We start from the raw sequence: 57,093 nt of genomic DNA, 5'->3' as shown, positions 1-57,093 counted from the left end.
TTTGCTCCAAAGGAAACACCCGGGGAAAGAAAAAAACGCTGGCGGATGATCTTGCTGTGTGCCTTTTTCTTTCTGGTCGGAATGAAGCGAATCGCTATTCCGGCAGCCCTTCTTTTTATTGTGTATTCCCTGTTTTTGAAACATAAAAAGTTCTTAAAGCCCTTTCTGATCCTACAGGGCTTTTTATGGGTCGCGTTCTTTTTTGTGTATATTTATGGAGTTCGAACGGGAGGAGTCTCCAGGATCCTGAATCTCGTTGGGATCGACATGATGGGGCGGGATTATTTATGGCAGCTTGCAGGGGAGCATTATGATTTCTCCTTCGGCTATATGGGACATGGCTTTGAATATGTGGATTCCATTGTCGCAAGCTGGTACAGCTCCGGTCTGATTAACCATCCCTATCCATTTCACAATGATATTTTGAAGGTGTTCGTGGAAATGGGTTTCCCGGGCTTTATATTGTGGTCCGGCATCCAGTATGTGATAGGTCCGATTTTCTGGACGAAGTATGCGGATAACAACACGGCGCTTTTGTACATGGCGGATCTTGGATATATGACGATCACTTATCTGACGGATAATACGGCATTTTATTTCTGGAGCACGATGGCGCTTCGGATTATTGTGCTTTCTTATGCTGAAAAACGGCATCAGCCGCCCAAGAAGGAGATCTGGAAGCCCAAAAGCAGGGCGGAAATGCAGGAACAGATCCGAAGCATGATGCAGGAGGGATAAAGAGGAGGAGAAAACCAAATGAAGACACCAGGGATTTCCTTTGTGATTCCGGTTTACAATATGGAGCGTTATCTGCCTCGGGTCATCCAATGTCTGAAAGCGCAGACAATGCCCGGGTTCGAAGCGATTTTCGTCAATGACGGTTCCAGGGACAACAGCCTTGCGATCTGTAAGAGCGCTGCGTCAGAGGATCCGCGGTTTCGGATCATCGATCAGCCCAACAAAGGTGTGGCAAAGGCGCGGAATGCAGCGCTGGATGCGGCGCGGGGCGAATATGTCTGTTTTCTGGATCCGGACGACTGGGTGGAGTCTGACATGGCGCAGGTGTTATATGAGGCTGCAAAAAAGGAAAACGCAGATATCGTGATGTTTGGAATTTACAATGATTATTGCGATAAGAACGGCAACTGTGTGAAGACGTTGATCGATGGTCCGGCGCTTTGCGGCGTATATCGGGGGAAACCGTTTCAGGAGTATTTTGACGCGCTGGCATCCTCCTATCTGGTCATCACCAAAATGCTGCGCAGGGCTTGTATTGAGGCAGCCCATCTGAGATTCCCGGAGCGGACACTCGGGGAGGATGGTCTGTTTTATGTAGCGTTTATGCGGCAGAATCCGTCCTGTCTGGTAGCGATCCAAAAGCCATTGTATCATTACACGGTTGCGCGCAGCGCGTCACTTTCCAACTCCTGGCATCCGGAGCGGCTGCAGGACAATTTTTATTTAAGCGATGCGGTCTGGAGCGTGGTAGAGGACTGGGGATTGCAGGATAGCGAAATGCATCGGAAGAAAGCCTGTTACTGTACTGTGCGGGATTTGCAGCTCGGCATTAAAAATGTCTGCAGCGGTCCTTTATCTGCCAAAGAGCGGACAGCTTGGCTGCAAAAAACGGTGAAGCTGCCGCGGGTGGAAAACGCAATAAAAAATACTGCAGTAAAGAGCTTTCACAGCAGAAATGACCGGATTAAGCTGCTTTTATTAAAGCTTCATCAGTATAGGACGGTTATTTGGCTTTCCAGTCAGAGACACCGTTGACAGGCAAACCGGAAAAGGGATGAGAGGGAACATGAGAAAAGTTGTAAGAGCGCTGTGTTATCTGAAGGAACTATGCCTGATGGCCTTTTTTAAGCTGTTCGGTGCGGTCTGCAGGTGCTGCAGTGCCAAATATCGGGAGCTGTGGCTGGTATGTGAGCGCGGAAACGATGCGCGGGATAATGGTTACTGGTTTTACCGGTATTTAAAAGAAGAGCATCCGGAAATCAATGCGCGTTATGTGATCGAGACAGAAAGTGCTGACCGGGCGAAAATCGAGGCGTTGGGAGGAATGGTTCCGAGAGGGAGCTTTTCTCATTATCTGGCGTATTATTGCGCGGATTTTCTGGTTGGCACGCATGTACAGCCCTGTGCGCCGGATTTGATTTTATTTTATCATCTTGCAGGAAAAGGAATCCGGGCGAGGGGAAAACAGGTTTTTTTGCAGCATGGCATCATCAAGGATGAAATGGAATGGCTGCATCGTAAAAATATGTACATGGATTTGTTTGTCTGCGGGGCGAAGCCGGAATATGAATACATTCGCGATACGTTTGGATATCCGGAACATGTGCCGCAGTACGTCGGACTGGCGCGGTTTGATAATTTGATCCGGGCAGAGCGTAAAGAGAAGATGATTCTTGTTATGCCGACCTGGCGCGGCTCCTATTATCCGACAGGGGAGGCGTTTCGAAACACAGCGTATTATGAGCACTTCCAGTCTTTGCTCTGCTGTAAGGAACTGGATCAGCTTTTGGAACAGCAGGATTATCGGCTCGTTTTTTATCCCCATGTCGAAATGCAGAAGGACAGCCGGATGTTTGAATCGGGCTCGGACCGGATCACAATCGTGTCGAAGGAGACCCATGATGTGCAGGAGCTTCTGATGGACTGTGCACTCCTGGTGACGGATTATTCCAGCGTCTTTTTTGATGTGGCGTTTTTGCGCAAGCCTGTTGTGTATTATCAGTTTGACGAAGAGGAGTTTCGTAAATATCATTATCAGAAGGGATATTTCGATTTCCGCCGGGACGGGTTTGGACCGGTATGTACGACACAGGAAGCACTGCTGGGGGCTCTGACGGAAAGCTTTGAAAATGGCATGGAGATGCAGACAGAATACGTGCAGCGTACAGAGCGGTTTTTCCCGCTGCATGACGGAAATAACTGCCGGCGGACGTTTGAAGCGATTGCAAGGCTGAAGGAAAGGAAGGAAAAACATGCTGCGGAATCAGAGAGCTTATCAGTTCATTTATGACTGGACGAAAAACCGCTGCGCCGCTGCAGTCGGCGCGTGGGGCGGAAGAATGGTCGGACGGGCCGTCGTCGGTTTGCTTGGATGCTTAAAAAAAGAACGGATGAGCGAGGATGCGCTTTTGCAGACGGCAGAGGCGGCGAAAAAATGCTATCTCAGACCGGCAGCGGATACAGATGGCTGGCAGGCACTGCAGCCCTTTGGGCAGACGGAAGTCCTTGTTTCCGTCATCGTTCCGGTGCATAACGGAGAGAAGGATTTAAAGCAGTGTCTGAACAGCATTCTGGCGCAGGAGTGCGGCAGTACAGTGGAAATTATTGCAGTCAACGACAATTCTACAGACAGCAGCGGCGATATCCTGGAGGAATATGCAAACTGGGGAGAAGTCAGAAGGGTTGAGCTGACGAAAGAAACCGGTGGAAGTGCAGCGAAGGCACGCAATGCCGGGATTTTGCAGGCAAAAGGAGAATATCTTCTGTTTGTGGACTGTGACGATGTACTGTTGCCGGGAGCGATTTCGGCGCTTTTGCAGAAAGCGCAGCAGACCGGTGCGGATATCGTGCAGGGCGGCTGGCAGTATCTGGATGGAGACGGGAAATTTGGGGCAGCACAGCGGTTTGCAGAACATATTTATGAAAAACGCACGGCATATGACTGTCTGGATTTGCCGGGGACTCCGTGGGCGAAGCTGTATCGTCGGAGCCTGTTTGATGAGATCCGGTTTCCGGCAGGATATACCTGCTTTGAGGATGCGGTCATCCATTTTCTGATTTTTCCGGCGGCAGAAAAGATCGCTTCCATTTCGCAGGTGGTCTATGCATGGCGAAGAAATGCAAACGGAATTACGTTTACCTCGCAGGGAACGAAAAAGGCGGTGCAGGCATACTGGATCGTGGAAGAGCTGTTGGAGCAGCACAGAAGGATCAAGCAGCCGTGGGACGAACTGTTTTATCGAAATCTGACGCTGCAGCTGTCGAATTACTGTTATGTGTGTGTGGCAGGGCTTACGGAAGAAGAAAAACAGGGCGTATTTGCCTGTTGCTGTCTGCTTTACCAAAAAAACGCGGGGGACTATGAAGCAAAACATGCGCCGTTTGCAGTCCGGACAGCGCACCGGGCGCTGATGACCTCGGAGTATGGACTGTGGAAGCTGCAGGGAAAGTGGTTTCCGTTGATTGCATAATAAGTAGGGACGGAAAGGACAGAAAAAGATTGAAAAATAAAATTTTTCAATCGCGAGATTTGTGTCTGCGCGCACTTGACACAAACTCGACATGCGCAAAAAAGCGTGCGCAGAAATGAGCGGAAAAGATGATCAGAATTTTGCAGTCTGTGAGCAATATGGATCGCGGCGGAATCGAAACGATGCTGATGAATTATTACTGGCATCTGGATCGGGATCAGTTCCAGTTTGACTTTCTGGTAAATAAAGAAAAACCGGGATTTTTTGATGATGAGGTGCGTTCTCTGGGCGGTCGTATTTTTATGGGACCGGGACTGAGCCCCTTAAAGTATCCGGAATATCTGCGCTATATGAAGACACTCCTTGACCGGGAAAAAGAAATTAAGGTGCTGCATGCCCATAACGAGGCGATGGAATTTTATGCGTTAAACGGGGCAAAAAAGGCGGGATTTCCGGTTCGAATTGCCCATGCGCATAATACGCATCTGCCGCATGGACTGAAACTGCCGGTCAAGTTGGTTTGTAAGGCGATGATTCCGGGAGCAGCGACGGATTATTTTGCATGCGGGAGAGAAGCCGGAATCTATTATTTCGGTGAAAAACGATGGAACGAGAGCGGTGTGCTTATCCATAATGCCATCGATCTGGAGCGGTTTTGCTACCGCAGCGAGGTACGCACCAGACTTCGCCGGGAATATCAGCTGGAGGATAAGCTGGTGATCGGTTCTGTGGCGCGGTTTATGGTACAGAAAAATCATACCCGGATGCTGGAACAGTTTGCCTGTCTGAAAAAAATATATCCAAACAGCCATCTGCTGCTGGCAGGAGAAGGTGAGCTGCAGGCTGCCATGGAAGAAAAGGCAAAACGGCTTGGAATTTATGACAGCGTTTCGTTTCTCGGCGTGCAAAAGGATACCTCGATCTGGTATCAGGCGATGGATGTTTTCCTGATGCCGTCTTTATTTGAGGGATTGCCGGTTGTCGGAATCGAAGCGCAGGCATCCGGATTGCCGTGTGTGTTCTCGGATACGATTACGGATGAAATCATTCTTTCAGACAGGGCGGTTCGGCTGAGCCTGGAGCAGCCGGACGAGGTCTGGGCAAAGGAATTGATCAGGCTGGGAACGGCTGACAGGGACAGAGCAGAGGGACGCAGCGTTGTACGCAGTGCGGGTTACGATATTGTGGAAGAAACAAAGCGTCTGCAGGAAATTTATGTGAGCCTGATTGAGAAGTAGAGCGGGCGCTTGAGCGGCATGGGAAACTATTGAGAAGCGTTTAGAGGATTGTGAACCGGTGAAGAAATAAAGATCAAGGCGAGTGAAAAGCTTCACTCGCCTTTTCCGATGCTCCGATAAATCCGTGCTGCGATCTCATCCACTTTCCCCTCCGCTTTTTTCCGAAAGACCACCCGGTAAATTTTTTGATACAGCGTATCGACAAGATACCCTGCACAGGTGATGCAAACGGTTGCGATAGCCAGGTAGCCAAGGGACGCAGGCAGGCTTCCAAAACGGGAAAGCGCGATTTTTTCCCAGAGAAATGCGCGGGTAAAATCGCTGTCATGCAGCAAATATACGCCAAAAGAAAGCGGGGCGATCGCAAGGATGATTTTTTTCGGGCGATTGCCCTGAATTTTGATATTCTGGAAGAACAAAAAGAAGCAAACGGATGCGAAAAACACGGTCGGAGACTGGTATCCGCCGAGTGTGTCGAGCATTCCTTCCAGTCCCATCCGTGCTTCGATCCCGGAGGCAGAGATCCGCACCAGAACAGAGAGCAGGGAAAAGACGAAATAGAGGCTCAGGCAGAGGGCAGAGGACATCCGCACCTGATAGATGGAAAGGTATGCTGCCGTAAAATAAAGAACGAAAAACCATACATAACTATAGCCGTTTTCCACCCGCGCCATGCCGGACCAGAAGCAGACGGTCGACCATAGGCTGAATAGGAGAAAGAGCACGATCAGCATAAAACGGTACTGAGCCCTTGTGAGGGAAGCAATTATTTTATTTAACAGCGGGATCGCAAGATACAATATGAAATAGCAGGAGCAAAACCAGTATACACAGGAGGTGGTCGGAAAAACAGCCCGCAGAAGAGTGCCGGCAGATAGAGAGACAGAATTGACAAACAGCCCGATCACAAAGGTCAGCAGAGAATAAAACAGCACCTGCATTTCGATTCGAAACAGGCGGGATACTTTTGTTTTGGACTGCCACATAAAATAGCCGGTCAGCATGACAAAGCAATTGGTAGAGACGCGTCCGAGCATGAACAGGAGCCAGTAGATAAAATAGGGAAAGGTGCCGGGGGCAGCGGTTGTTCCCAGGCCGCCGTGACCGATCCCGTGCATGAGGACGATCATCATCATGGAAAGAATCCGCAGCAGTTCAAAGCCTGCATGGCGGGAGGAATGATCTGATTGCTGAGTCATCGTGAAACCCTCCTTTTGGGTTTAATTCATGACAATAGAATGCTCGCAGAGCGTGCATTCTATTGTTGCGTTACAGCGAAATCTTCGCCTGCTCCAGTGCCTTTGCCACAATCTGGTCGGGGCGCAGCCATGTATCGTAGTAAGCGCGGTTTCGCTGTCCCATCTGCAAAATCTGCTCGGGATGTGCAAGCAGCGTCCTGATCTGTTCGATGCAGCCGTCTGCAGAGGTGTAGGTCAGGTAGTTTTCGCCTGCTTGAAACGGCCCCGGAACCTCATAACAAAGCGGCTCGGACACGATCGCCCTTCCTGCGGCGAGGTATTCTGCAATCTTCCATCCGGAAGACTGGTGCAGACCAGTGGAGGCAATGCAGATTTCGGAGTGCTTCATGCGATGCAGATAGATCCGTTTCCAGGTGGAGTGTTCGGAAAGAATCAGGTCAGGACACTGCGTTTGCGCAAACGGGCTGTCCTGAATGCCTCCGATAAACTGTTCCGGAAATGCGGCGCGCAGCTTTCGTACGAGCAGCATCCGCATTTCGTTGATTTCGCCCCACTGGCGGACGAGCTCCGAATCCGTTTGAACAACTGGTTCTGCCGGGTCCCAGAGGCGAGTGATAAAAAGAATCCGGGGGCGGGCAGAAACGTGCGTCATCTTTGCTTCATAGTCGGAGACGTAGCAGGTCACCCCTTTGATGCGTTTTTTCAAAAATCCGATTTTCGAAGTGGTACCAATCAGAGGGGAGCCAGGACAGAACACGTGATAGTTGAAGCCCAGCGGATGAATTTTTTCTGAAAATGCTCCGAAAACCTCACTGTTTTTAACAGATGAAAAAGACCGTTTAAAAACGATATCTGCGGAATGATACAACGGGAAAACTGTTTCCGGGCGGTTATACCAGTAGCCGTCCATCAGGTCAAACAGAATCCGGATCCCATTGACCTGGGCCTCCAGAAACGCTTCCTGATAAACAGGAGAGTCTTTGCGGCAGTCAAGGATGTCGAGAGTAAGCTTATTTTCCCGGGAAAGCATTTGGAAGCCGGTCAGGATCTGGCTGAGATGGTCTGCGCCAGACAGCAGACGGACAGTAACCTTCATAGATCAGAGATCCTTTCGTAGTGGATTGTTTTACATAAAGTAATACTTGTTTTATAGTTTTACTGTAATCGTTTTCCATAAGGGTGTCAATGATTTTCACTTTTTAACGCACTGCAGTATCCGGTTGTTCTTCTTAGGTATGCATGGTATAATTACGCCGATCGGTCAGGCATAAAACAATTATTTACAGGATAAAAAGGAAGAGGATATGCAGAAAAAATGGATTGCAGGAGGCTTGCTTGTGCTGGGGCTGTTGGGAATGTGTGGCTGCAGCAGTCAGGCCTTCGTATCGGAGCAGCAGACGGGGACAGTACTTACGCAAGAAGAGACTGGCTTGGAATTTCAGGACGGTACGTATCAGATGGAGGTGGAGCTTTTGGGGGGAAGCGGCAGGGCATCTGTCACTTCTCCGGCAAAGGTGGAAATAAAGGACGGAAAAGCAGTGGCAACGCTGGAATGGAGCAGCCCCAATTATGACTACATGGTGGTGGACGGGGAAAAATATCTTCCGGTCAATACAGAGGGAAATTCTGTGTTTCAAATTCCGGTGGAGGCATTCGACCAGGATATTGTCGTCATCGCAGATACAGTGGCGATGAGCACACCCCATGAAATCGAATACACGCTGAACTTTCATGCCGGGGAAAACGGTCAGAATGCAGCAAAGGCAGGTACGACCGAACAGGAAGATGCCGATGGTGCAGAAAAAGGGCAGCAGACAGCTGCAGTCGGAGAAAACCCTGCGAAGACAGCAGCCGCCCCTCTGACCTACGATCACAGCATGGAGCTTTCCTACGCGGAAAATTTTGCAGTGGATTATTACGAGGGCGGCTATAAGCTTCTGACCACACGGCTAAATGGAGACCGGATTTTGATTGTTCCAAAACATCAGCAAGCTCCGGAGGACGCAGAAGCATTGGTCAGCCCCTCTGCAGAGGGAGAGCCCGGAAAGCTGATCGTGCTGCAGGAGCCTGTGAAAAACCTGTATCTGGTGGCTTCCAGCGTAATGGATATGTTTGCACAGTTAGACAGCATGGACGCGATTTCCATGTGCGGCTTAAAGGAAGAGGACTGGTATATTCCGGCGGCAAAGCAGGCGATGAAGGATGGCACTCTCCTTTATGCCGGAAAGTACAGTCAGCCGGATTATGAATTGCTCCTATCTCAAAACTGCAGCATGGCCATCGAAAATTCGATGATCTACCACACCCCGGAGGTGATGGAAAAGCTCGGCGAATTCGGCATCCCAACGCTGGTGGAGTATTCCAGCTATGAGGAACATCCCCTCGGGCGCGTGGAATGGGTACGTTTTTTCGGTGCGCTGCTGGATCAGGAAGAAAAAGCAGATCAATTGTTTGAAAAACAAAAAGAAGCATTAAAGCGCGTAGAAACAGAAGAAAGCACAGGAAAAACCGTCGCTTTTTTCTATATCACTTCAAACGGACTGGTGCAGGTACGCCAGAGCACGGATTATATCCCCAAAATGATCGAGCTTGCCGGCGGAAAGTATGTCTTTGAAAATTTGGGAGATCCGGACTCCCGCCGTTCAACGGTCAATCTGCAGCTGGAGGATTTTTATGATGGGGCGCAGGATGCAGACTTTTTAGTGTATAACACGACGATCGACAGGCAGGTACAGACCCTGGAGGATTTGTTGAAAAAGTGCAGTCTGTTAAAGGATTTTAAGGCAGTAAAAAATCATCAGGTCTGGTGTACGACAGAGGATATGTATCAGCAGTCCATGTCGGCCGGAAATCTGATCGAGGATTTTCACAGGATGCTGACGGGCGATGACAAAGAGACCAGGTATTTGTACCGGTTAAAGTAGTAAGGAAAGACAACAGAAGGGATAACACAGCATGGAAAAAAACTCCGCAGACAGTGCAGTACGGAAAAAAAGAAGGATTCTGGCAGCGTTTTTGCTGCTGGCAGCAACAATGGCTGCAGGCATATTGCTCAATATCTGTATCGGAAGCGTCTCGGTTTCCCTGTCCGAAATCCTAAAGATCCTGTCCGGTCAGCCAATGGGGGAAAAGCAGCAGACGATCATATTGCAGCTGCGCCTGCCCCGCACGATCCTTGCAGCAGTATTAGGAGGTGCACTGGCGCTGTCCGGTTACCTTTTGCAGACCTTTTTCCATAATCCCATCGCCGGACCCTTTGTACTTGGAATCTCCTCCGGGGCAAAGATGGTGGTGGCACTCGTCATGGTTTTTTCCCTGGGCAGGGGCAGGATGGTGAATTCGGCAGGGATGATCACTGCGGCATTTGCAGGGGCGATGCTTTCCATGGGCTTTGTCCTGTTGATGTCGAGGCGGATCAGGCGGATGTCCATGCTGGTGGTCAGCGGCGTGATGATCGGATATATCTGCTCGGCGGTGACGGAGCTGGTCGTGACGTTTGCGCAGGATGCGGACATTGTAAATCTTCATAATTGGTCCCTGGGCAGCTTTTCCGGAACGACCTGGAGCAGCGTCAGGGCGGCCTGCATCTGTGTGACGGTCATTTTTGTGCTGGTGTTTCTGATGTCGAAGCCACTGTCCGCCTATCAGCTTGGCGAATCGTATGCGTTAAATCTCGGTGTGAATGTGAGACTTTTACGAATTGGAATGGTCGTATTTTCAAGTATTCTGTCCGCGTGCGTTGTGGCCTTCGCCGGACCGATCTCCTTTGTCGGGATCGCAGTCCCGCAGCTGGTCAAAAAAATGCTGGGAACCGCAGAACCGATCTGGATGATCCCGGCCAGCTTTCTGGGGGGAAGTGTTTTTTGCCTGTTCTGTGATCTGCTGGCGCGGACGCTGTTTGCACCGACAGAGCTGAGTATCAGCACGGTGACGGCAGTGTTTGGTGCACCGGTGGTTCTCTGGGTGATGGCTTACGGGAAAAAGGAGAGAGTGGACTGATGGCATATTATTTTCAGGCGAAACAGCTTTGTGTCGGATATCAGAACCAGCCGCTGATACAGAATATTGAGATCGAATTGAAAAAAGGGGAAATCCTGACGCTGATCGGTCCAAACGGTGCCGGAAAATCCACCATTTTAAAAAGCATTGCGCGTCAGCTGGAGCTTTTGGGAGGCAGTGTCCTTTTGGAGGATAAAAATTTGCAGAGCCTTTCGGGACGTGAGCTGGCAAAAAAGATGGCGGTTGTCTTTACAAAGCGGCCGCATACAGAGCTGATGACCTGTGAGGATGTGGTGGCAACCGGGCGTTACCCTTATACCGGGCGGTTCGGAGTTTTGTCCGCAAAGGATCATGAAGCCGTGCAGGAAGCAATGGAAGCCGTGCATGTGCTGGAATTCAAGGACCGGGATTTTGCGAGGATCAGCGACGGACAGAGACAACGTATCCTGCTTGCCAGGGCGATTTGTCAGCAGCCGGAAATCCTGCTGTTGGATGAGCCGACTTCCTATCTGGATATAAAATATAAGCTGGAATTTCTTTCCGTGCTGCAGGAGCTTCAGAAAAAAAAGGGACTGACAGTGATCCTGTCGCTGCATGAGCTGGAGCTTGCCGCGCGGGTATCTGACCGGATTTTGTGTGTGGATGGAGCCTTTGTGGAGCAGGTCGGCACGCCGGAGGAAATTTTTAGGCCGGGACATCTTTCGAAGCTGTTTCAGATCACTCAGGGGAGCTTTGAGGAAGAAAGCCAGGAAATGGAGCTGGCGGCAGTAAAAGGGACTCCGGAGGTATTTGTCATCGCCGGGAATGGCAGCGGAAGAAATACGTTTCGGAGGCTGCAGCGGGAGGGGATTCCCTTTGCGGCAGGACTGCTTTGGGAAAACGACCTGGATTATCCGGCGGCAAAGGCACTTTCCTCTCAGCTTTTCTCAGTACCGGCCTTTGAGCCGGTTCCGGAGGCGCTTTTGGAGCAGGCGATGCGCTGCATGGACAGCTGTCGGAAGGTGATCTGCTGTCGGGAGTCCTTCGGAACCCTGGAGGATGCTCAAAAGAGGCTGTTGGCATATGCCAAAGCCCGGGGCTTGTCTGAACGGGATGCACAAAATTGTGTTTAAAATATATGGATTTTTGTAGAAAATTCTGATAGAATAATATCGATAGTATCGTTAAATTGCAGTCAAATGCCGGTAAAGCGTGTATGTTGTGGATAAGGAATCTGACTGCAGAAAAAAGGAGGACTTACTTATGGGATTGATAAAAGCGGCAATGGGCGCAGCTGGCGGTGTAATGGCGGATCAGTGGAAGGAGTATTTTTACTGTGAAGCCCTTCCGGTTGATGTTCTGGCGGTAAGAGGGCGCAAGAAGGTATCCGGCAGATCAAGCAACAAGGGCGGCGACAATGTGATTTCCAACGGTTCCCTGATTGCAGTTGCAGACGGTCAGTGTATGTTGATCGTAGACCAGGGTAAGATCGTGGATGTGTGCGCAGAACCGGGTGAATATACATATGATATGTCTACAGAACCGTCTGTTTTTACAGGAAGCTTAGGCGCTGGTATCAGTGCGGTGTTCAAAAATATCGGCAAGCGTTTTACTTTCGGCGGCGAGACACCTAAAGAACAGAGAGTTTATTATTTCAATACAAAGGAAATTACCGGCAATAAATACGGGACTCCGTCTCCGGTTCCGTTCCGGGTGGTAGATGAACGGGCAGGCATCGATCTGGATATCGGTATCCGCTGCTTTGGAGCCTACAGCTACAGAATCACGAATCCGCTGCTGTTCTACACCAATGTCTGCGGTAATGTATCAGAGGATTATACCCGTGATAAGATTGATGATCAGTTAAAGTCAGAGCTGTTGACAGCACTGCAGCCCGCCTTTGCAAGGGTTGGGGAAACCGGTGTCCGTTATTCCGGTCTGACTGCCCATACAAAGGAGATCTCGAAAGCATTAAATGATGAGCTTTCTGCAGAATGGAAGGATGTCCGCGGTCTGGAGATCGTTTCCTTTGGCGTATCTTCCGTCAAGGCAAGTGAAGAAGACGAGCAGATGATCAAAGAGATGCAGCGTGAAGCTGCATATATGGATCCGACCCGTGCAGCCGGCGCCCTGTCCCGTGCCCAGGCTCAGGCAATGACAGCAGCTGCTTCCAATACGTCAGCCGGTCCTGCAATGGCATTTATGGGAATGGGCATGGCACAGCAGGCAGGCGGCATCAATGCGCAGAGCCTGTATGCGATGGGGCAGCAGCAACAGATGGCGGCACAGCAGGCAGCAGCGAATGCGGCAGCACAGCAGGCAGCGGCAGCACCGAAGATGGAAGCTCCTGCAGGGGGCTGGAAATGCAGCTGCGGCGCAGTAAACACCGGAAAATTCTGTGCAGAATGCGGTCAGCCCAAGCCTGTTGACGATACCTGGACCTGCAGCTGCGGTGCAGTCAACAAAGGCAGATTCTGTTCCGAATGCGGAAAGCCCAAACCGGCTGCAGTAAAACAGTATAAATGCAACAAGTGCGGCTGGGTTCCGGAGGATCCCACCAATCCGCCGAAATTCTGCCCGGAGTGCGGAGACCCCTTTGATGCAGGAGATGTACAGAACTGATCCAAAGAGATACAGGGATGATTACGATTCTGAGAGGGGATGAGCTGTTATGGCGGAACAAATTACCAATTATCAGTGTCCGGCCTGTACCGGACCGCTGCATTATTCGGAAAGCCTTGGCAAGCTGAAATGTGATTACTGCGGTACGGAGTATGAAGTCGCAGAAATCGAAGCGATGTATGCCAAGAAGGAAGAAAAATCTGTCGAAGTCCAGAAAAAGGCAGAAAAAGAGACGGAACAGAAAAAGCAACAGCAGGCAAAGGCGGCCGAAGAGGGCTGGGATACTTCGGATATCAGTGATAACTGGGGCAAGGATGCAGCAGGCATGAAAAGCTACAATTGTCCCTCCTGCGGCGCGGAGCTGATCTGCGATGAGACGACTGCTGCAACCTCCTGTCCCTACTGCGGGAATCCGACTGTTGTGCCCGGACAGTTTTCCGGTGTATTGAAGCCGGATTATGTGATCCCGTTTAAGGTCAGCAAAAAAGAAGCAATCGAAAAACTGAAAATGCACTATAAGGGAAGACCTTATTTGCCGAAATCCTTTAAGGACGACAACCATATCGAAGAGATCCAGGGCGTTTATGTTCCGTTCTGGATGTTCGACGGCAAAGCCTCCGGAGAAGCATCCTATAAGGCTACGACATCGAAGGTATACGAAAAGGGTGACGAAGAGATTACGGAAACCCGTCATTATGAGGTATCCCGTGCCGGCTCCATCGGCTTTGAGAAAATTCCGGTGGATGCGTCATCCAAAATGCCGGATGATCATATGGATTCCATCGAGCCCTATGATTACAGCGGGTTAAAGGAGTTTTCCACTGCATATCTGCCGGGCTTTCTTGCAGACAAATATGATGTGAGTGTCAAGGACAGCCAGAAGCGTGCGGATACGCGCTGTGCCAGCACACTGGAGGATGCCCTTCGGGGAACGGTAACCGGATATGACTCCTGTACTCTTGAGCACAAGCAGATCGATTTAAAGCGCGGCAAGGTACATTATGCACTGCTTCCGGTCTGGATGCTGCATACGAAATGGAACGGACAGGATTTTTTGTTTGCGATGAACGGTCAGACCGGCAAGATGGTCGGCGACCTTCCGACGAGCAAAGGAAAGTTCTGGGGATTGTTTGCAGCCATTGCAGCACCGATGACGGTTGTGCTGACGATCATTTTGATGCTGTCGTAAGGGGGAGAAAGAGATGAAGAAAAAACCGAACGGATTTGTTTCTGTGCTGCTGGCCCTTTGTCTTCTTCTGGCTCCGATGACAGTTTTTGCAGAGAGCAATGCACAGTTAAATTATGTAACGGATGATGCCGGGATCCTGACAGACAGTCAGTGGGAAGATCTGGAGCAGCGTGCACAGCAGGTCTCCGAAGAATATCAGTGCGGCGTCTATATGATAACGGTTGATGATTATACGGATTACAGCACGGAGAGCGTATATACCGCAGATTATACCATCTATCATGACTATGAGATGGGCATGGGAGAGGACCGGGACGGCATTATGATCCTGCTGAGCATGGAGGATCGGGATTATGCGATGTTTGTATACGGTCCGAAGGCTTCTGAGGTGTTCAACGCGTATGGTCAGGAACAGCTGGAAACCTATTTCCTGGATAATTTCCGGGATGACGACTGGTATGGAGGCTTTGGTGACTATATCGATGCCTGCAGCAATTACTTACAGCTTGCAGAGCAGGGAACACCTGTCAGTGCGCCCGAGGGATACGATTCCGGTGACTATGAGGATTATGAAGCGACTCCCGGAGAAAATTTCGGAGTGAGCTTTTTAATGGCACTTGGAATTTCCTGTGTGATTTCTATCATTATCTGTCTGCTGCTGCTGTTGAAGATGCACACGGTGCATCAGAAAACAGAAGCGAACGATTATGTCTCCGAAAAGCTAAAGCTGAGCCGGAAAGAGGATCGTTACACTCACACGACCCAGACAAGACGCAAAATTGAGAGAGAAAGCTCTTCCTCCTCAAGTACCCAAAGCGAAAGCGGTGGAGGAGGCTCGGGACGAAGCGGAAAGTTCTAAACAGAGCAAATCAGAATAAAAAAAGCGACCGGCGGGAGAATTTCTTCCTGCTGGTCGCTTTGCGTTATTCATGACAATAGAATGCTCGCAGAGCGTGCATTCTATTGTTGCTTCTTCATCGGGTGCACTGTCCAAGAAACGCGCAGATCTCATCGATCAGCGCAGCGTTGTCATACTTGTGGTAGTTATCATAAAACGCATAGAAGCTTCCCTTGATGAGCATGGAGAGGCGAATGTTGAACTGCATATTATCTGTATATTCCGGTTTCAGGCGGTAAATATATTCCCGGATCGACGAATCGACGAGGTCTGGGAGAATATGCGCCTGCGAACCGGAGAACAGAAGCTGGATCAGATTGATCTGAGAAAAGAAGCCCGTTGTGATTTCCCTTGTGAACACATCGGGCTTTTCCAGTACATTTTCCGGTCTGGAAATACTGTTTAAAATATTGGTGAGCACCTCTTTCCCGATCTGCTCGGAAAGGTCGTAAATATCCTGATAATGGAGATAAAAGGTGGCTTTGCTGATTTCTGCGAGGGCGGCAAGTTCCCGGATCGTGATTTTTTCGATCGGCTTTTGGGCACGCAGCATCAGAAATGCATTCTTGATGGCGCGTTTGGTTTTGATTTCCCGTTGATCCAAAAGAATTCCCTCCTTTCTGGACAATTTGCCCGAAACGTCCAGTATTGTAACAAGGGGCAGGATTGTCGATTGTGCCGGAAACGCTCCGGCTGGTATGATAATATCATCAGTATACGGCGCAAATAGACACCCGTCAAGAAAATCAACGACGCGCTTTTGCGAATGGCGCGAGGAAGCTGTAACTGCAGATCAGAAAAGCAGGCTGCAAAAAATGATCTTTGCGGACGGAGAGAGAAGAAAGGGAGAAGAACATGGATTTTTACGGATTTTATACCGGACAGGAATTTGAAGCTTATAAATATCTGGGTGCCCATTACACGAAGGAGCGCACGACGTTTCGGACGTTTGCCCCCTCTGCAGCGGGCGTGGAGCTTGTATTAAACGGACAGGGACACGGAATGCAGCGGGTGCATGACGGCAACTTTTATGAAATTACACTGGACCAGGTAAAAGAAGGGGACCTGTATGAATTCCGTATCTGGCACAGGGATGGTTCCTGCCAGGAGCACTGTGATCCCTACGGGTTTGGAATGGAGCTTCGCCCGGCACATAAATCAGTGGTACGGGATCTTAACCGTTATGCATTTACCGATGAAAAATGGTTAAAGGATCGGGAGGATATCAGCACGAAGCCCCTCAATATTTATGAGGTACATGCTGGCTCCTTTAAAAAGCCGGGTACAGGACAGACCGACTGGTATACCTATGAGGAGCTGGGAGAGGTTCTGATCCCGTATCTGAAGGAAAGCGGCTATAACTGTGTGGAATTTCTTCCGCTGAGCGAGCATCCCTGCGATGAAAGCTGGGGATATCAGAATACGGGATTTTTTGCTCCGACTGCCCGGTATGGTACGGCAGAGGGATTACAGAAGCTGGTGGATCAGATGCATCAGAATGGAATTTATGTGCTGCTGGATTTTGTACCGGTACACTTTGCCACAGATGATTACGGTTTGAAACGTTACGATGGCGGAGAGCTGTACGAATATCCGAGCAGGGATGTTGGAGTGAGTGAATGGGGAAGCTGTAATTTTATGCATTCCCGTGGGGAGGTGCGCTGCTTTTTACAGTCTGCGGCGTATTACTGGATGAAGGAGTTTCATTTTGACGGTATCCGGATGGATGCCATCAGCCGGATCATTTACTGGCAGGGGGATGAACGGCGCGGCGTAAACGGTAATGCAGTTGACTTTATCCGTTTTATGAATAAAGGGTTGAAAGAGCGCGTTCCGAACTGTATCCTGGCGGCGGAGGATTCTACGAATTTCCCCGGCGTAACGGCGCCCGCTGATCAGGGCGGACTTGGATTCGATTTAAAATGGAACATGGGCTGGATGCACGACACGCTGGAATATTTTCAGCTCGATCCGTCGGCGCGCACGGAAGCGTACCACAAGCTGACCTTTTCAATGATGTATGCGTATAACGAGCATTATCTGCTGCCGCTTTCCCACGATGAGGTAGTGCATGGAAAGGCGACGATTCTGCAGAAGATGAACGGCGATTACGAACGGAAATTCCCACAGGCACGCGCCATGTACGCCTATATGATGCTGCATCCGGGTAAAAAGCTGAATTTCATGGGCAATGAAATCGGGCAGTTCCGGGAATGGGATGAAAAGCGGGAGCAGGACTGGAACCTGCTGGATTTCCCGATTCACGAAGCGTTCTATCATTATATGAAGGAACTGAATCACCTTTATCTCGATCATCCGGCGCTCTGGGAAAAGGACTTTAACCGCGACGGTTTTATCTGGCTGGACTGCCATCAGGAGGGGCGCGTGATCTACGCGATGCAGAGAATGGCGGGCGACCAGACCGTGATCGGCGTATTCAATTTTTCCGCTCAGCCGCAAAACGGCTATGCCGTACCGCTGCAGAAAGACGGCAGCTATCGCGTGCTGCTTAACAGCGATTGGGAGTGCTTTGGCGGCAGCAAAAAACGGGAAGAACTGGTATATGAGAACAGCTGTGTATTAGACCTCTCGCCCTTTAGCGCAGTGCTGTTAGTTAACGGTTGAAAAACCTGTCTTGCAATGCTATACTAACATTATCTTTTTGTACCTGCAGGCGATCGCGCTGCATTCATAACAAAGCACAGGCATTTTCAATGCACTGCAACGAAGGAGAATACAAGAAATGGAACAGTATAAACAGGAATTTATCGAATTTATGGTGGACAGCAATGTCTTAAAGTTTGGCGATTTTACGTTGAAGAGCGGACGTAAGTCCCCGTTTTTCATGAATGCGGGCGCTTATGTGACTGGCACACAGCTGCGCAGACTGGGCGAATATTATGCAAAGGCGATTCATGACAACTACGGACTGGATTTTGACGTGCTGTTTGGACCCGCATACAAAGGCATTCCGCTGACCGTTGCGACGACGATGGCCATCAGCGAGCTTTACGGCAAGGATATCCGTTACTGTTCCAATCGTAAGGAAGTAAAGGATCATGGCGACACTGGTATTTTACTGGGCAGCAAGTTAAAGGATGGCGACCGCGTTGTTATTATTGAGGATGTAACGACCTCCGGCAAGTCCATCGAAGAAACCTTCCCGATCTTAAAAGCACAGGCAGATGTGGAAATTGTTGGACTGATGGTTTCCTTAAACCGCATGGAGCGCGGACTTTCTTCTGAGAAGAGCGCGCTGGAAGAGATCAAAGAAAAGTACGGTTTTGACGCCAATGCCATCGTAAGCATGGCAGAGGTGACAGAATATCTGTATAACAAGCCCTACAAGGGACAGGTTTATATTGATGATACCTTAAAGGCTGCGATCGACGCTTATTACGCGCAGTACGGTGCAAAATAAGGAGGTTCAACCAATATGGAAGAAAAGACCTATAAGCTTTTGGGCGGCAGCGGCGCTTTGAATATCGCGGTCGGCGCGGTTGTGCTGGTTTCCGGGATTGCAAGCGGCGTGCTGCTGATCGTAAACGGCGCAAGACAGCTGGCACACCGGGGCAAACTGATTTTCTGAGAATGCAGGAAATGGAATTTTTACGCAGTTCCCGGTTACAGATAGGGAACTGCGTAAGCGAAGCTTTTCGGAAAGGAGACCGGCGTGCGCAGGCATTACATTTTTACCGATAAGAGGGAATCCAAAAAGGGGATATTGTCAGCAATGCTGGGGGCAATGTCCCTGATTTCTGTTTTCCTGACCGTCTATTTTACCTGGCAGAATCATGGGACGGCATATGTGCGCTACGGCGTGGTGACACTGCTGTGCCTGATTTTTTCTGTGGCAGGTCTGGTAATTGGAATTATGGCGAAGCTGGAAGAGGATAAATTTTATCTGTTCGCCTGGATTGGCATTGTGTTGAACGCCCTGACCCTGTTGGGGATCGGGGGGATTGTGGCAGTAGGAGTGTATGGATTATGACAGTAATGGAAGAACGGTTTGAGCTTGCCTCACAGCGTATTTTGGAAATCGAAAAAGAAAAACGGATGCCGGAGCAGTTTCAACGCTATTTTGCAGAAAACGCAGACTACCTGGGCGTCCTGCTCGAAGAATACAAATGGATAGCGTCCGGGGCGATGCGGGAAGCCTCTCTGCAAGAGCTGGAACGGCACAACGAAAGCTGCTTCATCGACCTGATGGGACGCAATTATGAGACGAGCTATGCAAACCCTGACTGGGCGTATGCACAGCTTGGCGAAACCTTTGGACAGCTGCTTTCTGCAGTTGCGGCGGAGCTGCGCAGCCTGCCTGCGTTCATTTATGAACAGGATCTGGAAGGCATCACGATCCGCCTGGAGCTGTTTGTCGAAATTTACTGTGCGTTTGCAGAAAGCTTCGAGGAGACAAAAGAAGCACCGGAGTATTCCCGGATCCGGGATATTTTCTACTGGTTTGCAAGCGACTATGCGGAGCTGACTGCAGAGCATGCGATCCGCCATACCGTGGACTGGGGACAGAGATTTGCGCTGGACATCATCGAAAACGCAGATCTGTCTGATATCCGTTACCTGTTCTGGTTCGGGGAATATATCGCGGATGACCAGTGGAAGCTGGCAGAGCATTTGAATGGTCTGCCGGAAGAAAAAATTCAGAAAATCGCAGACACCTACACGGAGGGCTTCCGCAAGGGCTTTGAGCTGGCAAAGAAGCCTCTGGACAAAAAGAAATCCGTCCAGATCCGTTATCCTCTGGGCTTTGAGCGTGTCGTAAAAGCTGCAATTGAAAACTTCAGAAAAATGGGCTTAGAGCCTGTCATCGCCCGCACACCTGCGAGCTTTGCAGAGGGACGCAGAGTGTTCCGGCTCGGATTTTTCGGCGGTGCAGTGAACCGGCAGTTCGACTATGACCATGAAAACGATAAGGCACTGTACCTGGACAAAAAATATGTCCACAGGATGCTGGAATGCCGCAAAAATGCGTGGGAAGAGTACAAAGATATGGCGGTTGTCCATGCAGGTCCCGCTGTCATCGAAGCATTCGGCGAAGAGCCCTTCGAGCCTGCGAGCAAGGAGCATCTGCTCACCTTATCGGTCGAACAGCAGAAGCTGTATGTCGAATATCAGAGCCAGGCGGGTGCGATGACGAACGAATATATCGACCCGGAGGAAAGAAGCTTTACCTGTATCGCGTTCCCGGTTCCGGGCATCGGCGAGCATTTCCCGGAGATTTTCGACGAAGTATTAAAGATCAATACGTTGGATTACAAGACCTACGAGACGATTCAGCAGCACCTGATCGATGCGCTGGATAAGGCAGCGTGGGTGGAGATCAAGGGACGCGGCGACAACCACACCGATATGAAGGTCATGCTCCATACGCTCAACAACCCTGCGCAGGAAACGAATTTCGAAAACTGCGTGGCGGATGTCAACATTCCGGTTGGGGAAGTGTTCACCTCTCCGAAGCTGACCGGAACAGAAGGCGTTTTACATGTACCGCAGACGTTTTTGCGCGGTATGCAGTATAACGATCTGGAGCTGCAGTTTAGGGATGGCATGATTACCAAATACACCTGCCGTAACTTCGAAAAGGAAGCGGAAAACGAAAAGCTGCTGCAGGATGGTGTGCTGTATCATCATGATACGCTGCCGATCGGCGAATTTGCTATTGGTACGAACACGACTGCTTATATGGTAGCGCGCCGTTATGAAATCAATGACAAGCTTCCGGTGTTGATTGCAGAAAAGACCGGCCCCCACTTCGCAGTGGGTGATACCTGCTACAGCTATGAAGAAGACCGCATGACCTATAATCCGGATGGCAAGGCGATCATCGCGCGGGACAACGAGGTGTCCGCGCTTCGTCATACCGATCCGGAAAAGGCATATTTTAACTGCCACACAGATATTACGATCCCGTACGCAGAGCTGGCAGAGGTAACAGCGGTATGTGCAGACGGCACCAGGATTGGGCTGATCAAGGACGGATTTTTCGTACTGGACGGCACGGAAGAATTAAATTTGCCGCTGTATCAGGGATAAACATCTTACAGTTCACCCGCGCTATTGGCGGGAAGGTGCGTTACAGTTCACCCGCGCCATTCGCAAAAACGCGTCTTCGACGCTCTCCGCTGCGTTGCAGCTCCTTTTGCTCATAAAATGGCGCTCCCTTCGTACCTTTTTGAAAGCAGATTTCATGCGAGCATGAAATCTGCTTTCAAAAAGGTACGAGTGAACTGTAATACAAAAATAGGTTGCATCTGCCAAAAAAGTTTAGTACACTGTAGATTGATAAGTTGCGACATATTTTGACAGGAGGATAAAAGCACATGGCACAGGTCAGTATTGTAATGGGCAGTGATTCCGATATGCCTGTAATGGCAAAAGCAGCTGAGATTTTGGACAAATTCGGTATTTCCTATGAAATGCGGATTATTTCTGCACATCGGATGCCCGATACTTTTTTTGAATATGCACAGACCGCGGAGGAGCGGGGCGTAAAGGTGATTATCGCCGGCGCCGGTATGGCAGCTCATCTGCCGGGTATGTGCGCTGCATTGTTTCCGATGCCGGTGATCGGTATCCCGATGCACACGACGTCTCTGGGAGGCAGGGATTCCCTGTATTCCATCGTTCAGATGCCCTCCGGTATCCCGGTGGCGACCGTTGCGATCAACGGCGGTGCAAACGCAGGTATTCTGGCGGCGAAGATTTTAGCGGTTTCCGATCCGGAGCTTCTTGCAAAGCTCAAGGCTTACAGCGCAGAGATGAAAGACGGCGTACTGAAAAAGGATGCAAAGCTGCAGGAATGCGGCTATCACAACTACACAAAATAAACAGGTGCACAGGCACGATATGGAGGATCAGATGGATTACAAGAGTTCTGGAGTGGATATTGAAGCCGGATACAAATCGGTGGAACTGATGAAACAGTATGTAAAGACGACAATGCGTCCGGAAGTGCTTGGCGGACTGGGTGGTTTTTCCGGTGCATTTTCCCTGGAAAAGATCAAGGATATGGAAAAGCCTACCCTGGTATCCGGTACAGATGGTGTCGGAACCAAGATCAAGCTCGCCTTTCTTATGGACAAGCATGATACCATCGGTATCGACTGCGTTGCCATGTGCGTAAACGATATCGCGTGCGCAGGCGGCGAACCGCTCTTTTTCCTGGACTATATCGCATGCGGCAAAAATATTCCCGAGAAGATCGCAGAGATCGTAAAAGGCGTATCCGCAGGCTGTGTACAGTCGGAAGCTGCCCTGATCGGCGGCGAGACAGCAGAACATCCCGGACTGATGCCGGAGGATGAGTACGATCTGGCTGGTTTTGCAGTCGGCGTAGTGGATGAAAAAGACCTGATTACCGGTGAAAACTTAAAGCCCGGTGACGTGCTGATCGGCATGGCAAGCTCCGGCGTGCATTCCAACGGCTTCTCTCTGGTTCGTAAGGTATTCGACATGACCGTTGAAAGCTTAAATACCTATTATGATGAGCTGGGCGCAACCCTGGGCGAGACCCTGCTGGCTCCGACACGCATCTATGTTAAGGCGTTAAAGGCAGTCAAAGAAGCCGGCGTAACCGTAAAGGCATGCAGCCATATCACCGGCGGCGGCTTTTATGAAAACGTGCCCCGTATGTTAAAAGAGGGTACCCATGCGGTGATCAACAAAAACAGCTATCCCATTCCTCCGATCTTTACCCTGATGGCGAAAAAGGGCAATATCGAAGAGCATATGATGTATAACACCTATAACATGGGCCTGGGTATGATCGTTGCAGTAGATCCCGCCGATGTGGATAAGACGATGGAAGCAATGAAAGCTGCAGGCGATACCCCTTATATGGTAGGCACCATCGAAGCAGGCGAAAAGGGAGTGACCTTATGTTAAGGCTTCTGGTCTGTGTCTCCGGCGGAGGTACGAACCTGCAGGCGATTTTCGATGCGATTGACGCGGGAAAAATCCGCAATGCCGAAATCGCAGCGGTGATCAGCAACAACCCGGGCGCATATGCGCTGGAACGTGCGCGGCAGCATAATGTGGAAGCAATCTGTCTTTCTCCGAAATCTTTCGAGAGCAGAGAGGCATTCAATCATGCCCTGACCGAAAAGGTAAAGGAAATCGCGCCGGATCTGATCGTGCTGGCAGGATTTTTAGTCGCTGTTCCGGCAGAGATGATCGAAGCGTTCCCAAATCAGATTATCAATATCCATCCGTCGCTGATCCCTGCGTTTTGCGGCGTTGGCTTTTACGGTCTGCATGTCCATGAGGGTGTGCTTGCGCGCGGTGCAAAAGTGACCGGCGCGACGGTGCATTTTGTGGACAGCGGAATGGATACCGGTCCGATTATCTTACAGAAGGCGGTTGAAGTGCAGCAGGGCGATACACCCAAGAGTCTGCAGCAGCGGGTCATGGAGGAAGCGGAATGGAAAATTTTACCCCAGGCCATCGATCTGATTGCGCAGGGCAGAGTAACCGTTGTGGATGGAAAGACGATTATCGCATCGTGATGCAAAATTGCATCGCATAACAGCGAAAACGCCTGAAAATATGGAGGTTCATATGAAAATTCTGATTGTAGGAAGCGGCGGCAGAGAGCATGCGATCGCTGCAAGTGTGGCAAAGAGCCCGAAAGCAGAGAAGATTTACTGTGCGCCCGGCAACGCCGGAATTGCGCAGCTGGCAGAGTGCGTTCCGATCGGCGCGATGGAATTTGACCGTCTGACCGAGTTCGCAAAGGAAAAAGAGATCGACCTCGTTATCGTCGGCATGGATGATCCGCTTGTCGGGGGCCTGGTAGACCAGCTGGAGGCAGCCGGGATCCGTGCATTCGGTCCTCGCAAAAATGCGGCGATTCTGGAAGGCAGCAAGGCATTTTCCAAGGAACTGATGAAAAAATACAACATTCCGACGGCTGCCTATGAAGTGTTCGACAAGGCAGAGGATGCGCTGGAATATCTGCATACCAAAGCGAAATTCCCGATCGTTTTAAAGGCGGATGGCCTTGCACTTGGAAAAGGCGTTTTAATCTGCAGCACGTTGGAAGAAGCGGAAGACGGCGTATGCACGATTATGACAGATAAGAAATTCGGCACAGCCGGCAACAAGATGGTCATCGAAGAGTTCATGACCGGACGCGAGGTTTCCGTGCTGTCCTTTACAGATGGAAAGACCATCCAGATCATGTCCTCTGCCCAGGATCACAAGCGCGCAAAGGACGGCGATCAGGGCTTGAACACCGGCGGCATGGGCAATTTTTCCCCGTCTCCGTTCTATACAAAAGAGGTTGATGCGTTCTGTAAAAAATATATCTATCAGGCTACCGTCGACGCAATGTCTGCGGAAGGACGCACCTTTCAGGGTGTAATTTTCTTCGGCCTGATGCTGACACCTGACGGCCCGAAAGTGCTGGAATATAATGTCCGCTTCGGTGATCCGGAAGCGCAGGTTGTGCTGCCGCGTATGAAAAACGACATTCTGGACGTTTGCGAGGCATGTATCGACGGTACGCTCGATCAGCTCAAGTTGGAGTTTGAAGACAATGCGACAGTTTGTGTTGTGCTGGCATCGGACGGTTATCCGTTAAAATACGACAAGGGACTCCCGATTTCCGGCCTGGAAGCCTTTGACGGAAAAGACGATGTGTTCTGTTTCCATGCAGGAACCAGGTTTGCAGAAGACGGAAAGACGATCCTGACCAACGGTGGACGTGTGCTGGGTATCACGGCGAAAGCGCCTACCTTAAAGGAAGCGCGCGCAAAAGCGTATGCAGCGACCGAATGGGTCAATTTTGCCAACAAATATATGAGACACGATATCGGTAAAGCGATCGACGAAGCATAATATACCGATAGAGCACTGGCGACAGGCGAAATCGGAAGCCTGGCTGAGGAGTTTGGAAAAGAGAAAAGGTCCGCAGAGACCTTTGCGGATCGGAATCAGAAAGGTACGTAAACTAGAATGATGAAATGGACGACCAAGTTCAGCACTGTGCTGGGATGTGCACTTGCTGCGGTATTTTTATTTACATCCACAATGGAAGTCGGCGCTGTACCGCTGACCTCTTCCCCGAGCGGAACGACAACGACCACAACAACCGACACCAATGCTGCAGAGGACGGAAATGCTGATGCAGCCGCAGAGGATAACGCAGCAGGGACAGCTGCTGCAGGAACCGTTACCAGCGCAACCGTAACCTCTTCCAGCGTTAATATCAGAAGCGAAGCTTCCACCAGCGCAAGCGTTGCAGGTAAGGCAGCCAGCGGACAGGAGCTGACCGTTACCGGCGAGACACAGGGCAGCGACGGCAAGACCTGGTATGCAGTAACATTTGATAATGTAAGCGGATATATCCGTTCCGATCTGGTAGAGGCACATGTGTCGGAGGCGACAGCAGAGCCGGCTGTTGACGAAACTCAGGAGACGGAGGAACCGGAGGAGGAGCCGATCGTAGACAACTCCGCAGATTATTCCGTCGCCTTTGAGGATGACGGAAGCGGCAGCAGTGCATGGTATCTGCATGATAATACTATGGGAACCAGATATCAGGTCAGTGACCTGCTGAATGCAGAGGAGACCAACAAGAACAACCAGGCGACCATCGACCAGACCGCAAAGAGCATGCGCTTTGTCGTTATTCTGATGGCGTTTGTAATCGTAGTTCTGATTATCGTTGTAACAATCCTGATCATCAAAGTCAGAAGCACGTATGAAGACTATGACGATTATGATGATGACGAAGAGGACGACGAGGATGACGAAGACGACGATGAGGATGAGGAAGAGGAAGAAGAACGTCCGCGCCGCTTTGGCCGCAAAAAGCCTGCCCGTTATGTAGAAGAGGATGACGACGAGGACGAAGACGATGACGAGGATGAGGACGAGGAAGAGGAAGAAGAGCGTCCGCGCCGCCGTCCGGCAAAGAAGGCTCCGGTAAAGAAGCCTGTCCGTCGCCCCAGAGTCGACGAATATGAAGACGAGGATGACGAGGATGAGGACGAGGAAGAGGAAGAAGAACGTCCGCGCCGCAAAAAGGGCAAATCCAAAGATTGGCAGTCCAGGAATTTCCTGGATGATGACGATCTCGAATTTGAATTCCTTGACCTGAAATAAATCTTCCAAAAAGCAAGCATTCAGAAAACAATAGAAGCACGTTCTGCGAACATTCTATTGCCGTGAATCCATAAAAAACATCCGGCTTTTGCTGCAAACTGCCCGCTGTCTGGCGGGAGCACAGGAAACAGCAGTGCCGGGTGTTTTGTTTTATTCATGACAATAGCATGCTCGCAGCGCGTGCATGCTATTGTTGACTATTTTCAGGATTCTTGTTATAGTGTTTCTAGAACACTTTAAAGAGAAAATGGATGGGAGATCAGCATGATTCTGGAAGTCGATTTTAACAGCGAAGAAGCGTTATATATACAGCTGCGCAATCAGATCATTGTCGGGATTGCGACAAACAGGCTCAAGGAGGGAGAGTCCCTCCCGAGCGTGCGGCAGCTTGCAGAATCCATTGGGATTAACATGCATACAGTGAATAAGGCATATACCGTGCTCAAGCAGGAGGGCTTCGTCAAGGTGGACAGACGCCGCGGCGCAGTGATTGCGATTGATGCAGATCGGATCAGTGATCTGGAGCAGATGCGGGAGTCGCTGCGGGTCATTCTGGCACGGGCAAGTTGTCGGAATATTTCCCGCGAGGAAGTACATGCTTTGATAGATGAGATTTATGAAGAGTATGGAGGACTATAACAGATGCAGTCACAGTTTACGGATAAGGCAAAAACTGCCCTGCTTTTGGCAGGGCGGGCGGCAAAAAGCCTGCATCAGAATTATGTTGGGACAGAGCATATCCTGCTGGGCCTGATCAAAGAAGGAACCGGCGTGGCATCAAGGGTTCTGACGGAAAACGGGGCAAAAGAAGAGGCGATCCGGGAAATGATTCAGGATCTGCTGGCTCCGGAGACGCCCAATCCGGTCATAGAGCGGGACGGTTATTCCCCCCGGGCAGAGGAAGTTCTGGAGGAAAGCCACAGACAGGCGGAAAAGGCAGGCAGCGCGCTGACCGGAACGGAGCACATTTTGTTAGCGCTTTTAGGAGATGGGGATAATGTTGCAGTGCGGGTGCTGCAGACGCTGTCGCTGCCGCTGCAGAAAATCATGCGGGATACGCTCCTGGCAGCAGGACTGGACCCTACGGCGTACCGCGAAGAGCTGGGACGCAGGCAAAAAAAGAGCCAGACCGGGACGCTGGAGCTTTACAGCCGGGATCTGACGAAGCTGGCTGCACAGGGAAAGCTCGATCCGGTTGTCGGGCGCGATCAGGAGATTGGGCGCGTGATTCAGATTTTAAGCCGCAGGACGAAGAACAATCCGTGCCTGGTAGGAGAACCCGGTGTCGGCAAAACGGCGATCGTCGAGGGACTTGCACTTCGGATTACGGAGGGCAGCGTGCCGGATACGGTAAAGGATAAACGGGTTCTGATGCTGGATCTGTCCGGGATGATCGCGGGAAGCAAATACCGCGGCGAATTTGAGGAGCGAATTCGTAAGGTCATCCGTGAGGTGACAGACGACGGAAATATTTTACTGTTTTTGGATGAGCTGCACACACTGATCGGTGCAGGCGGCGCAGAGGGGGCGATTGACGCTTCCAACATTTTAAAGCCGTCCCTTGCGCGCGGCGAGATTCAGCTGATCGGCGCGACAACGCTGGAAGAATACCGCAAATATATCGAAAAAGATGCTGCTCTGGAACGCCGTTTTCAGCCGGTTACGGTCGAAGAGCCAACGGAAAAAGAGGCGATCGGCATTTTACAGGGAATCGTTTCCAGATATGAAGAGCATCATAAAGTAAAGATTCTGCCGGAAGCCCTCGAGGCCGCAGTACATCTTTCCAATCGCTATATCAACGACCGGAAGCTCCCGGACAAGGCGATCGACGTGATGGACGAGGCGGCTGCTGCGGTGCGCCTGCAGCGGATGCAGACGACTGACGAGGCAACAGACCAGGCAAAGGAAATCAAAACGCTGGACGAAAAGCTGGAGCAGGCGATTCGCGATCAGGATTTGGAGGAGGCCTCCAGACTAAAACAAAGGCTAAAGGAGGCACTCGCCCGTTACGAAAAGCACCAGAAACGGCAGGAAAAGAGCCGCAAAAAGGGGCAGCCAGAGGTGACAGCAGAGGATATCGCAAAGGTCATTTCCACTTGGACAAAGGTTCCGGTGAGCCGCCTGACCGAAAAAGAGAGCGAACGGCTGTTAAAGCTGGAATCTATTCTGCACAAGCGCGTGATCGGACAGGAAGAAGCCGTATCGAGCGTTGCGCGGGCGATGCGCCGCGGCAGAGTCGGACTGCAGGATCCGAGACGACCGATCGGTTCGTTTTTGTTCCTCGGTCCCACAGGTGTCGGAAAGACGGAGCTTTCCAAGGCGCTGGCAGAAGCGATGTTTGGTTCAGAAAACGCGCTGATCCGCGTGGACATGTCGGAATATATGGAAGGGCACTCTGTTTCGAAAATGATCGGCTCGCCTCCGGGCTATGTCGGCTTTGACGAGGGCGGACAGCTTTCTGAAAAGGTTCGCAGAAATCCGTATTCGGTGGTTTTATTCGACGAAATCGAGAAAGCGCACCCGGATGTTTTCAATATTTTGCTACAGGTGCTGGACGATGGGCATATCACGGATTCCAGAGGCAGGAAGGTCAGCTTCAAAAATACCGTCATCATCATGACGTCCAACGCCGGTGCACAGCGGATTGTGGAGCCCAAAAATCTCGGCTTTGCGGCAAAAGAAGATGCGCAAAAGACTTACGAAAAGATGAAATCCGGCGTGATGGAAGAGGTAAAACGCCTGTTCAAACCGGAATTTTTAAACCGGATTGATGAAACGATCGTATTCCATCAGCTGACAAAAGACGATATGAAGCGAATTATCAATCTGCTGGCGCAGAGCCTGATTACGCGCTGCCGGACGCAGCTGGATATCAGCCTGACACTGACACCATCTCTGAAAGAGCATATCGTAGAAAAATACAGCAACCTGAAAATGGGTGCAAGACCGTTAAAGAGAGCAATTCAGACGCTGATCGAGGACGCACTTGCGGAAGAAATTCTGTCGGGACGGGTAAAATCCGGCGATCATGTGAGTGCAGGCTTCCGCGAGAATAAAGTTGTTTTCAGCGTCAAAAACAAATAAACAGCAAACCGCCGCAAAGGCGGACAGGAGGACAAAAGAATGGCAGCAGTAGCAGAACTCATCAGAACAGAAGCAGACGGAAAGATCAGCTTCGGTAATCATCTTCTGCAGGAAAAGAGCAAGAAGGAGGGCTTTGAGGCTGGCGGCGATGAGTACAAGGTAAAGACTTTTAAAGAGATTACCAAGCTGGAAAGAAACGGCATGTTTGTCTATGAATCTGTGCCCGGCACGAGCGTAGAGCATTTTGCGGAGAGCGAAAATGGCGTCAGCTTCACGGTAGAGGGCACAGAGGACGCGCAGATCACACTCGGTCTGGAGGAAGATACGGAATATGATGTGAAAATCAACGGTGAGGATGCGGGCAGAATGCGCACGAACCTTGGCGGAAAGCTGAATGTGAGCGTGGAGCTTGCTGGAATCGGAGAAGTAAAGGTAGAAATTTCAAAATAAATGGCAACCAAAATAAAAACCAGATTTTTCTGTCAGGAATGCGGCTATGAAACGGCAAAATGGCTGGGGCAGTGTCCGGGCTGTAAGGCGTGGAACTCCCTCGTAGAGGAACCGGTTTCCGTGTCCGCAGGCGGAAAAGAGAAAAAGCAGGTGCTGTCCGGGGTGCAGAGCGCTCCGGCGGTGCTGAATGAAATTTCGATGGAAGAGGAAAGACGCACGGAAACCGGGATGGGAGAGCTCGACCGGGTACTGGGCGGCGGAATCGTTACCGGCTCGCTGACGCTGGTCGGCGGCGACCCGGGTATCGGCAAATCGACGCTTCTTTTGCAGATGTGCAGGAACCTTTCGTTAAAAAAGCAGCACATTTTGTATGTATCAGGCGAGGAATCCTTACGCCAGATCAAAATGCGCGCGATGCGGATCGGCGATTTTTCGGACACGCTGGAGCTGTTCTGTGAGACGAACCTGAATCGGATTGAGGAGGTAATCCAGCAGAAAAAGCCTCAGATCGTCATCATTGACTCCATCCAGACGATGTACAATGAAGCGGTCAGCGCGGCGCCCGGCAGCGTGTCGCAGGTGCGCGAATCGACTGGTGTTTTGCTGCGGCTGGCAAAAGGGCTCGGTATTTCGATTTTTATCGTCGGCCATGTGACCAAAGAGGGAACGGTTGCAGGTCCCAGAGTGCTCGAGCATATGGTGGATACGGTGTTGTATTTTGAGGGCGACCGACATGCATCTTATCGAATCCTTCGGGGTGTCAAGAACCGTTTTGGCTCAACCGATGAGATCGGTGTGTTTGAGATGCGCCAAGAGGGGCTGACAGAGGTGTTAAACCCGTCGGAATTCATGTTAAATGGCAGACCTGCCGGCGCGAGCGGCTCGGTCGTCTCCTGCTCAATGGAGGGGACTCGTCCGATGCTCACGGAGATTCAGGCGCTCGTCTGCCACAGCAATTTTGGCATTCCACGCCGTCAGACGACCGGAACGGATTTTAACCGCGTCAATTTGCTGATGGCGGTATTGGAAAAACGGCTTGGCATGCAGATCGGGGGGTGTGATGCTTACGTCAATCTGGCGGGCGGCATTCGGATTACAGAGCCTGCCATCGATCTTGGAATCGTGATGGCAATCATGTCGAGCTTCAAAAACAGCCCCGTCCCGGAGGGCGTTGTCGCCTTCGGGGAAGTGGGCCTGAGCGGGGAAGTACGCGCCGTTTCGATGGCGGAGCAGAGAGTGAGGGAGGCGCAGAAGCTCGGTTTCACAACCTGTATCCTCCCCCAGGTCTGTCTCGAAAAAATGCCGAAAATTTCCGGCATCCGATTAGTCGGTGTCCGCAGTGTTGCCGACGCCGCGCGGGAGCTGTAAGAACGCCCTACAGCGGCTGGTTGGGATAACCCGGAAAATAAAACGGAAGGGTCGCACCCGGAACAGGATATACCGCGATCTTGTCGTCGAACAGATTTTTTTCAGACGGCGCTTCGTCGTTTTTGGAAACCGGATTGACACCGTCGGGAGAGAGGATGCAGTCATCCGCAAGGTCAGAAGGACGGTCTGATTCTGGAATTACAGGATACATGACAAAAACCTCCTTTTCATTGTTGGATTTAAAAAGCGATAGGAAAGCTTTTGGGATCAGTATATATCTTTTTTGGGGAAAATATTCTATTGTTACAGTTCACTCGTACCGTTTGGGGGCAGATTTCATGCTCGCATGAAAATCTGCTTACAAAAAGGTACGAGTGAACTGCAAGGTATATTTTGAAAAAGTAGTTGACAAAAGATACAGTGGTGCGATACAATATGATCAAGTTGAGAAGTTATCAACCCACAAAATCAGGCAGGATGTTTTCCGCAAGGAGGATGTCCTGCCATCCCCCCACAAAGATTCGATACCTGCTGATTTCGTGTCAGCAGGTTTTTTATTTGTTCATGACAATAGAATGCTCACAGAGCGTGCATTCTATTGTTGCATAAGAAAGTTCGTTTCTATACAATAAAAAACGCTCCGCGAGGATGCACACTCGACGCAAGGGTAGATGGTTGCCGAAGCAACCGCGCCTCGGCGCAAAAATATACTAAGGCACATTCTTTTTATATTTTATATGGAGAATACGAATGAAAAAAACGGTTTTAAAGGAAAATAATTCCTGCAGAATGCAGTGTATCGCAGAAGAAAATCTGGAACAGGAAATGGACAGCCAGGTAGAGCCGTTTCTGAAACAGGTTCAGATTTGCGGGTGGATGGAGGTCGCGCCCGAAGGCAGTGAATCGCAGGAGCGTGATGCGGCATCGGCAGACAGCACATCGCAAAAGTCCGAGAACGCACCAGAAGACGGTGTGGCTCAGAAAAAAACAGCTAAGACGGGCGGTCTGTATTATGAACTGTATCCGCAGGAGACACAAAAAGGGACGATCGTGATCAGCTATGGCTTTACAGAGTCCTGCCTGAAATATCATGAATTGATTTACTATTTTTATCTGCAGGGATATCAGGTGGCGATTATGGATCACAGAGGGCATGGAAAATCCATGCGTGAAGTGGAAGATCACACAATTGTACACATTGGATTGTTTTCCCGATATGTAAAAGATCTGCACCGGTTCGTCAAAACAGTGGTGAAGCCGATGGCAAAAGATCTGCCGCTGTATCTGTACGCACATTCCATGGGCGGCTGTATCGGCGCATTTTATCTGGAGCAGTACCCTGAGGATTTTGCCAAAGCGGTTCTGAATGCACCGATGTTGGGAGTAAATCTGGGCGGCGTGCCGTCATGGGCAGCGCGGGTGCTGTGTGATTTTAAAGTGTTCGGAGGCAATGGGAAGGATCGTCTGCTCACACAGGGCACTTTTGATCCGGAAGAGTCTTTTGCGGATGCGTCCTGCAGCTCCGAAGCGCGCCATGATTATTATATGAAAAAGCGGCGGGAGGATGAAAGCTGCCAGACCTCTTCGGGAAGCTATGAATGGGGCAGGGAAGCGATCAATGCCGGAAAATTTGTCATCAGCAAAAAGCAGGCGAAAAAGGTGAAGACGCCGGTGCTTTTATTTCAGGCGGGAAAAGATACGCTCGTAACGCCCGGAGCACAAAAAGAGTTTATCAAGAGGATCCCAGATGGACAGCTGGTGGTTGTGCCCGATATCCGGCATGAAATTTACCGCGCGCCAAACAGCGTCCTGCAGCCGTATCTGGAAATGATTTTTGAATTTTATGACAGTGGGGAAAAAGTCCTGTAAAAAAGGAGAACCGGCAGAAGTTTTGCTTTCCTGCCGACGATATGAAAGCAAGACTTGTTGCGTATTGACCGCCGGGGTGGTATGATAGAAGAAATGCAGACGGGCATAGTTTGCACAGTTTTGAGCGAAATGGAGATTAGAATGGAACAGTTAGCAATTTTTGGCGGGGAGCCGGTTCGGAAGACACCGATTTCCTATGGGCACCAGTATATTGATGATGCGGACATAGAAGCGGTTGCAAATGTGCTGCGCAGCGATGCGCTTACCTGTGGACCGAAGGTGACAGAGCTGGAGAAGCGTTTGTGCGAAGTAACCGGGGCAAACTATGTCGTTATGGTCAGCAACGGAACGGCGGCGCTGCATCTGGCTGCGATGGCGGCGGGCATTACGAAAGGGGATGAGGTAATCGTAACCCCCCTGACGTTTGCTGCTTCCGCCAACTGCATTTTGTATTGCGGCGGAACGCCGGTATTTGCTGATGTAAAGCGTGACACCTACAACATCGACCCGGAGAGCATCCGCAGCCATATCACAGAAAAGACCAAAGCTGTCGTTGCGGTGGATTTTACCGGTCAGGCAGTGGAGCTGGATGAGATCCGTCAGATCTGCAAGGAGCATAATCTGATGCTGATCGAGGATGCGGCGCATGCGATCGGCACACAGTATAAAAATAAAAAAGTCGGCAGCATCGCAGATTTTACAACCTTCAGTTTTCATCCGGTCAAAACCGTAACAGCCGGAGAAGGCGGCGCGATTGCGACCAACGATGAGAAGCTGTATCACAGGCTGCTTCGGCTGCGCTCTCACGGAATTACGAGAAATCCGGATGAGATGGTACATCCGACCGATGCGAAGTGGTACAATGAACAGGTTGAGCTCGGCTATAACTATCGGATGACAGATTTTCAGGCGGCGCTTTTGCTCAGCCAGTTAGACAAGCTGGACCGTTTTATCGAAAGAAGAACTCAGATTGTAAAACGCTACAACGAAGCATTTGCAGAGTGCCCGGAGCTTGTGCTGCAGCGGGAGATCCCGGAGTCAAAGACGGCACGCCATTTGTATGTCATTCAGTTAAACCCTGAGCTGCTGACCTGCACCAGAAGAGAGTTTTTCGATGCGTTGTATGCGGAAAATGTGCATGTACAGGTGCACTATCTGCCGGTTTACTGGCATTCCTATTATGAAAAGCTGGGCTATCCCAAGGGACTGTGCCCGAATGCGGAGTACCTGTATGAGCATGTGATGAGCATCCCGCTCTTTTACAGCATGACAGACGAGGACGTGGAAAGCGTCATCACTGCGATTAAAAAAGTGCTCGCTTATTACAGGAGATAGATTGGAGAACGAACATGAAGAAATTTTTGGAGCTCATTTCCGAAGAGATGGGAAAAGGCTTTGAAGCTGCAGGTTATGAGGCACAGTTGGGACGCGTAACCGTGTCCAACCGTCCCGATCTGTGCGAATATCAGTGTAACGGCGCGATGGCGGGCGCAAAAAAATACCATAAAGCCCCGATCATGATCGCCAACGACGTAGCGGAAAAGCTGACGGACAGCGCAGTATTTTCTGAAGTATCTGCGGTTGCGCCCGGATTTTTGAACCTGAAAGTAAAGGACAGTTTTGTCTGTGAATATTTAAAGGAGATGGCTGCAGCGGAGAAGTTTGGCGTAGAGCCTCCCGAAAAGAAAAAAACCATCGTTGTCGATTACGGCGGTCCCAACGTTGCAAAGCCGCTCCACGTCGGTCATCTGCGCTCCGCAGTCATCGGCGAAAGCATCAAGCGGATCAACCGTTACAAAGGACATAGGGTTATCGGCGATGTCCATCTGGGCGACTGGGGACTGCAGATGGGTCTGATCATTACCGAGTTAAAAGCACGCAAGCCCGAGCTGCCTTATTTTGATGAAAGCTTTACCGGGGAATATCCGCAGGAGGCTCCCTTTACCGTATCTGAGCTGGAAGAAATCTATCCGACAGCGAGCGGCAAGTCCAAAGAAGATCCTGCGTATAAGGAGGCAGCGCTGGAAGCAACGCTGCGCCTGCAAAGCGGTGACCGTGGCTACCGCGCGCTGTGGAAGCATATTATTGCGGTATCTGTAGCCGATCTGAAAAAAAACTATAGCAACCTGGATGTGGAATTTGATCTCTGGAAGGGAGAATCCGATGCAGACCCGCTCATTCCGGGACTGGTAAGTCGTTTAAAAGAATCCGGCCTTGCGTATGAAAGCCAGGGCGCGCTGGTTGTAGATGTTAAAGAGGATACCGATACGAAGGAAATGCCGCCCTGCATCATCTTAAAATCCGATGGCGCGGCGCTGTATGCAACGACAGACCTTGCAACAATCGTGGACCGTATGGAGAATCTGCATGCGGATTCCCTGATCTATCTTGCGGACAAGCGTCAGGAGATGCACTTTGTACAGGTGTTCCGTGTAGCGAAAAAGGCGGGGCTGGTAACACCTGAAACAGAGTTAAAATATGTTGGTTTCGGCACGATGAACGGCAAGGACGGAAAGCCCTTCAAGACGAGAGAGGGCGGCGTTATGCGTCTGGAATACCTGATCCGCGATATTGACGAGGAAATGTACCGTAAGGTATCCGAAAGCCGTCATGATCTGTCTGAGGAAGAGGCAAGAAAGATCGCCAAAATCATCGGTCTTTCCGCAATCAAATACGGAGATCTGTCCAATCAGGCTTCTAAGGACTATATCTTCGATATTGATCGCTTCACTTCCTTCGAGGGAGACACGGGTCCGTATATTCTGTATACAATCGTGCGTATTAAATCGATCCTTGCCAAGTATCAGGAGCAGGGAAAGAGCCTGGAAAACCTGTGCCTGGAGGAGGCGCAGGGCGCTTCCGAAAAAGATCTGATGCGTCAGCTGTGCAGCTTCAATGCAATGATGGACAGTGCCTGTGAGGAAACTGCGCCCCATAAGATCTGCGCGTACATTTATGATCTGGCGAACGCGTTCAACAAGTTTTACCATGAGACAAAGATTCTGGCAGAAGAGGATCAGAAGAAGCAGGCAGGCTGGATTGCACTGCTGAAGCTGACCAAAGAAGTGCTGGAAACCTGCATCGATGTACTGGGCTTCTCCGCACCTGACAGAATGTAAAAATGAAATCCCGCGCCGCAGGCTTCTTAAGTCTGCGGCGGATTGCATAAGCAACATAATTTCACTCAGCCGCTTATGCGTCCTTGCAGAGTGGAATTATCGTATAGAAACGAAGTCTTTTATACGATAAAAAAAGCCGCAGCTGGTTTTTACCAGCTGCGGCTTTTATGTTGTTCGTTTAACCACGCGACAGCTTCCAGACAGCCCTCCTGGGTCAGGGGAAACTGTTTTGTTGTCTTTTGCTCGGCGGGCGTTTTGACAAAGCAGAAGGGCTCTGGCCAGATCGTGACGTCCATACAGTCCCCCTCTTCATTTTTTCCTTTGGAAAGCCGATATCGCATGCCGCAGTAGCTTCCGGTCTGTGCTTCCTTTTTGATATAGTTCACATGAATGATTTCCGGTGAGATCATAGTTTCCTCCAATGGCAGTGCTGCAGTTTTCTGCAGAGCTTAGAAAAACAGCGGGATACCGACCAGTCCAAAGTAGCCGACGGATAAAATTCCGGCGATACTAAGCAGTGTGCGGTAGATTTTTTTCTGGAACAGCTCCGGGACGGTGCTTGCAAGGTATCCGGCGATCAGAATACATGGCAGCAGATAGCGTCCCTGAGCCATGGATTCGATCAGCCAGGAGTTTACAATGGATGCAGCAAGCTCACCCACCATCAGCAGCGTGCAGATAACAAAACGGATTTTGCCCTGCAGATTGTCAGGTTGTCGGAACGTGGCGATTCCGATTCCTGCAAACAGTGTAAGATAGAGCAGCCCCATGCACCAGTAGTACCACGCGCCGGTATCGTGATCCTGTAAAAGTCCGCAAAAGCTCTTGTAGCTCATGGCAAACCAGTCCGGGTTTTCGGCAAAGACGTCAGAAAGCGTATAGCCGCGGCTGTACATATGCCAGGACGGGTTCAGCTCTTCGGTCGGGGTAGACGGATTTTTGTCGTAGTCGGCGTACTGGATGGCGACCGCTTCCTTGACCTGGGATTTTTCCGTACCGTAGTGCGCGATGTCAAAGCCAGCCCGGAATGCAAAGACGGCGAGAAAAACGCCCACAATAATCAGATAATTACGCCAGAGCACTTTTTTCTGTAAGGGGTCTTTCTGCCAGATCAGCCGCAGCAAAAGGACGAAGAAGGACAGCGCCAGAATCGCGAGATAGCACTGCTTTCCGAGGGCGATGTTGCCAAACAAAAGCCCTAAAAGAAGAAAAGCAGGAATATCTCTCCGGCATAATTTTTTCTTTTCTACGGTGCGATAAAGCAGACTCTGCGGGTTGCACAGCAGGCAGGTGATCGCGAAAGCGATGGTAAAATCCAGCGCATCTGCCGTCGTATAGGAAAAAATGTACCAGGACTGGACGCAGATTCCGAGTGCGACCATGAGCCAGTTTTTCTGACGGATATTCCGGACAAAATAAAAGGCGAGGGCAGCAAACAGCAAAAGGTTCGGAACGCGGTAGTAGGCAAGGCTGCAGAACATCGTTTTAAAAAGCAGGGCGATCTTTCCGGCAAGATAAAAGTACCAGGTGTAATTTTCCAGCTTGGTGTAACCGTAGCCGCTATAGGTCTGAGCAACAGCGGGATCCCGCATATCGGGCGGCAGAAAGTGCGTCATGCCGTAATCCAGACAGGCTTTGACGTCCCATTCGTCGGGATGCAGACCGAGGGCAGAAAACAAACCGATGATACAGACGACGAGCAGTGCACCTGCAATCACCGCCGTGCTGATGAGGGCAAACCAGTCAAAGTGCCCGGAGCTGTCCGGCAGGAACAACGTTTTCAGATAAGAAGCGATACCATTGCGGAAAAATAAAAGCACACAGAGCAGCAGCGCGATGGACAGGGCAAGGAAAAAGCGCTGGCGCACATATAAAACGTGGAGCTTTGCAGCCGCATTTTCGGCAGCCTCCCGGATACTGTCAGCAGAAAGCAAAAAGCTGCTGTCGGGATTTTGCGGTGTGAAAACGAGCTCTTCCCCGTTTAACTGCCAGGAGGCGTTGACGGGGAAAGCCTGGGCTTCCAGATCGGCGGCATTCATTGTGAAAAAAGCTTCTCCGTTTAGAAAAAAGCCGACGTGTGTGACGCGATAGGATTCCTGGGTATTCGTCGGGTCAAACCGAAATAAGGTAAGACTACGCAGATCGGGCAGACCGGAAAAGGTGACGATGTTACCGTCCCGGGTTCCATCAGTGGAGTTGTCCTGCGAAAGTTCGTCATTGTCGCTGTAAAAAAGCTGGGACAGGACGGATGTGTCATCGTTTCTCAGATAAAGATCCGCCGACCACGAAAAATGATCCGGCGCTTTCAAAACCCAGATAAACGACGCCAGGAATAAAATCAGGATCGGAAGATAAAGGAATAGATTTTTTCTGGATGTATGCATGAAATGTCCTCTTTCGTTATAAAATAAGCTATTTTCTAACAGTAAGTATAGCGGAATTAAAAAATTTTTCAACTTGAATAGCAATTTGTTGGTGGACTTCGACGAACAAAAATAAGCGATAGTTTAAGAAAGAACGCAGTGCCCGGAACAAATTCGCCGGGATGGGAACACAACAGAGCAAATTTTTCTTGACAGGCAGGGCAGCAGAGAGGACAATTGGGAAAAAGAAGTAGTTTGGTCAGATTTTGCAGGAGGGCAGAACCGGATGCCTGGTATACGATTGCCTTGGGCAAGACTCCTGCAGAATGGGGAGGGTTTCTTTTCATGATTCAGAAAACGAACGTCTGGAAAACAGCGGCGGGTTTGCTGCTTACAATTTCGATGATGATAAGCTCTGTACCGATGACGGCAGCAGCGGCAGAGCCTGCAGCGCAGGCGGAAAGTACAGAAACCTCTGACTACGGTGCGCCGGCATATGGGACGAAAGCGGCGAACCTGCATCGGCTCACCTCACAGGAGCAGGTACAGACGGTTTCCAAAGCGCTGCAGCCAGTCGCAGATGTGGTCGGCGTCATGACGAAATCTCATAACGTATCCGTGATCAATTACAGTGATGTAGATGAACTCGGACTGATCCGCCGGTCGGACGGAAGCGGCGTGGTGCTGGTGATGGACGGCAGCAGAATTTATATTGCGACAGCAGCGCATTGCTTAAAACATAACCATACAGAAGTGATTCTGCCGGACGGAACAAGATGCAGCGCTGCTGTGCTGTATCGCAGCACCGAGACAGACACAGGATTTCTGACGGTGGAATACAGCCAGCTGCCGGAGGAAGTGCTGGGCGGGATTACCCCGGCAGCCGGAACGGACGCGTCCGCGCTTGGAATGAAAACAGGCGACGCACTTGTTGCCGTGAGCTCTCTGGACAGCCCGAGTTCTGCCAGCTGTATCGGCGTTCTGGATCAGCTGTCCGTCATCTATCCGAACAATCCGGGTCAGAATGTGCTGCAGTTCTATTCGGAAACGAGTTACGGTTCAAGCGGCGGCGCGGTTTATACGCAGAATGGGATTTGGGTTGGGAGTATTTCCGGTGGTGATACCTACGGCACCTGCTGGGCAGTTCCCTATGGGGAGATTTTGACAGAATTTCAGAAGTGTCTGATTGAACTGGCAGCGCAGAGCGCTGGCTCGTGATATAATGAGCGCAAGTGAGCGGGAACAGGCGAAGCTTGCTCATCGCGAACGGCGAATGCCGATCATGAACGAAGTTCATGATATAAAGATGCAGCAGAAGCACAGACAGGAGGAAAAGATTGAAAAATAAAATTTTTCAATCGCGAGATTTGTGTCTGCGCACTTGACACAAACTCGACATGCGCAAAAAATGTGTACAGAAATGAGGAAAGCTATGACAGCAGATCTGTATTATGAGACAGCAAGGAAGCTGGTGTTAAAGGACAAAAGAGAGGTTTTTGTGCGGCAGCTGAATGCTGGAGATGCAGAAGCCATGCTGGTTTACTTACAGAAAACAGCACAGGAGACCCATTTTCTGATGCGTCTTCCGGAGGAAGCGGTTTATACGCTGGAGAACGAGCGAAAAATTCTGCAGAATACGAGAGAATCAAAGCAGACATTTATGCTGGGGGCACTGACTCAGGATGGAAGTGTTGTTGGAAATGTGGGTATATTTCCCATCGGGGAACGGTTTAAGGTGCGCCATCGGGCGAGCCTTGGAATTGCAGTAGTTCAGGAATACTGGAATACCGGTCTGGGAACGGTGCTCATAAACGGCGCGATTGATCTGGCGCGCAAGGCTGGCTATGAACAGCTGGAGCTTGGCGTATTTTCGGACAACAGCAGTGCACTCCATTTATATCAGAAGCTGGGATTTCAGGAGGTCGGCAGAATGCCCAATGCCTTCAAGCTCCCGGACGGAAGCTATGCGGATGAAATTATGATGGTGCTGCCCTTCGTAGCTTCCCATGCACAGATTCTCATGCGAGCATGAAATCTGTACCCGGGAAGCTACGAGTGAACTGCTGAAAAGTTACAGTTCACCCGCGCCATTCGCAAAAACGCCTCTGCGAGGCTTTCCGCTGCTACGCAGCTCCTTTTGCTCATAGAATGGCGCTCCCTTCGTAGCTTCCCATGCACAGATTCTCATGCAAGCATGGAATCTGTACCCGGGAAGCTGCGTGTGAACTGTAAAAAAATAAAATTACCCATTGACTTTTTCAGAAACCTTTGATATTATAATCAAGCAGTCGCGAAGAGCGACAAACAATTATGGGGTCTTAGCTCAGCTGGGAGAGCATCTGCCTTACAAGCAGAGGGTCATAGGTTCGAGCCCTATAGGCCCCATATATATTTGTGGCGAGATAGCTCAGTTGGCTAGAGCATGCGGTTCATACCCGCAGTGTCGAGGGTTCGAATCCCCCTCTCGCTATGGTAGAACGCTTCGGAAAAATCCGGAGCGTTTTGTTTTACCAGTTCACAAGCAAAAGGAGCTGCGCCAATGACGCGGTGAACGTTCGGGGAATCACGTGGGCGAACGGATGCGGTGAACTGAGCCGTGCCATAAAAAGCAGCAGAATAAAAACTTGAAAATAACTGTTGACAAATTCTGCATTGTTTTGTATACTAACAAAGTCGGTTGCAGGTGATGCACCTGCAGCAGAAATTATGGGGTCTTAGCTCAGCTGGGAGAGCATCTGCCTTACAAGCAGAGGGTCATAGGTTCGAGCCCTATAGGCCCCATATCTATTTTATGGCGAGATAGCTCAGTTGGCTAGAGCATGCGGTTCATACCCGCAGTGTCGAGGGTTCGAATCCCCCTCTCGCTATGATTGGAACGCTTCGGAGAAATCCGGAGCGTTTTTGTTTTACCAGTTTACTCGCAGCTTTCTGGTTACAGATTCCATGCTTGCATGAGAATCTGTAACCAGAAAGCTGAAAAGAGAGCGCCAATTCATGAGCAAAAGGAGCTGCGTTGTAGCGCAGCGAAAAGCATCGAAGATGCGCTTTTGCGAATGGCGCGAGGAAACTATGTGGATCACGTGATAATGCAGCTTTCGGTAAAATTTAAAAAAAAATGAAAAAGGGAAAGCCAAATCCGGAAAACTGTGTTACACTGGACTTGTTTGTTATCAGTATGAGGAGGAGATAAACGATGGAAAACTTTTTTAAACTGAAAGAACACGGCACCGACGTGAAGACAGAAGTCATCGCCGGTCTCACAACTTTCATGACCATGGCGTATATCCTTGCGGTTAACCCGAGCATCCTCGGCGCAACCGGAATGGATACAGGTGCTATTTTTACAGCAACTGCGCTGGCATCTGCAATCGGCTCTTTCTGTATGGCACTGTTTGCTAACCTGCCCTTCGTACTTTCCGCTGGTATGGGTCTGAATGCTTACTTCGCCTATACGGTTGTCCTGGGCATGGGTTACAGCTGGGAAGTTGCTCTGACTGCAGTATTTGTTGAGGGTATTATCTTTATTATCCTGTCCCTGACAAATGTGCGTGAAGCAATCTTTAATGCGATTCCTGCGAGCCTGAAGGTTGCAGTATCTGTTGGTATTGGTCTGTTCATCACCTTTATTGGTCTGCAGAATGCACATATCGTAGTGGATGGTTCCACACTGGTAGGTCTGTTCTCCTTTAATGGCTCTGTAAAAGCAGGCACCTTCCAGTCCGAAGGCATTACCGTGGTACTGGCACTGATTGGTCTGCTGATCACAGCCTTCCTGGTGATCAAGAACGTAAAGGGCAACATCCTGCTGGGTATCCTGATCACATGGGTACTGGGTATTATCTGTCAGCTGACAGGCTTGTATGTTCCGAATGCAGAAGCTGGTTTCTACAGCCTGATCCCCAGCGGCATCATTTCCGCACCTGCATCTGTTGCACCGACCCTGTTCAAGATGGATTTCTCTGCAATTGCATCTCTGAACTTTGTTGTTGTAGTATTTGCATTCCTGTTTGTTGATATCTTCGACACACTGGGAACTCTGATCGGATGTGCGACAAAGGCAAACATGCTGGACAAAGAAGGCAAGCTGCCTGGCATCAAGGGTGCTCTGATGGCTGACGCTGTAGGTACAACCGTTGGTGCATGCCTGGGTACCTCTACCATCACTACTTTCGTAGAGTCTTCTTCCGGTATTGCAGAAGGCGGCAGAACAGGTCTGACCTCTATTGTTTCCGGATTACTGTTCATCCTGGCACTGTTCTTCTCTCCGATCTTCCTTGCAATTCCTTCCTTTGCAACTGCTCCTGCACTGATCGTTGTTGGTTTCTTCATGATGCAGTCTGTAGCGAAGATCAACTGGAGCGATATGCTGGAAGCAATTCCTGCATTCATCTGCATTTTTGCAATGCCCTTCATGTATTCTATTTCTGAAGGTATTTCGTTCGGCGTTATTTCCTTCGTTGTACTGAATGCAGTAGCTGGTAAGGCAAAAAAGATTACCCCTCTGATGTGGGTACTGGCAGTGCTGTTTATTTTGAAATACATTTTCCTGTAAGATACGGGATTCTTTACTGAAAATCTGAAGCATAATTCATACTGAGAACAACTTCGAAATGATTTGAAAAAGGCGGCGAATAAGAGAAAACCTCTATCCTGCAGCTGCAACAATAGAATGCACGCTCCGCGAACATTCTATTGTCATGAATAAAAAAGCCGTGTGTTTTGGCAGGCATCGAAAGATGCTGTGCCGGACACACGGCTTTTTTGTCGTATAGGAAACTTCGTTTCCATACGACAAAAAAACTCCGCGAGGATGCGCACTCGGCGCAAGGGTAGATGGTTGCCGAGGCAACCGCGCCTCGGCGCGAGAATGTGCCAAGGCACATTCTTTTTTATGTGACTGTCGATGGAATAACAAAAGGAGGGCCGGCAGGTGTGCTCCTGCCGGCTGGTATGAAAAAGAAGTATTTCAGAAAAAGTTTTTCTTTATCTATGCTCTTATCATACAAGTCAGATGTGACAGGAGTCTGACCGAAAGATGAAAACTTTGTGAACGGTTTATGTACAGAAAAATAATCGGGGAACTGATTGTTCAGAAGCCGCTAAGAAAGCCTGCAGAAAGCTAAGCAGATGTTAAGGGTGTGTCGAATCTATGGAAGAAAAAAAGCTGGTTTGGTATGATGCTTTTTGAAATCCCGGACACGCAAAAAAGCGTTACGGAGAGAATATGCAGAAAGCGGGGTAAAGAAAAAATGAGTCAGATTTTTGGTGCGATTATGCTTGTGGTAATGGGAATTCTGGGCGGACTTCCCACCCTGTACCTGTGCGTGAGCCTGGTTGTGGTGCTGGCACAGAAAATATACGGAAAGGTTGTTCATGGAAAATCCTTATACGCTTAAAAAATTGCAAAAAGCAGTCCCGCCGCAGATAGAGACAGTCCGCCGGCGGGATTTTTTTCCCCATTTTGCAGAAAGATATGGTAAGATACAGAAGAGAAAGGCATTCGGAGAACACTGATGCAGAGAAAGAATATGATAGAACGAAAACAGAACCCGGAACAAAAAGGGCGGACGATCCTAAGAAACATCCTGATCACGGTGGGCATTATGGGCGCTGCGACGATTGTATGTCTGGCACTGCAGCATTTTTCAGAGGCGGATACGCATGTGCCGCTGCTGTTCGTGCTTGCGGTCGTGATTGTGGCGCGGTTCACGGAAGGATATGTTTATGGGATTCTGTCAGCGATGGCTGCGGTGGTTTTGGTCAATTATGTGTTCACCTACCCGTACTTTGAGTTGAATTTTTCGATTACAGGCTATCCGCTGACCTTTGTGGTGATGCTGGCGACGGCGGTTATGGTGAGCGCGCTGACGACGCAGATTAAATGGCAGGAGCAGATACGTCTGGAAGTGGAAAAAGAAAAGACACGCGCCAATCTGTTGCGGGCAGTGTCCCACGATATCCGGACGCCTCTGACGTCAATTCAGGCATCCGCGTCGGGAATTTTAGACAATTACGACGCGCTGGGACGGCAGGAGAAGGTGGAGCTTTTAGAAGGTATTCGCGACGAATCCCGGTGGCTGATCCGGATGGTGGAAAACCTGCTTTCGATCACGCGAATTAACGGGGATCGTGCGCAGCTTCAGACGACCTGGGAGGTCGTAGAAGAGGTCGTAGGCGGGGCGGTTGGGAAGTTCCAGAAGCAGTTTGCGCAGATCGAAGTAGAAACGAGCATGCCGGAGGAGGTCGTGATGGCTCCGATGGACGGCATTTTGGTGGAGCAGGTTTTGGTAAACCTGATGGAAAATTCTGCGATACATGGGAAAAAAACCACAAAAATACGAATATCCGTTCAAAAACTGCCGGAACGGGTGCTGTTCTGCGTGGAGGATAACGGAAAGGGAATTGATCCGGCGATTTTGCCGATTATTTTCGAAGGACAGCTTCCGACCGGCGATCATGCTGCGAGCGATGGAAAACGGAGCATGGGGATCGGACTATCGGTCTGCATGAGCATTATTCAGGCGCATCAGGGCGACATGAAGGCGGAAAATATGGCGGCGCACAGGGGAGCGAGGATCCAGTTCTGGCTGCCCTGTCAGGAAGAAAACTGGATGGAGGAAGCCTGAATGGAAGTAAGGGACAGAATTCTGATTATCGAGGATGACCGAAGCATCCGCAAATTTTTCCGGACAATTCTGGAAGCGAACCGTTACGATGTCATTTCGGCGGATACCGGCGAGGAGGGCTACAGCCTGATTACATCCCAGTGTCCGGATCTGGTGATTCTGGATCTTGGGCTTCCGGATATAGATGGTATGGAAATTTTGAGCAGACTTCGGAAATGGTCGGGCATGCCGGTCGTTGTGATTTCTGCGCGGAGCCATGAAAAGGACAAGGTGGAGGCACTGGACCTCGGAGCGGACGATTATATCACGAAGCCGTTTGGAACATCGGAAATGCTGGCGAGAATCCGGGCAGCGATCCGTCATTCGAGAACTGGCTATCAGGGACCGGCAGGTGGAATGACGGGCGTTTTTGAGGCGAAAGACCTGCTGATCGATTACGATAAACATCGTGCCTATAAGGGCGGCTTAGATCTGAACCTGACACAGAATGAGTTTCGGCTGGTGAGCCTTTTGAGCCGTTATGCGGGAAAGGTTCTGACCTATGATTTTATGATCCGGGAAATCTGGGGACCAAACATGGAAAATAATAACCGGATTCTGCGGGTCAACATGGCGAATATCCGACGTAAGCTTGAGAAAAATCCGGCACAGCCGGAGTATATTTTTACAGAAATCGGCGTCGGCTACCGGATGATCGAGCCGGAGGGCTGATCAAGACGCGAAAACAGGAGGAAAAGAAAAGATGCGAATTGGAATGGGATATGATGTGCATAGATTGCAGGAGGGTTGCAAACTGATTATGGGCGGCGTGGAAATCCCGTATGAAAAGGGACTTTTAGGACATTCTGATGCGGATGTGCTCGTACATGCCGTGATGGACGCCCTGCTTGGAGCAGCAGCACTCGGCGATATCGGTAAGCATTTTCCGGATACAGATCCCGCCTATAAGGGAATCAGCAGCATTCTGCTTTTGCAGAAAGTAGGGGAGCTGCTGGAAGAGCACTGCTTTCTAATTGAAAATATCGATGCGACGATCATCGCCCAGGCGCCGAAGATGCGCCCGCACATCGATCAGATGCGCCAGAACATGGCGGATGCGCTCAAAATCGACGTATCGCAGATCAATGTAAAGGCGACGACCGAGGAAGGACTTGGCTTTACCGGAGCCGGAGAGGGTATTTCTGCGCAGGCGATCTGTCTGTTAAACAGTCCGATGGGACTCTACGACCAGAATGTGACCAGCGGCTGCGGCGGCTGCGGCGGTTGTGGCGTGCAGTAAGTCTGCCTGTCGCATGGCGCAATCTTTGTAAAGTGACGGGAACGTTGGGGCAGCTGTCAAAGCTGGCATCGAAGCCCTCGCTCGCTGCATAAAATAAGAAAAGGGGACACTACCCTACTCAGCGCAGGCGGAACAAAAACACCGGCAGCCCTTGACAAAGAGAAGAAAATTTTTTATCCTAATTATAGTTGTGCAGATACTTCGGGAAGTCGCGAATCGCCAAAGCCGGAGCATCTGCGATATCGCTGAAATGAACAGATTGGAAAATGCATGGAACGGAAAGAGTATGCAGATAGACGGCGCCAGAGAGGGAATGCCATTGGCTGAGAGCAGTCCCCGCAGGTCTGTGCAGAAAGTGCATCCGGGAGCAGATTCTGCGAAGCCGACGGCATGAGCAGAGTACGAATTGCGCACGTTACGCGCCTGAGGGCAGGATTTGGAATCCTGAAACAGAGTGGAACCGCGGAATTTTTCGTCTCTAGGCTACAGAGGCGAAAAATTCCTTTTTTTATGACAATAGAAGGTTCACAGAGCGTGTATTCTATTGTATATTGCAAAGCAATGCTCCAAAGTCCGTGCATAGCATACACGAGACGTTGGGAACTGCTGTGATTATTCGAGAAAAGGGAAAGGAGAGTTTCGGATATGGGAATCATCGGAAATGTAAAAGAAGAGATCCGGCTGATCAGAGAGCGGGATCCGGCGATTCATTCTTCCATGGAAGTTTTTTTATATCCGAGTTTCCGGGCGATGCTGCACTACCGTGTGGCGCATAAACTGTATCTGTCCGGGCATTATTTCCTGGCGAGATGGATTTCACAGCGCGCGGTGCGCAAAACCGGCATTGAAATCCATCCGGGTGCGAAAATCGGAAAAGGCTTCTTTATCGACCACGGAAACGGCGTTATCATTGGAGAAACCGCAGAGATCGGCAATAATGTGACCCTGTATCAGGGTGTGACACTGGGCGGAACCGGAAAGGAGCAGGGAAAGCGTCATCCGACTGTCGGCGATAATGTCATGATCAGCGCGGGCGCGAAGGTGCTTGGATCCTTTACAATTGGGGAAAATTCCAAGATCGGTGCGGGAAGCGTCGTGCTTTCAGCGGTGCCTCCCAACTCTACGGTAGTCGGTGTCCCGGGCAGAGTGGTGCGCCGGTACAATCAGCCGCTCCCGCGGGAAACTCTGGATCAGGTGCATTTACCAGATCCGGTGCGGGAGGACATTATGACGCTGCAGAAAGCAAACAGCGAGCTGATCAACCGGGTTCTCGAGCTGGAAGTGGAAGTGAAGCGTCTGGAAAAAGAAAAGGAATCGAAAAACAATACGAAAGGAAACGAAAAACAGAATGAAAATTTATAATACATTGACAAAGAAAAAAGAAGAATTTGTACCGATCGAGCCCGGAAAGGTACGCATGTATGTATGCGGTCCGACCGTTTACAACTTTATTCATATCGGAAATGCGCGTCCGATGATCGTGTTTGACACCGTGCGCCGCTATATGGAGCATAAGGGCTACGAGGTAAACTATGTCAGCAACTTCACCGACGTGGACGATAAAATCATCAAAAAAGCGGTAGAAGAGGGCGTAGATGCGAATGTCATTTCCGAACGCTATATTGCAGAGTGCAAAAAGGATATGGCTTCCTTAAATGTCCGTCCGGCAACAACCCATCCTCAGGCTACACAGGAGATCTGCGGCATGGAAGAGATGATCCGCACGCTGATCGAAAAAGGCTATGCCTATGCAGCGGAAGATGGCACGGTTTACTACCGTGTCAGAAGCTTCAAGGATTACGGCAAGCTTTCCCACAAAAATCTGGATGACTTAGAGGGCGGCAAGCGTTCCCTGCTGGTTTCCGGTGCAGACCAGAAGGAAGATCCGCTGGATTTTGTCCTCTGGAAGCCCAAAAAAGAGGGCGAGCCTTTCTGGAAATCCCCGTGGTGCGACGGCAGACCGGGCTGGCACATTGAGTGCTCCGTCATGAGCAAAAAGTATCTGGGGGATGAAATTGACATCCATGCAGGCGGCGAAGATCTGATTTTCCCGCATCATGAAAACGAAATCGCGCAGTCCGAGGCTGCAAACGGAAAACCCTTCGCACATTATTGGATGCATAATGCCTTTTTAAATATCGACAACCACAAGATGAGCAAATCTGCGGGCAATTTCTTTACCGTCCGCGATATCGTTGCAAAATATGATCCGATGGTGCTGCGCTTCTTCATGCTTTCCGCCCACTACAGAAGCCCCTTAAATTTCAGCGCAGAGCTGATGGAGGCCGCTGCAAACAGCCTGGAAAGAATCCGCACTGCAGTTGCTACTCTGCAGTTTAAGGCGCAGAACGCAGAAGACAGCGAGCTGACAGAGCAGGAGAAGGAGCTTCTTGCGCAGGCAGCAGGATTTGAAGCGAAATTTGATCAGGCGATGGACGATGATTTCAACACCGCGGATGCAATCGCAGCGATCTTCGAGCTGGTAAAATTTGCCAACACCTGCGGTGATACAGAGCACACCAAGGCATTCTGGGAGGCTCTGAAAGAAAAGATCACAACCCTCAGCGATGTCTGCGGTCTGATCGTAGAGAAAAAGGAAGAGCTGCTGGATGCAGACGTGGAGGCTCTGATTGAAGAGCGTCAGGCTGCCCGCAAAGCGAAAAACTTCGCGCGCGCAGATGAAATCAGACAGCAGCTTCTGGATATGGGCATCGTGCTGGAGGATACCAGAGAGGGCGTAAAATGGAAGAGAGCCTGAGCCTGCTTGGCGCAATCCGGAAGAAATTTGTATGCGATCGGGTGGACATCCGGACCTATTCCCCGCTGACACTGGCGTTTGTCGGGGACTGCATCTATGATCTGGTCATCCGCACGATCGTTGTGGAGCGCGGCAATACTGCACCCGGCGTCCTGCATACCAAAAAGAGCTCCATCGTAAAGGCGCAGGCGCAGGCAGCACAGGCGGATGCGCTGATGGAGGAGCTGACTGCAGAAGAGCAGGCAGTTTACCGCAGAGGGCGGAACGCCCATTCCCATTCAGCAGCCAAAAATGCATCGATCGGGGATTACCGCAAGGCGACCGGATTGGAAGCACTGTATGGATTTTTATACCTGACCGACCAGACCGACCGGCTGCTTTGGCTGATTGCGAAAGGGCTGGAGCTGACCGGGCAGCAAATATGATCAAATAGGAGAGCACGCAGATGCGTTATGAAGAATTTACAATAGAAGGCAGAAATGCGGTGATCGAGGCGTACCGGGCAGGACGTCCGATCGACAAGCTGTTCATTCTGGACGGCTGCCAGGACGGACCGATCCTGACGATCAAACGGGAAGCAAAGGCGAAACAGACGCCTGTTAAATTTGTAACAAAGGAACGCCTGGATCAGCTTTCTGAAACCGGAAAGCATCAGGGTGTCATTGCCTATGCGGCGGCTTACGAATATGCGACTGTGGAAGAGATTCTGGACAATGCCCGTCAAAAAGGCGAAGCACCGTTTTTATTTTTACTGGATAACATCGAAGATCCGCACAACCTCGGCGCGATTATCCGAACCGCCAACCTGGCGGGCGCACACGGCGTGATCGTTCCCAAAAACCGGGCGGCAGGGCTGACGGCGGTTGTGGCAAAAACCAGTGCAGGAGCGCTTAACTTTACTCCGGTGGCAAGGGTGACGAACCTCGCAAAGACCATCGAAGAGCTCAAGAAAGAGGGCATCTGGTTTGTCTGTGCAGATATGGGCGGCACGACGATGTATGACCTGAATTTAAAAGGGCCGATCGGACTTGTTATCGGCAATGAAGGAGAGGGCGTTGGACGTCTTGTGAAGGAGAAATGCGACATGGTCGCATCCATTCCGATGAAAGGCGATATCGATTCTCTGAACGCTTCCGTGGCAGCGGGTGTTCTGGCTTATGAAATTGTGCGTCAGCGTCTGCAGTAAGGGCATCTGAGAGAAAATTGGCGAAATTGGCAGGAAGCATGAAAAAATACGAAGAATGTCAGGACGATGAACTGATCCGGAGGCTGCGGGACGGCGATGGCAGCGTCATGGATTATCTGATGGAAAAATATAAGGATCTGGTGCGGAGAAAGGCGCGTTTGATGTATCTTCCGGGCGCGGATCAGGAGGATCTGATCCAGGAGGGAATGATCGGGCTGTTCAAGGCGGTGCGGGATTATGAAAAAGACAGGGACGCGTCTTTTTCCACCTTTGCAGACCTTTGTATTTCCAGACAGATTTATACGGCAGTAGAGGCGGGCGCACGCAAAAAGCATGCGCCCTTAAATCATTATGTCTCATTGAGCCAGCCGGAGGACCGGGACGAGGACAAACAGGCGTATGAGCCGGAGGATGTCTGGGAAAAAAGTCCGGAGGAGCTTGTCATCGATCAGGAAAACACGAGACTTCTGGAAGAAACGATCGAGCAGGAGCTGACGCCGTTAGAAAAGCAGGTCATGGATCTGCACCTGACCGGCATGGGCTACCGGGAGATCGCAAAGGTGCTCGGCAGAGACGGGAAAAGTACGGATAACGCCCTGCAGCGCAGCCGCGGAAAGCTGCGCCGGGCGCTGGATAAAAAGACGGAGCAGGAAAAGGAAGTGCTGCGCCCGTCCAAAGGAGAGGAATGAGTACATATGACGGAAAATCTGTTTTTGCAGGATCAGGCGGTTTCCTTTCACAGACCCTATCCTGCGTCCCTGACCGCACTGCATGAAAAGCAGCCGGAGCAGGGAATTTTTTATCGACAGGATGGAACGCCTTTTTTGAAGCTCTGGATGAAAAATGCCTGCGACGTAAAGATCGTCATAGGGCAGGATACCTATATCCTGCTGGAGGTGGAGCGCAATCTCTGGGAGGTGACGCTGCCGCTGGAGCCTGGCTTTTATTATGCGGCGTTGTATGTGGACAGCGTTGAGATCGCGAGTCCCTATTTGCCCATCGGCTACGGGCATTCCAGACCGTGCAATTATCTGGAAATCGGACCGGTCATGGAAGCGTGCCGTTTAAAGGACGTTCTACATGGGAGCATCCGGCATGAATATTTTTATTCTGAAGTGACGGGACAGACGGAAAGCTGTTTGGTGTATGCGCCGCCCGGATATGACCGGGATCAGCTGCGGCTTCCGGTGCTGTATCTGCAGCACGGTTTCGGAGAAAATGAGGGAAGCTGGGTCTGGCAGGGAAGAATCGGCTGGATGATGGACAACTTTCTTTCTGAGAAAAAAGTCATGCCGATGCTGATCGTCATGGCGGACGGGATGATGTCCGAGGACGGAGATCCGGAGAAAAAAATCAATCCGTCATTGTTTACGAAATTTCTGACGCAGGATCTGATGCCGTATGTAGAGGCGCGTTACCGCGTACTGACGGGACGGGAAAACTGTGCGGTCGCCGGGCTTTCGATGGGATCGATGCAGGCGGCCATGGCAGCGTTTTCCTATCCGGAAAAATTTGCCTGGATCGGGCTTTTTTCCGGCTTTCTGCGCAATTATATCGGTGTGGAGGAAATTGCGGACAGCCATTTGATGCAGGCGTTTGCGGACGTAGAGGCATTCAATCAGAATACGAGACTTCTGTTCCGTGCGATGGGGCGTGAGGATTCCTTCTTTTCGTGGTTTATGCAGGAGGATCAGCTCTGCGAGGATTACGGCTTTAAGCAGGTGCGCCGGGTCTACGAGGGCGGACACGACTGGAATGTGTGGAGAAAGTGTGCGGCAGAATTTTTGCCGATGCTGTTTCGGACACAGGAAATAAGGTAAAGAATGGCTTCGCGGACGTTTGTGCGCCGCGAGTCGCAATACGTGAAGGTGGACGTACAGTAGGATCAGGTACAGTTGCTACAATCATCGAGTAATACAATCTGAATATAGATTTGTTATCGCAAGATAACGTTGTGTCCAAACGTAAGATACCCGTAGAACTTCGGTTCTACGGGTTTTTCTGTATCTTAAAGAGAGAATGATTTGAAAAATTATAAGTAGAGAAATAGCGAAATATTTATCAGCAAGATAAAATACAGATAAATTTAAAATTGAAAAATAAGACCAGTGGTGCCAAAACGGTGCCCAAAAAGAAACTCCTGCGAATGTTTGCCATTCACAGGAGTGATTTTTTACCAACCTTTAATCTGCTTGATCTGTTCAGCACGTTTCGGATCTCGATGATATTGCAGTTTCAGACGGATTGTTTCTACAACTTCCTGTCTGGCTTCATCATCAAGCTGATAGAATGATGTAAGTAGATTATCTACATCAGGCATACTATTTTTGCCAAAAAGATACATCAACGGATACATAGAATTTTTTAAGTAAGTCTTTACACGACTTGCGTCTAAGGCTCCGTTCAAACCGTCTGGAAGTGTAGGATAAATCTCTTCTTCCTTAATTGTGTCAGAAAATGGACTGGCAGAACATATCTCATTCACATCAATTTGCAATTCGTTTGCAAGTCTTAAAGCAAAATCAAATCGAATATTGGAATCTTTTTGAATGATTGAATATAAGGTTGTAGCACTGATTCCAGTTGCTTTTGCAATTTTACGGACATTTATAAGTGGTTAAGAGATCTGATGTATGCGTAGAAAATGGAAAATATGTTACAAATAAAACGAGAATTTGAACTCGAAATTTGGAAAAAATAATGAAAATAACTTGACATTTGAAAATAAGAGATGTATTCTTAAGATAAATTCAATAAACGGGAGGTGGATAAAAATGTTTAATCTTGAAGAATTGAGCTTGGAGTTTGTAGAGATTTCTGAATTAAAAACCTCTAAGAACTTATTTGGACCAGTTATGTACGGAACAGGTGTGAGAATGTAGTTTGTAGAAAAGACTTGCTCTATGTAAAAAGAAATATAGAGTAGGTCTTTTTTATTTAAAAAGGATTATAGGAGAGAATATATGAATAAATTAACTACAGCTGTATGGGAAATAACAATGGGTTGTAATATGCGTTGTAAACATTGCGGTTCAAGTTGTGCAGAAGCGCTACCCGATGAGTTGAATACATCAGAAGCTCTTTAGGTGTGTGACCAATTAAAAGATTTGGGATTAAAAGTTATTACATTATCTGGAGGGGAACCTACGACACGTAGTGACTGGCATATTATTGCGAAAAGATTAGTAGATAATGGCATAATAACAAGTATTATTACAAATGGTTGGTTGATTGATGAAAACTTTATTCATAATGCGATAACATCAGGAATTAGAAGTGTCTGTTTAAGTATTGATGGTCTTGAAAAAACTCACGATTTTATACGGAGATCGGGATCATTCAATAAAAGTATTAAAGCATTGAAAGAATTAAGAAAAAATAATATTTCGACATCAGTAATAACTTCAATAAATAAAGAAAATATATGTGAATTGGAAGAACTATATCAATTATTAAGTGATTTGGGAGTTAATAGTTGGCAGTTACAGATTGCATTACCAATGGGGAATTTTGCAAAACGCCCAGAATGGCTTATAGAACCTCAAGATATTCTTTCTATTATTGATTTTGCATATAATAAAATTGGAGGTAAGTTGTTAATTGTTTTGGCAGATTGCATAGGTTATTATAGCAATAAAGATATAAAAGTAAATGAGAATTTTCTTAATGATAATTGGTCTTGGACAGGTTGTGGAGCAGGAAAGCATGTAATTGGTATTCTGCATAATGGAGATATTGTTGCTTGTACTTCTATTAGAGATAAAACATTAGTAGCGGGAAATATTCGTGAAAAATCTTTAAAGTCGATTTGGGAAAGTCCGGACTCTTTTAAGTGGAATAGAAATTTTGATAGTAGTAAGTTAAAAGGATTTTGCAGAGAATGTCGTTATACAGAACGATGCTTAGGAGGATGTAGTAATAGTCGTTATTGCATTAACGGCTCATTTGAAAGTGAAAATAGATACTGTGCATATAATGTTGAAATGAAAAAATGGAAAAAATATTTGGAATCACTTAATGATATATCAGAAATTGATAATGTTATAGAAAAAGCAGCGGCTTTAAAACATCAGGATCTTTATAAGATAGCTTGCGAAATTAAACAATCTAAATTATGATTAGAGAGGTAACAAATATGAATAAACATGAGTTATATCATAACCACAATTATGTTTATCTGCTGACTTCTAATATTATTAACCGCTGTGGTGATTCATTAGATACAATACTTTTTACATGGTTGGTATATTTACTTACAAATAGTGCAGGGTGGTCTGCGATTATTTTTGGTATTAATCAAGCTACTTCTGTAATTATTCAACCATTTATAGGTCCATTAGTCGAGAATATGAATAAAAAGAAAGTGTTAGTACTTTCAGATATAGCTCGAGTTCTGTTAGTTTTGTATATATTATATGTATATACACAAAACATGCTTTCACCATTAATATTGGTTTTTATGACAATATCCATTTCATTAATAGAAGCATTTCATATGCCAGCAGGGGTAGCAGTTATTCAGCATGTACTTCCTAATGAACATTATGATAAAGGTGTAAGTGTCAATGTGTCTTGTACCAAAATAGCAGTATTAGTTGGAACTGGCTTGTCAGGCATAGTGATTAGTTCATTTGGAATAGGTATTTCTTTAGCGATAGATGCTTTGATATTTTTAATATCAGCGTTGCTTATAGTAAAAATAGAATTTTCTGTTCAAGAAGAAAAGAAGACAAACCGAATAATTGGCAGAGAATATTTAATTTCGCTTAGAGGTGGATTTAGTTATGTATTTGACCATAAGAAGCTATTAAAACTATGTTTTTTATGTATTCTAATTAATTCAGCAGTGGTTCCATTTGATGCACTGCTCGCCCCGATTGCAAGAGAAATGTTTAGTGGAGATGCCAAAATTGTTTCATTACTAAGTGTAAGCGTAACTATTGGTACTATTTTGGGATCATTGACTTTTGCAAAAATGAAAGAGGAGAAAAAAAATAATACACTTGTTACATTTTGTGGAATTGTTTTAGGTGTATACTATGTTTTTATTGCATTTGTTTCAAAATATATTGCAAATCCTATAACTCAAAAATTACTGTTGCTAATCGGTTCGATAATAATTGGTGCAGCATTGGGATTAATGATTACTTATGTACAAGTGAAATTTGTAAAAGAAGTTACTAAAGAATATATAGGACGTGTTTCTGCAATTCGATTTTCACTTACATACGCATGCGCGCCAGTGGTATCTTTTGTGATTAGTATTATATACAAAGTTACTGTTGTTGATACAAGTTCACTTTTTGTGGGATTTGGTATTGTAATAATAATTCTTTTTCTTTTGGCAAATAAGATTACGTTTTCTCCTTTGAAGAAAGGCGATAAAAGTTATTAGAAATTATTTATATGAAAAACTGGCTGCTTTTTGGCTATAAATTAAAGCTGATAGAGAAGAGTATAAACAACAGAAGAGAAGCTTTTTGACTGAGGCTTCCGGTGCCAAAACGGTGCCAAGAAATCAGGCAAATAAAAATAAATAGTACAAATCAGTCGTTTTTCACTGTATTTTGGAGAGAAAACCATAAAAAATATGAGGTAAAATGATATTAAAGTATCGTGAAGGTGGACGTACAGTAGGATCAGGTACAGTTGCTACAATCATCGAGTAATACAATCTGAATATAGATTTGTTATCGCAAGATAACGTTGTGTCCAAACGTAAGATACCCGTAGAACTTCGGTTCTACGGGTTTTTCTGTTGTCTGGAAATATATAAAAGGTAAGCGCTTAATTTCTGGGTAACTTTTCACTGGCTATTTTGTAGTCCATAATGATGATAGGAAATAGATTTTTACTCCATTCCGTTGATAGGAGATAGAAATTCACTACACATGGAGGTTTCATTATGGCTGACAAACGTGCCCCAGGGCGTTCCCTGGATGAATGGATGAAACTGGTGACTGAGTGCAGGCAGAGCGGTCTGACGGATGCGGCATGGTGTACTGAGCACGGGATCTCTCCCAGTTCTTTTTACAATGCGGTTACGCGTCTTCGTAAAAGAGCCTGCCAGATACCGGATCCGGTTGGAAAAGCCAATACCCTTGACTTTACATAACAAAATCCCTAAAAACCATGTGGACACAGAGTGAAATCTGGATTTTCCACCACAAATCACCATTTGCACACCGTAATACACCGGTCTGATATCAATAGAATGCACGCTCTGCGAGCATTCTATTGTCATGAACTAAAAAGCACCTCAGATTCCTCTGAGATGCTTGAAAAGCTGCTGACGGGAATCGGACCCGTGACCTCCGCACTACCAATGCGACGCTCTACCGACTGAGCCACAGCAGCATATGAAATTGTAGCAGTCACTGTTAGATATCTTATCAGACAAAAACGAATCTGTCAATAAGAAACTGCTTTATTCTGTTCTTTAAAAGAAACAGAAGAGCTGCTGACGGGAATCGGACCCGTGACCTCCGCACTACCAATGCGACGCTCTACCGACTGAGCCACAGCAGCTTATGAA

The 57,093-nt window shown here is 49.1% G+C and carries 54 protein-coding genes, 6 tRNA genes and 1 other annotated feature (1 of these 61 cut by a window edge); of the genes, 50 read left to right on the top strand and 10 right to left on the bottom strand.

Translation table 11 applies throughout. The annotated features are described in order from the left end of the window. From OCV62_RS04590 to OCV62_RS04570, 5 genes are all read left to right on the top strand, one after another. Positions 1–738 carry the 3' portion of an O-antigen ligase family protein gene (locus OCV62_RS04590; RefSeq protein WP_262585371.1) on the top strand. Its footprint begins 603 nt before the window's first position, so 738 of the gene's 1,341 nt are visible here — the last part of the coding sequence; the start codon falls outside the window, past its left edge; it ends in the stop codon at positions 736–738. An 18-nt stretch (positions 739–756) separates the two neighbouring features. Continuing rightward, entirely contained in the window at positions 757–1,773 is a 1,017-nt protein-coding gene (locus tag OCV62_RS04585) for a glycosyltransferase family 2 protein (protein ID WP_262585370.1), read from the top strand. Positions 1,774–1,804: 31 nt separating this feature from the next. After that, entirely contained in the window at positions 1,805–3,028 is a 1,224-nt protein-coding gene (locus OCV62_RS04580; protein WP_262585369.1) for a CDP-glycerol glycerophosphotransferase family protein, read from the top strand. Continuing rightward, positions 2,991–4,208, top strand: coding sequence for a glycosyltransferase family 2 protein (locus tag OCV62_RS04575; protein ID WP_262585368.1), 1,218 nt, complete (start codon positions 2,991–2,993; stop codon positions 4,206–4,208). Before OCV62_RS04580 ends, OCV62_RS04575 begins: the two co-directional genes overlap by 38 nt. A 128-nt stretch (positions 4,209–4,336) precedes the next feature. Further along, positions 4,337–5,446, top strand: a complete 1,110-nt coding sequence (locus OCV62_RS04570) for a glycosyltransferase family 1 protein (RefSeq protein ID WP_262585367.1) — start codon at positions 4,337–4,339, stop codon at positions 5,444–5,446. A gap of 92 nt (positions 5,447–5,538) precedes the next feature. On the opposite strand, the gene OCV62_RS04565 is transcribed toward OCV62_RS04570, so the two are convergent. Then, positions 5,539–6,645: an acyltransferase gene (locus OCV62_RS04565; RefSeq protein ID WP_262585366.1), complete on the bottom strand. Its 1,107-nt coding sequence runs from the start codon at positions 6,643–6,645 to the stop codon at positions 5,539–5,541. Positions 6,646–6,715: 70 nt separating this feature from the next. Next, positions 6,716–7,741 carry a glycosyltransferase gene (locus OCV62_RS04560; protein WP_262585365.1) on the bottom strand — a complete coding sequence of 342 codons (1,026 nt, stop codon included), beginning with the start codon at positions 7,739–7,741 and terminating at the stop codon, positions 6,716–6,718. A gap of 208 nt (positions 7,742–7,949) precedes the next feature. On the opposite strand from OCV62_RS04560, the gene OCV62_RS04555 reads away from it, so the two are divergent. From OCV62_RS04555 to OCV62_RS04530, 6 genes are all read left to right on the top strand, one after another. Further along, positions 7,950–9,569 carry an ABC transporter substrate-binding protein gene (locus OCV62_RS04555; protein ID WP_262585364.1) on the top strand — a complete coding sequence of 540 codons (1,620 nt, stop codon included), beginning with the start codon at positions 7,950–7,952 and terminating at the stop codon, positions 9,567–9,569. 31 nt (positions 9,570–9,600) lie between these two features. Then, complete coding sequence (locus OCV62_RS04550) at positions 9,601–10,644, top strand: FecCD family ABC transporter permease (protein ID WP_262585363.1); 1,044 nt, start codon at positions 9,601–9,603, stop codon at positions 10,642–10,644. Then, complete coding sequence (locus tag OCV62_RS04545; RefSeq protein ID WP_021915922.1) at positions 10,644–11,756, top strand: ABC transporter ATP-binding protein; 1,113 nt, start codon at positions 10,644–10,646, stop codon at positions 11,754–11,756. The genes OCV62_RS04550 and OCV62_RS04545 overlap by 1 nt, the downstream gene beginning before the upstream one ends. Positions 11,757–11,886: 130 nt before the next feature. Then, the gene (locus OCV62_RS04540; protein WP_262585362.1) at positions 11,887–13,245 is read left to right on the top strand and encodes an SPFH domain-containing protein; all 1,359 of its coding nucleotides are present in this window, start codon (positions 11,887–11,889) and stop codon (positions 13,243–13,245) included. 49 nt (positions 13,246–13,294) lie between these two features. Further along, positions 13,295–14,434 carry a hypothetical protein gene (locus OCV62_RS04535; protein WP_262585361.1) on the top strand — a complete coding sequence of 380 codons (1,140 nt, stop codon included), beginning with the start codon at positions 13,295–13,297 and terminating at the stop codon, positions 14,432–14,434. 13 nt (positions 14,435–14,447) lie between these two features. Next, positions 14,448–15,293, top strand: coding sequence for a TPM domain-containing protein (locus OCV62_RS04530; protein ID WP_021915925.1), 846 nt, complete (start codon positions 14,448–14,450; stop codon positions 15,291–15,293). Between the two features lie 115 nt (positions 15,294–15,408). Here the strand turns inward: OCV62_RS04530 and OCV62_RS04525 are convergent, their stop codons facing one another. Then, positions 15,409–15,936: a TetR/AcrR family transcriptional regulator gene (locus OCV62_RS04525; protein ID WP_021915926.1), complete on the bottom strand. Its 528-nt coding sequence runs from the start codon at positions 15,934–15,936 to the stop codon at positions 15,409–15,411. A gap of 251 nt (positions 15,937–16,187) precedes the next feature. Between OCV62_RS04525 and glgB the strand changes: the two genes are divergently transcribed. The 10 genes from glgB to OCV62_RS04475 all read left to right on the top strand — a co-directional run bounded on the left by glgB (position 16,188) and on the right by OCV62_RS04475 (position 26,456). Then, entirely contained in the window at positions 16,188–17,957 is a 1,770-nt protein-coding gene (glgB, locus tag OCV62_RS04520; RefSeq protein ID WP_262585360.1) for a 1,4-alpha-glucan branching protein GlgB, read from the top strand. Between the two features lie 118 nt (positions 17,958–18,075). After that, positions 18,076–18,753 carry an orotate phosphoribosyltransferase gene (pyrE, locus tag OCV62_RS04515; RefSeq protein ID WP_118762788.1) on the top strand — a complete coding sequence of 226 codons (678 nt, stop codon included), beginning with the start codon at positions 18,076–18,078 and terminating at the stop codon, positions 18,751–18,753. Between the two features lie 15 nt (positions 18,754–18,768). After that, positions 18,769–18,921: a hypothetical protein gene (locus OCV62_RS04510; RefSeq protein ID WP_021915929.1), complete on the top strand. Its 153-nt coding sequence runs from the start codon at positions 18,769–18,771 to the stop codon at positions 18,919–18,921. A gap of 84 nt (positions 18,922–19,005) precedes the next feature. Next, entirely contained in the window at positions 19,006–19,323 is a 318-nt protein-coding gene (locus OCV62_RS04505; RefSeq protein WP_262585359.1) for a DUF6142 family protein, read from the top strand. Then, entirely contained in the window at positions 19,320–21,383 is a 2,064-nt protein-coding gene (locus OCV62_RS04500) for an aminopeptidase (protein ID WP_262585358.1), read from the top strand. The genes OCV62_RS04505 and OCV62_RS04500 overlap by 4 nt, the downstream gene beginning before the upstream one ends. A gap of 287 nt (positions 21,384–21,670) precedes the next feature. Further along, the gene (gene purE / locus OCV62_RS04495; RefSeq protein ID WP_021915932.1) at positions 21,671–22,177 is read left to right on the top strand and encodes a 5-(carboxyamino)imidazole ribonucleotide mutase; all 507 of its coding nucleotides are present in this window, start codon (positions 21,671–21,673) and stop codon (positions 22,175–22,177) included. Positions 22,178–22,208: 31 nt separating this feature from the next. Next, positions 22,209–23,234 carry a phosphoribosylformylglycinamidine cyclo-ligase gene (gene purM / locus OCV62_RS04490; protein WP_262585357.1) on the top strand — a complete coding sequence of 342 codons (1,026 nt, stop codon included), beginning with the start codon at positions 22,209–22,211 and terminating at the stop codon, positions 23,232–23,234. Further along, complete coding sequence (purN, locus tag OCV62_RS04485; protein ID WP_117960604.1) at positions 23,228–23,854, top strand: phosphoribosylglycinamide formyltransferase; 627 nt, start codon at positions 23,228–23,230, stop codon at positions 23,852–23,854. Before purM ends, purN begins: the two co-directional genes overlap by 7 nt. Before the next feature lie 52 nt (positions 23,855–23,906). After that, entirely contained in the window at positions 23,907–25,187 is a 1,281-nt protein-coding gene (purD, locus tag OCV62_RS04480) for a phosphoribosylamine--glycine ligase (protein WP_021915935.1), read from the top strand. Positions 25,188–25,304: 117 nt separating this feature from the next. Then, complete coding sequence (locus tag OCV62_RS04475; protein WP_262585356.1) at positions 25,305–26,456, top strand: SH3 domain-containing protein; 1,152 nt, start codon at positions 25,305–25,307, stop codon at positions 26,454–26,456. 20 nt (positions 26,457–26,476) lie between these two features. On the opposite strand, the gene OCV62_RS04470 is transcribed toward OCV62_RS04475, so the two are convergent. Beyond that, complete coding sequence (locus OCV62_RS04470) at positions 26,477–26,614, bottom strand: hypothetical protein (RefSeq protein WP_262585355.1); 138 nt, start codon at positions 26,612–26,614, stop codon at positions 26,477–26,479. Between the two features lie 106 nt (positions 26,615–26,720). Between OCV62_RS04470 and OCV62_RS04465 the strand changes: the two genes are divergently transcribed. The 4 genes from OCV62_RS04465 to radA are packed head-to-tail and all read left to right on the top strand — an operon-like array spanning position 26,721 to position 31,358. After that, positions 26,721–27,095, top strand: coding sequence for a GntR family transcriptional regulator (locus tag OCV62_RS04465; protein ID WP_021915937.1), 375 nt, complete (start codon positions 26,721–26,723; stop codon positions 27,093–27,095). A 3-nt stretch (positions 27,096–27,098) separates the two neighbouring features. Then, entirely contained in the window at positions 27,099–29,540 is a 2,442-nt protein-coding gene (locus OCV62_RS04460) for an ATP-dependent Clp protease ATP-binding subunit (protein WP_262585354.1), read from the top strand. Positions 29,541–29,579: 39 nt separating this feature from the next. Beyond that, complete coding sequence (locus tag OCV62_RS04455) at positions 29,580–29,990, top strand: endosialidase (protein WP_117960600.1); 411 nt, start codon at positions 29,580–29,582, stop codon at positions 29,988–29,990. Then, on the top strand, positions 29,991–31,358 hold the full coding sequence (radA, locus tag OCV62_RS04450) for a DNA repair protein RadA (RefSeq protein WP_262585353.1): 1,368 nt from the start codon (positions 29,991–29,993) through the stop codon (positions 31,356–31,358). It begins immediately after the preceding gene. 7 nt (positions 31,359–31,365) lie between these two features. On the opposite strand, the gene OCV62_RS04445 is transcribed toward radA, so the two are convergent. After that, positions 31,366–31,569 (bottom strand): hypothetical protein, encoded by a 204-nt coding sequence (locus tag OCV62_RS04445; protein WP_262585352.1) that lies wholly within the window; start codon positions 31,567–31,569, stop codon positions 31,366–31,368. A gap of 539 nt (positions 31,570–32,108) precedes the next feature. On the opposite strand from OCV62_RS04445, the gene OCV62_RS04440 reads away from it, so the two are divergent. From OCV62_RS04440 to argS, 3 genes are all read left to right on the top strand, one after another. Then, positions 32,109–33,227: an alpha/beta hydrolase gene (locus OCV62_RS04440; RefSeq protein WP_262585351.1), complete on the top strand. Its 1,119-nt coding sequence runs from the start codon at positions 32,109–32,111 to the stop codon at positions 33,225–33,227. Positions 33,228–33,368: 141 nt separating this feature from the next. Next, on the top strand, positions 33,369–34,562 hold the full coding sequence (pseC, locus tag OCV62_RS04435) for a UDP-4-amino-4,6-dideoxy-N-acetyl-beta-L-altrosamine transaminase (RefSeq protein ID WP_118496444.1): 1,194 nt from the start codon (positions 33,369–33,371) through the stop codon (positions 34,560–34,562). Between the two features lie 14 nt (positions 34,563–34,576). After that, entirely contained in the window at positions 34,577–36,346 is a 1,770-nt protein-coding gene (gene argS, locus OCV62_RS04430; RefSeq protein ID WP_262585348.1) for an arginine--tRNA ligase, read from the top strand. A gap of 149 nt (positions 36,347–36,495) precedes the next feature. On the opposite strand, the gene OCV62_RS04425 is transcribed toward argS, so the two are convergent. Both OCV62_RS04425 and OCV62_RS04420 read right to left on the bottom strand, forming a co-directional pair. Next, entirely contained in the window at positions 36,496–36,756 is a 261-nt protein-coding gene (locus OCV62_RS04425; RefSeq protein ID WP_262585346.1) for a hypothetical protein, read from the bottom strand. Positions 36,757–36,795: 39 nt separating this feature from the next. Then, positions 36,796–38,730, bottom strand: coding sequence for a glycosyltransferase family protein (locus OCV62_RS04420; protein ID WP_262585344.1), 1,935 nt, complete (start codon positions 38,728–38,730; stop codon positions 36,796–36,798). Positions 38,731–39,054: 324 nt separating this feature from the next. Here OCV62_RS04420 and OCV62_RS04415 point away from each other — a divergent pair, with 324 nt between their 5' ends. From OCV62_RS04415 to OCV62_RS04330, 18 genes are all read left to right on the top strand, one after another. Beyond that, positions 39,055–39,927, top strand: a complete 873-nt coding sequence (locus OCV62_RS04415; protein ID WP_262585343.1) for a S1 family peptidase — start codon at positions 39,055–39,057, stop codon at positions 39,925–39,927. Positions 39,928–39,931: 4 nt separating this feature from the next. After that, positions 39,932–40,057, top strand: coding sequence for a hypothetical protein (locus OCV62_RS04410; RefSeq protein WP_262585341.1), 126 nt, complete (start codon positions 39,932–39,934; stop codon positions 40,055–40,057). A 72-nt stretch (positions 40,058–40,129) separates the two neighbouring features. Continuing rightward, on the top strand, positions 40,130–40,741 hold the full coding sequence (locus tag OCV62_RS04405; protein WP_262585339.1) for a GNAT family N-acetyltransferase: 612 nt from the start codon (positions 40,130–40,132) through the stop codon (positions 40,739–40,741). A 280-nt stretch (positions 40,742–41,021) separates the two neighbouring features. Further along, positions 41,022–41,094: transfer RNA gene (locus tag OCV62_RS04400), tRNA-Val, on the top strand. Between the two features lie 11 nt (positions 41,095–41,105). Beyond that, positions 41,106–41,179: transfer RNA gene (locus OCV62_RS04395), tRNA-Met, on the top strand. 238 nt (positions 41,180–41,417) lie between these two features. Then, positions 41,418–41,490 (top strand) — tRNA-Val (locus tag OCV62_RS04390). Positions 41,491–41,502: 12 nt separating this feature from the next. Continuing rightward, positions 41,503–41,576, top strand: a tRNA-Met gene (locus OCV62_RS04385). 326 nt (positions 41,577–41,902) lie between these two features. Further along, complete coding sequence (locus OCV62_RS04380; protein WP_262585338.1) at positions 41,903–43,261, top strand: NCS2 family permease; 1,359 nt, start codon at positions 41,903–41,905, stop codon at positions 43,259–43,261. A 697-nt stretch (positions 43,262–43,958) separates the two neighbouring features. After that, on the top strand, positions 43,959–44,105 hold the full coding sequence (locus tag OCV62_RS04375; RefSeq protein ID WP_262585336.1) for a hypothetical protein: 147 nt from the start codon (positions 43,959–43,961) through the stop codon (positions 44,103–44,105). A gap of 117 nt (positions 44,106–44,222) precedes the next feature. Beyond that, complete coding sequence (locus OCV62_RS04370; protein WP_262585335.1) at positions 44,223–45,335, top strand: sensor histidine kinase; 1,113 nt, start codon at positions 44,223–44,225, stop codon at positions 45,333–45,335. Further along, positions 45,336–46,046 carry a response regulator gene (locus OCV62_RS04365; RefSeq protein ID WP_262585334.1) on the top strand — a complete coding sequence of 237 codons (711 nt, stop codon included), beginning with the start codon at positions 45,336–45,338 and terminating at the stop codon, positions 46,044–46,046. It abuts the gene before it with no gap. A 31-nt stretch (positions 46,047–46,077) separates the two neighbouring features. Then, positions 46,078–46,614, top strand: coding sequence for a 2-C-methyl-D-erythritol 2,4-cyclodiphosphate synthase (ispF, locus tag OCV62_RS04360; RefSeq protein WP_021914399.1), 537 nt, complete (start codon positions 46,078–46,080; stop codon positions 46,612–46,614). Between the two features lie 262 nt (positions 46,615–46,876). Continuing rightward, positions 46,877–47,097, top strand: a binding site (T-box leader). Positions 47,098–47,259: 162 nt separating this feature from the next. Next, positions 47,260–47,976, top strand: a complete 717-nt coding sequence (cysE, locus tag OCV62_RS04355; protein ID WP_262585330.1) for a serine O-acetyltransferase — start codon at positions 47,260–47,262, stop codon at positions 47,974–47,976. After that, entirely contained in the window at positions 47,963–49,372 is a 1,410-nt protein-coding gene (cysS, locus tag OCV62_RS04350; protein ID WP_262585329.1) for a cysteine--tRNA ligase, read from the top strand. Before cysE ends, cysS begins: the two co-directional genes overlap by 14 nt. Then, positions 49,357–49,797 (top strand): Mini-ribonuclease 3, encoded by a 441-nt coding sequence (locus OCV62_RS04345; protein WP_117960568.1) that lies wholly within the window; start codon positions 49,357–49,359, stop codon positions 49,795–49,797. The genes cysS and OCV62_RS04345 overlap by 16 nt, the downstream gene beginning before the upstream one ends. 20 nt (positions 49,798–49,817) lie before the next feature. Further along, positions 49,818–50,558 (top strand): 23S rRNA (guanosine(2251)-2'-O)-methyltransferase RlmB, encoded by a 741-nt coding sequence (rlmB, locus tag OCV62_RS04340; protein WP_117960566.1) that lies wholly within the window; start codon positions 49,818–49,820, stop codon positions 50,556–50,558. A 38-nt stretch (positions 50,559–50,596) separates the two neighbouring features. After that, a complete protein-coding gene (gene sigH / locus OCV62_RS04335; RefSeq protein ID WP_117960564.1) occupies positions 50,597–51,247 on the top strand; it encodes an RNA polymerase sporulation sigma factor SigH in 651 nt (216 codons plus the stop codon). 6 nt (positions 51,248–51,253) lie between these two features. After that, positions 51,254–52,378: an alpha/beta hydrolase-fold protein gene (locus OCV62_RS04330; RefSeq protein ID WP_262585326.1), complete on the top strand. Its 1,125-nt coding sequence runs from the start codon at positions 51,254–51,256 to the stop codon at positions 52,376–52,378. Positions 52,379–52,731: 353 nt separating this feature from the next. On the opposite strand, the gene OCV62_RS04325 is transcribed toward OCV62_RS04330, so the two are convergent. Next, on the bottom strand, positions 52,732–53,043 hold the full coding sequence (locus tag OCV62_RS04325; RefSeq protein WP_262585324.1) for a hypothetical protein: 312 nt from the start codon (positions 53,041–53,043) through the stop codon (positions 52,732–52,734). A gap of 478 nt (positions 53,044–53,521) precedes the next feature. Between OCV62_RS04325 and OCV62_RS04320 the strand changes: the two genes are divergently transcribed. The 4 genes from OCV62_RS04320 (at position 53,522) to tnpA (ending at position 56,673) form a co-directional block, all read left to right on the top strand. Continuing rightward, positions 53,522–53,644 carry a hypothetical protein gene (locus OCV62_RS04320; protein ID WP_262585322.1) on the top strand — a complete coding sequence of 41 codons (123 nt, stop codon included), beginning with the start codon at positions 53,522–53,524 and terminating at the stop codon, positions 53,642–53,644. Further along, complete coding sequence (locus OCV62_RS04315; RefSeq protein WP_330667238.1) at positions 53,645–54,676, top strand: radical SAM/SPASM domain-containing protein; 1,032 nt, start codon at positions 53,645–53,647, stop codon at positions 54,674–54,676. Between the two features lie 17 nt (positions 54,677–54,693). Next, positions 54,694–55,953, top strand: a complete 1,260-nt coding sequence (locus tag OCV62_RS04310) for an MFS transporter (protein WP_262585319.1) — start codon at positions 54,694–54,696, stop codon at positions 55,951–55,953. Between the two features lie 510 nt (positions 55,954–56,463). Next, complete coding sequence (tnpA, locus tag OCV62_RS04305) at positions 56,464–56,673, top strand: IS66 family insertion sequence element accessory protein TnpA (RefSeq protein ID WP_117962580.1); 210 nt, start codon at positions 56,464–56,466, stop codon at positions 56,671–56,673. Positions 56,674–56,842: 169 nt separating this feature from the next. On the opposite strand, the gene OCV62_RS04300 is transcribed toward tnpA, so the two are convergent. Both OCV62_RS04300 and OCV62_RS04295 read right to left on the bottom strand, forming a co-directional pair. After that, positions 56,843–56,915: transfer RNA gene (locus OCV62_RS04300), tRNA-Thr, on the bottom strand. A gap of 98 nt (positions 56,916–57,013) precedes the next feature. Continuing rightward, positions 57,014–57,086, bottom strand: a tRNA-Thr gene (locus OCV62_RS04295). Positions 57,087–57,093 lie beyond the last annotated feature (7 nt).

Origin of the sequence: Gallintestinimicrobium propionicum (assembly GCF_025567525.1) — a bacterium.
GTDB lineage: Bacteria > Bacillota > Clostridia > Lachnospirales > Lachnospiraceae > Gallintestinimicrobium > Gallintestinimicrobium propionicum.
Note: the sequence above shows the minus strand (reverse complement) of the source record. Positions and strands in the feature narration are given on the sequence as shown.

What these genes read in the sequence shown, in the direction of transcription:
- OCV62_RS04585 (WP_262585370.1), top strand. Translation starts at nt 757, where the DNA reads ATGAAGACACCAGGGATTTCCTTTGTGATTCCGGTTTACAATATGGAG.
- OCV62_RS04580 (WP_262585369.1), top strand. Translation starts at nt 1,805, where the DNA reads ATGAGAAAAGTTGTAAGAGCGCTGTGTTATCTGAAGGAACTATGCCTG.
- OCV62_RS04575 (WP_262585368.1), top strand. Translation starts at nt 2,991, where the DNA reads ATGCTGCGGAATCAGAGAGCTTATCAGTTCATTTATGACTGGACGAAA.
- OCV62_RS04570 (WP_262585367.1), top strand. Translation starts at nt 4,337, where the DNA reads ATGATCAGAATTTTGCAGTCTGTGAGCAATATGGATCGCGGCGGAATC.
- OCV62_RS04565 (WP_262585366.1), bottom strand. Translation starts at nt 6,645, where the DNA reads ATGACTCAGCAATCAGATCATTCCTCCCGCCATGCAGGCTTTGAACTG.
- OCV62_RS04560 (WP_262585365.1), bottom strand. Translation starts at nt 7,741, where the DNA reads ATGAAGGTTACTGTCCGTCTGCTGTCTGGCGCAGACCATCTCAGCCAG.
- OCV62_RS04555 (WP_262585364.1), top strand. Translation starts at nt 7,950, where the DNA reads ATGCAGAAAAAATGGATTGCAGGAGGCTTGCTTGTGCTGGGGCTGTTG.
- OCV62_RS04550 (WP_262585363.1), top strand. Translation starts at nt 9,601, where the DNA reads ATGGAAAAAAACTCCGCAGACAGTGCAGTACGGAAAAAAAGAAGGATT.
- OCV62_RS04545 (WP_021915922.1), top strand. Translation starts at nt 10,644, where the DNA reads ATGGCATATTATTTTCAGGCGAAACAGCTTTGTGTCGGATATCAGAAC.
- OCV62_RS04540 (WP_262585362.1), top strand. Translation starts at nt 11,887, where the DNA reads ATGGGATTGATAAAAGCGGCAATGGGCGCAGCTGGCGGTGTAATGGCG.
- OCV62_RS04535 (WP_262585361.1), top strand. Translation starts at nt 13,295, where the DNA reads ATGGCGGAACAAATTACCAATTATCAGTGTCCGGCCTGTACCGGACCG.
- OCV62_RS04530 (WP_021915925.1), top strand. Translation starts at nt 14,448, where the DNA reads ATGAAGAAAAAACCGAACGGATTTGTTTCTGTGCTGCTGGCCCTTTGT.
- glgB (WP_262585360.1), top strand. Translation starts at nt 16,188, where the DNA reads ATGGATTTTTACGGATTTTATACCGGACAGGAATTTGAAGCTTATAAA.
- pyrE (WP_118762788.1), top strand. Translation starts at nt 18,076, where the DNA reads ATGGAACAGTATAAACAGGAATTTATCGAATTTATGGTGGACAGCAAT.
- OCV62_RS04510 (WP_021915929.1), top strand. Translation starts at nt 18,769, where the DNA reads ATGGAAGAAAAGACCTATAAGCTTTTGGGCGGCAGCGGCGCTTTGAAT.
- OCV62_RS04500 (WP_262585358.1), top strand. Translation starts at nt 19,320, where the DNA reads ATGACAGTAATGGAAGAACGGTTTGAGCTTGCCTCACAGCGTATTTTG.
- purE (WP_021915932.1), top strand. Translation starts at nt 21,671, where the DNA reads ATGGCACAGGTCAGTATTGTAATGGGCAGTGATTCCGATATGCCTGTA.
- purM (WP_262585357.1), top strand. Translation starts at nt 22,209, where the DNA reads ATGGATTACAAGAGTTCTGGAGTGGATATTGAAGCCGGATACAAATCG.
- purN (WP_117960604.1), top strand. Translation starts at nt 23,228, where the DNA reads ATGTTAAGGCTTCTGGTCTGTGTCTCCGGCGGAGGTACGAACCTGCAG.
- purD (WP_021915935.1), top strand. Translation starts at nt 23,907, where the DNA reads ATGAAAATTCTGATTGTAGGAAGCGGCGGCAGAGAGCATGCGATCGCT.
- OCV62_RS04475 (WP_262585356.1), top strand. Translation starts at nt 25,305, where the DNA reads ATGATGAAATGGACGACCAAGTTCAGCACTGTGCTGGGATGTGCACTT.
- OCV62_RS04470 (WP_262585355.1), bottom strand. Translation starts at nt 26,614, where the DNA reads ATGAATAAAACAAAACACCCGGCACTGCTGTTTCCTGTGCTCCCGCCA.
- OCV62_RS04465 (WP_021915937.1), top strand. Translation starts at nt 26,721, where the DNA reads ATGATTCTGGAAGTCGATTTTAACAGCGAAGAAGCGTTATATATACAG.
- OCV62_RS04460 (WP_262585354.1), top strand. Translation starts at nt 27,099, where the DNA reads ATGCAGTCACAGTTTACGGATAAGGCAAAAACTGCCCTGCTTTTGGCA.
- OCV62_RS04455 (WP_117960600.1), top strand. Translation starts at nt 29,580, where the DNA reads ATGGCAGCAGTAGCAGAACTCATCAGAACAGAAGCAGACGGAAAGATC.
- radA (WP_262585353.1), top strand. Translation starts at nt 29,991, where the DNA reads ATGGCAACCAAAATAAAAACCAGATTTTTCTGTCAGGAATGCGGCTAT.
- OCV62_RS04445 (WP_262585352.1), bottom strand. Translation starts at nt 31,569, where the DNA reads ATGTATCCTGTAATTCCAGAATCAGACCGTCCTTCTGACCTTGCGGAT.
- OCV62_RS04440 (WP_262585351.1), top strand. Translation starts at nt 32,109, where the DNA reads ATGAAAAAAACGGTTTTAAAGGAAAATAATTCCTGCAGAATGCAGTGT.
- pseC (WP_118496444.1), top strand. Translation starts at nt 33,369, where the DNA reads ATGGAACAGTTAGCAATTTTTGGCGGGGAGCCGGTTCGGAAGACACCG.
- argS (WP_262585348.1), top strand. Translation starts at nt 34,577, where the DNA reads ATGAAGAAATTTTTGGAGCTCATTTCCGAAGAGATGGGAAAAGGCTTT.
- OCV62_RS04425 (WP_262585346.1), bottom strand. Translation starts at nt 36,756, where the DNA reads ATGATCTCACCGGAAATCATTCATGTGAACTATATCAAAAAGGAAGCA.
- OCV62_RS04420 (WP_262585344.1), bottom strand. Translation starts at nt 38,730, where the DNA reads ATGCATACATCCAGAAAAAATCTATTCCTTTATCTTCCGATCCTGATT.
- OCV62_RS04415 (WP_262585343.1), top strand. Translation starts at nt 39,055, where the DNA reads ATGATTCAGAAAACGAACGTCTGGAAAACAGCGGCGGGTTTGCTGCTT.
- OCV62_RS04410 (WP_262585341.1), top strand. Translation starts at nt 39,932, where the DNA reads ATGAGCGCAAGTGAGCGGGAACAGGCGAAGCTTGCTCATCGCGAACGG.
- OCV62_RS04405 (WP_262585339.1), top strand. Translation starts at nt 40,130, where the DNA reads ATGAGGAAAGCTATGACAGCAGATCTGTATTATGAGACAGCAAGGAAG.
- OCV62_RS04380 (WP_262585338.1), top strand. Translation starts at nt 41,903, where the DNA reads ATGGAAAACTTTTTTAAACTGAAAGAACACGGCACCGACGTGAAGACA.
- OCV62_RS04375 (WP_262585336.1), top strand. Translation starts at nt 43,959, where the DNA reads ATGAGTCAGATTTTTGGTGCGATTATGCTTGTGGTAATGGGAATTCTG.
- OCV62_RS04370 (WP_262585335.1), top strand. Translation starts at nt 44,223, where the DNA reads ATGCAGAGAAAGAATATGATAGAACGAAAACAGAACCCGGAACAAAAA.
- OCV62_RS04365 (WP_262585334.1), top strand. Translation starts at nt 45,336, where the DNA reads ATGGAAGTAAGGGACAGAATTCTGATTATCGAGGATGACCGAAGCATC.
- ispF (WP_021914399.1), top strand. Translation starts at nt 46,078, where the DNA reads ATGCGAATTGGAATGGGATATGATGTGCATAGATTGCAGGAGGGTTGC.
- cysE (WP_262585330.1), top strand. Translation starts at nt 47,260, where the DNA reads ATGGGAATCATCGGAAATGTAAAAGAAGAGATCCGGCTGATCAGAGAG.
- cysS (WP_262585329.1), top strand. Translation starts at nt 47,963, where the DNA reads ATGAAAATTTATAATACATTGACAAAGAAAAAAGAAGAATTTGTACCG.
- OCV62_RS04345 (WP_117960568.1), top strand. Translation starts at nt 49,357, where the DNA reads ATGGAAGAGAGCCTGAGCCTGCTTGGCGCAATCCGGAAGAAATTTGTA.
- rlmB (WP_117960566.1), top strand. Translation starts at nt 49,818, where the DNA reads ATGCGTTATGAAGAATTTACAATAGAAGGCAGAAATGCGGTGATCGAG.
- sigH (WP_117960564.1), top strand. Translation starts at nt 50,597, where the DNA reads ATGAAAAAATACGAAGAATGTCAGGACGATGAACTGATCCGGAGGCTG.
- OCV62_RS04330 (WP_262585326.1), top strand. Translation starts at nt 51,254, where the DNA reads ATGACGGAAAATCTGTTTTTGCAGGATCAGGCGGTTTCCTTTCACAGA.
- OCV62_RS04320 (WP_262585322.1), top strand. Translation starts at nt 53,522, where the DNA reads ATGAATAAATTAACTACAGCTGTATGGGAAATAACAATGGGTTGTAAT.
- OCV62_RS04310 (WP_262585319.1), top strand. Translation starts at nt 54,694, where the DNA reads ATGAATAAACATGAGTTATATCATAACCACAATTATGTTTATCTGCTG.
- tnpA (WP_117962580.1), top strand. Translation starts at nt 56,464, where the DNA reads ATGGCTGACAAACGTGCCCCAGGGCGTTCCCTGGATGAATGGATGAAA.